Origin of the sequence: Denitratisoma sp. DHT3, assembly GCF_007833355.1 — a bacterium.
Lineage (GTDB): Bacteria > Pseudomonadota > Gammaproteobacteria > Burkholderiales > Rhodocyclaceae > Denitratisoma.
Genome location: NZ_CP020914.1, coordinates 1369832 through 1426554, shown reverse-complemented (window position 1 = coordinate 1426554; position 56723 = coordinate 1369832). Strand labels below are relative to the sequence as shown.

General features: G+C 59.0%; 53 protein-coding genes and 1 pseudogene (2 of these 54 running past the window's edge). 44 read left to right on the top strand and 10 right to left on the bottom strand.

What is annotated here, in order from left to right; all coding sequences use genetic code 11:
* The 17 genes from traD to B9N43_RS06390 form a co-directional block, all read left to right on the top strand.
* Positions 1-1720, top strand: the 3' portion of a protein-coding gene (gene traD / locus B9N43_RS06470) for a conjugative transfer system coupling protein TraD (protein ID WP_145841490.1). 101 nt of this gene lie to the left of the window's left edge; only the last 1720 of its 1821 coding nucleotides appear in the window; its start codon lies beyond the left edge, outside the window; it ends in the stop codon at positions 1718-1720.
* Positions 1720-2334, top strand: coding sequence for a DUF4400 domain-containing protein (locus B9N43_RS06465; protein ID WP_145841489.1), 615 nt, complete (start codon positions 1720-1722; stop codon positions 2332-2334). The genes traD and B9N43_RS06465 overlap by 1 nt, the downstream gene beginning before the upstream one ends.
* A 129-nt stretch (positions 2335-2463) precedes the next feature.
* Positions 2464-2883: a lytic transglycosylase domain-containing protein gene (locus B9N43_RS06460; protein WP_261379404.1), complete on the top strand. Its 420-nt coding sequence runs from the start codon at positions 2464-2466 to the stop codon at positions 2881-2883.
* Entirely contained in the window at positions 2871-3509 is a 639-nt protein-coding gene (locus tag B9N43_RS06455) for an OmpA family protein (RefSeq protein WP_145841487.1), read from the top strand. Before B9N43_RS06460 ends, B9N43_RS06455 begins: the two co-directional genes overlap by 13 nt.
* 1 nt (position 3510) lies before the next feature.
* Positions 3511-3714: a hypothetical protein gene (locus B9N43_RS06450; protein ID WP_145768997.1), complete on the top strand. Its 204-nt coding sequence runs from the start codon at positions 3511-3513 to the stop codon at positions 3712-3714.
* On the top strand, positions 3698-3991 hold the full coding sequence (traA, locus tag B9N43_RS06445; RefSeq protein WP_145841486.1) for a TraA family conjugative transfer protein: 294 nt from the start codon (positions 3698-3700) through the stop codon (positions 3989-3991). Before B9N43_RS06450 ends, traA begins: the two co-directional genes overlap by 17 nt.
* Positions 3992-4004: 13 nt before the next feature.
* Positions 4005-4295: a type IV conjugative transfer system protein TraL gene (gene traL / locus B9N43_RS06440; RefSeq protein ID WP_145841485.1), complete on the top strand. Its 291-nt coding sequence runs from the start codon at positions 4005-4007 to the stop codon at positions 4293-4295.
* A 3-nt stretch (positions 4296-4298) separates the two neighbouring features.
* Positions 4299-4925 (top strand): type IV conjugative transfer system protein TraE, encoded by a 627-nt coding sequence (traE, locus tag B9N43_RS06435; protein ID WP_145841484.1) that lies wholly within the window; start codon positions 4299-4301, stop codon positions 4923-4925.
* Entirely contained in the window at positions 4888-5583 is a 696-nt protein-coding gene (locus tag B9N43_RS06430; RefSeq protein ID WP_186454010.1) for a type-F conjugative transfer system secretin TraK, read from the top strand. The genes traE and B9N43_RS06430 overlap by 38 nt, the downstream gene beginning before the upstream one ends.
* A complete protein-coding gene (locus B9N43_RS06425) occupies positions 5576-6841 on the top strand; it encodes a TraB/VirB10 family protein (protein ID WP_145841482.1) in 1266 nt (421 codons plus the stop codon). The genes B9N43_RS06430 and B9N43_RS06425 overlap by 8 nt, the downstream gene beginning before the upstream one ends.
* A complete protein-coding gene (locus B9N43_RS06420; protein ID WP_261379403.1) occupies positions 6819-7589 on the top strand; it encodes a DsbC family protein in 771 nt (256 codons plus the stop codon). The genes B9N43_RS06425 and B9N43_RS06420 overlap by 23 nt, the downstream gene beginning before the upstream one ends.
* Positions 7586-8152, top strand: a complete 567-nt coding sequence (locus tag B9N43_RS06415; protein ID WP_145841481.1) for a TraV family lipoprotein — start codon at positions 7586-7588, stop codon at positions 8150-8152. The genes B9N43_RS06420 and B9N43_RS06415 overlap by 4 nt, the downstream gene beginning before the upstream one ends.
* Positions 8152-10722, top strand: a complete 2571-nt coding sequence (gene traC / locus B9N43_RS06410) for a type IV secretion system protein TraC (RefSeq protein WP_145841480.1) — start codon at positions 8152-8154, stop codon at positions 10720-10722. Before B9N43_RS06415 ends, traC begins: the two co-directional genes overlap by 1 nt.
* Positions 10723-10738: 16 nt before the next feature.
* Positions 10739-11128: a hypothetical protein gene (locus B9N43_RS06405; RefSeq protein ID WP_145841479.1), complete on the top strand. Its 390-nt coding sequence runs from the start codon at positions 10739-10741 to the stop codon at positions 11126-11128.
* A 9-nt stretch (positions 11129-11137) separates the two neighbouring features.
* Positions 11138-11926, top strand: coding sequence for a conjugal transfer protein TraF (locus B9N43_RS06400; protein ID WP_186454009.1), 789 nt, complete (start codon positions 11138-11140; stop codon positions 11924-11926).
* An 11-nt stretch (positions 11927-11937) separates the two neighbouring features.
* Positions 11938-13362 (top strand): conjugal transfer protein TraH, encoded by a 1425-nt coding sequence (locus B9N43_RS06395; RefSeq protein ID WP_186454008.1) that lies wholly within the window; start codon positions 11938-11940, stop codon positions 13360-13362.
* Positions 13363-13365: 3 nt separating this feature from the next.
* Complete coding sequence (locus B9N43_RS06390; protein WP_145841476.1) at positions 13366-16182, top strand: conjugal transfer protein TraG N-terminal domain-containing protein; 2817 nt, start codon at positions 13366-13368, stop codon at positions 16180-16182.
* Here the strand turns inward: B9N43_RS06390 and B9N43_RS06385 are convergent, their stop codons facing one another.
* The 3 genes from B9N43_RS06385 to B9N43_RS06375 form a co-directional block, all read right to left on the bottom strand.
* On the bottom strand, positions 16183-17145 hold the full coding sequence (locus B9N43_RS06385; protein WP_145841475.1) for a nucleotidyl transferase AbiEii/AbiGii toxin family protein: 963 nt from the start codon (positions 17143-17145) through the stop codon (positions 16183-16185).
* Positions 17138-17749, bottom strand: coding sequence for a hypothetical protein (locus B9N43_RS06380; protein ID WP_145841474.1), 612 nt, complete (start codon positions 17747-17749; stop codon positions 17138-17140). Before B9N43_RS06380 ends, B9N43_RS06385 begins: the two co-directional genes overlap by 8 nt.
* Positions 17750-17830: 81 nt before the next feature.
* Positions 17831-18271 (bottom strand): hypothetical protein, encoded by a 441-nt coding sequence (locus B9N43_RS06375; RefSeq protein WP_145841473.1) that lies wholly within the window; start codon positions 18269-18271, stop codon positions 17831-17833.
* Between the two features lie 178 nt (positions 18272-18449).
* On the opposite strand from B9N43_RS06375, the gene B9N43_RS06370 reads away from it, so the two are divergent.
* Entirely contained in the window at positions 18450-18932 is a 483-nt protein-coding gene (locus B9N43_RS06370; RefSeq protein WP_145841472.1) for a S26 family signal peptidase, read from the top strand.
* Between the two features lie 64 nt (positions 18933-18996).
* Entirely contained in the window at positions 18997-21090 is a 2094-nt protein-coding gene (gene mobH, locus B9N43_RS06365) for a MobH family relaxase (RefSeq protein WP_186454007.1), read from the top strand.
* A 246-nt stretch (positions 21091-21336) separates the two neighbouring features.
* Here the strand turns inward: mobH and B9N43_RS06360 are convergent, their stop codons facing one another.
* Together B9N43_RS06360 and B9N43_RS06355 are read right to left on the bottom strand one after the other, a co-directional pair.
* Complete coding sequence (locus B9N43_RS06360) at positions 21337-22200, bottom strand: ImmA/IrrE family metallo-endopeptidase (protein ID WP_145841470.1); 864 nt, start codon at positions 22198-22200, stop codon at positions 21337-21339.
* Positions 22200-22523 carry a helix-turn-helix domain-containing protein gene (locus B9N43_RS06355; protein WP_145841469.1) on the bottom strand — a complete coding sequence of 108 codons (324 nt, stop codon included), beginning with the start codon at positions 22521-22523 and terminating at the stop codon, positions 22200-22202. Before B9N43_RS06355 ends, B9N43_RS06360 begins: the two co-directional genes overlap by 1 nt.
* Positions 22524-22688: 165 nt before the next feature.
* Between B9N43_RS06355 and B9N43_RS06350 the strand changes: the two genes are divergently transcribed.
* Genes B9N43_RS06350 through B9N43_RS06335 form a run of 4 tightly spaced genes read left to right on the top strand, consistent with a single transcriptional unit; the run spans position 22689 to position 26680 of the window.
* Entirely contained in the window at positions 22689-23654 is a 966-nt protein-coding gene (locus B9N43_RS06350; RefSeq protein ID WP_145841468.1) for a CBASS oligonucleotide cyclase, read from the top strand.
* A 5-nt stretch (positions 23655-23659) separates the two neighbouring features.
* Positions 23660-24178 carry a hypothetical protein gene (locus B9N43_RS06345; RefSeq protein ID WP_145841467.1) on the top strand — a complete coding sequence of 173 codons (519 nt, stop codon included), beginning with the start codon at positions 23660-23662 and terminating at the stop codon, positions 24176-24178.
* Positions 24175-25107, top strand: a complete 933-nt coding sequence (locus B9N43_RS06340) for an AAA family ATPase (protein WP_145841466.1) — start codon at positions 24175-24177, stop codon at positions 25105-25107. The genes B9N43_RS06345 and B9N43_RS06340 overlap by 4 nt, the downstream gene beginning before the upstream one ends.
* A gap of 58 nt (positions 25108-25165) precedes the next feature.
* On the top strand, positions 25166-26680 hold the full coding sequence (locus B9N43_RS06335; protein ID WP_145841465.1) for an SAVED domain-containing protein: 1515 nt from the start codon (positions 25166-25168) through the stop codon (positions 26678-26680).
* Positions 26681-26880: 200 nt separating this feature from the next.
* Here B9N43_RS06335 and B9N43_RS06330 read toward each other — a convergent pair whose 3' ends face one another.
* On the bottom strand, positions 26881-28668 hold the full coding sequence (locus tag B9N43_RS06330) for a hypothetical protein (RefSeq protein WP_145841464.1): 1788 nt from the start codon (positions 28666-28668) through the stop codon (positions 26881-26883).
* Between the two features lie 335 nt (positions 28669-29003).
* Between B9N43_RS06330 and B9N43_RS06325 the strand changes: the two genes are divergently transcribed.
* From B9N43_RS06325 to B9N43_RS06280, 10 genes and pseudogenes are all read left to right on the top strand, one after another.
* On the top strand, positions 29004-29852 hold the full coding sequence (locus tag B9N43_RS06325; protein WP_222428827.1) for a hypothetical protein: 849 nt from the start codon (positions 29004-29006) through the stop codon (positions 29850-29852).
* A gap of 128 nt (positions 29853-29980) precedes the next feature.
* A complete protein-coding gene (gene traW / locus B9N43_RS06320) occupies positions 29981-30604 on the top strand; it encodes a type-F conjugative transfer system protein TraW (protein ID WP_145841462.1) in 624 nt (207 codons plus the stop codon).
* Positions 30588-31601, top strand: a complete 1014-nt coding sequence (gene traU / locus B9N43_RS06315; protein WP_145841461.1) for a conjugal transfer pilus assembly protein TraU — start codon at positions 30588-30590, stop codon at positions 31599-31601. Before traW ends, traU begins: the two co-directional genes overlap by 17 nt.
* 55 nt (positions 31602-31656) lie before the next feature.
* Positions 31657-32310 carry a type-F conjugative transfer system pilin assembly protein TrbC gene (gene trbC / locus B9N43_RS06310; RefSeq protein WP_186454006.1) on the top strand — a complete coding sequence of 218 codons (654 nt, stop codon included), beginning with the start codon at positions 31657-31659 and terminating at the stop codon, positions 32308-32310.
* A complete protein-coding gene (locus B9N43_RS06305; RefSeq protein ID WP_145841459.1) occupies positions 32307-33503 on the top strand; it encodes a hypothetical protein in 1197 nt (398 codons plus the stop codon). The genes trbC and B9N43_RS06305 overlap by 4 nt, the downstream gene beginning before the upstream one ends.
* A pseudogene (traN, locus tag B9N43_RS06300) lies at positions 33500-35416 on the top strand (conjugal transfer protein TraN); the annotation flags it as partial. The gene B9N43_RS06305 and the pseudogene traN, both read left to right, overlap by 4 nt.
* A 188-nt stretch (positions 35417-35604) precedes the next feature.
* A complete protein-coding gene (locus tag B9N43_RS06295) occupies positions 35605-35991 on the top strand; it encodes a hypothetical protein (protein ID WP_145841457.1) in 387 nt (128 codons plus the stop codon).
* A 41-nt stretch (positions 35992-36032) separates the two neighbouring features.
* Positions 36033-36323, top strand: a complete 291-nt coding sequence (locus tag B9N43_RS06290; protein WP_145841456.1) for an HU family DNA-binding protein — start codon at positions 36033-36035, stop codon at positions 36321-36323.
* 81 nt (positions 36324-36404) lie between these two features.
* Positions 36405-36686, top strand: coding sequence for a helix-turn-helix domain-containing protein (locus B9N43_RS06285; RefSeq protein ID WP_145841455.1), 282 nt, complete (start codon positions 36405-36407; stop codon positions 36684-36686).
* A complete protein-coding gene (locus B9N43_RS06280; RefSeq protein ID WP_145841454.1) occupies positions 36683-38041 on the top strand; it encodes a HipA domain-containing protein in 1359 nt (452 codons plus the stop codon). Before B9N43_RS06285 ends, B9N43_RS06280 begins: the two co-directional genes overlap by 4 nt.
* Positions 38042-38057: 16 nt before the next feature.
* Here B9N43_RS06280 and B9N43_RS17740 read toward each other — a convergent pair whose 3' ends face one another.
* Both B9N43_RS17740 and B9N43_RS06270 read right to left on the bottom strand, forming a co-directional pair.
* Entirely contained in the window at positions 38058-38261 is a 204-nt protein-coding gene (locus tag B9N43_RS17740; RefSeq protein ID WP_145841453.1) for a Lar family restriction alleviation protein, read from the bottom strand.
* An 88-nt stretch (positions 38262-38349) separates the two neighbouring features.
* Positions 38350-38661 carry a pyocin activator PrtN family protein gene (locus B9N43_RS06270; RefSeq protein WP_145841452.1) on the bottom strand — a complete coding sequence of 104 codons (312 nt, stop codon included), beginning with the start codon at positions 38659-38661 and terminating at the stop codon, positions 38350-38352.
* Between the two features lie 431 nt (positions 38662-39092).
* Here B9N43_RS06270 and B9N43_RS06265 point away from each other — a divergent pair, with 431 nt between their 5' ends.
* The 7 genes from B9N43_RS06265 to B9N43_RS06235 all read left to right on the top strand — a co-directional run bounded on the left by B9N43_RS06265 (position 39093) and on the right by B9N43_RS06235 (position 48300).
* Positions 39093-40388 (top strand): dsDNA nuclease domain-containing protein, encoded by a 1296-nt coding sequence (locus B9N43_RS06265; protein ID WP_186454004.1) that lies wholly within the window; start codon positions 39093-39095, stop codon positions 40386-40388.
* Complete coding sequence (locus tag B9N43_RS06260) at positions 40378-40932, top strand: hypothetical protein (RefSeq protein WP_145841450.1); 555 nt, start codon at positions 40378-40380, stop codon at positions 40930-40932. The genes B9N43_RS06265 and B9N43_RS06260 overlap by 11 nt, the downstream gene beginning before the upstream one ends.
* Positions 40929-42926: a hypothetical protein gene (locus tag B9N43_RS06255; RefSeq protein ID WP_145841449.1), complete on the top strand. Its 1998-nt coding sequence runs from the start codon at positions 40929-40931 to the stop codon at positions 42924-42926. Before B9N43_RS06260 ends, B9N43_RS06255 begins: the two co-directional genes overlap by 4 nt.
* 119 nt (positions 42927-43045) lie before the next feature.
* Positions 43046-45517: a hypothetical protein gene (locus B9N43_RS06250; RefSeq protein WP_145841448.1), complete on the top strand. Its 2472-nt coding sequence runs from the start codon at positions 43046-43048 to the stop codon at positions 45515-45517.
* A gap of 516 nt (positions 45518-46033) precedes the next feature.
* Positions 46034-46288, top strand: a complete 255-nt coding sequence (locus B9N43_RS06245; protein WP_145841447.1) for a type II toxin-antitoxin system HicA family toxin — start codon at positions 46034-46036, stop codon at positions 46286-46288.
* A complete protein-coding gene (locus tag B9N43_RS06240) occupies positions 46285-46629 on the top strand; it encodes a type II toxin-antitoxin system HicB family antitoxin (RefSeq protein WP_261379402.1) in 345 nt (114 codons plus the stop codon). Before B9N43_RS06245 ends, B9N43_RS06240 begins: the two co-directional genes overlap by 4 nt.
* A 414-nt stretch (positions 46630-47043) precedes the next feature.
* On the top strand, positions 47044-48300 hold the full coding sequence (locus B9N43_RS06235) for a tyrosine-type recombinase/integrase (RefSeq protein WP_145841446.1): 1257 nt from the start codon (positions 47044-47046) through the stop codon (positions 48298-48300).
* Between the two features lie 154 nt (positions 48301-48454).
* Here the strand turns inward: B9N43_RS06235 and B9N43_RS06225 are convergent, their stop codons facing one another.
* The gene (locus B9N43_RS06225) at positions 48455-51682 is read right to left on the bottom strand and encodes a UvrD-helicase domain-containing protein (RefSeq protein ID WP_222428826.1); all 3228 of its coding nucleotides are present in this window, start codon (positions 51680-51682) and stop codon (positions 48455-48457) included.
* 83 nt (positions 51683-51765) lie between these two features.
* On the opposite strand from B9N43_RS06225, the gene B9N43_RS06220 reads away from it, so the two are divergent.
* On the top strand, positions 51766-52326 hold the full coding sequence (locus B9N43_RS06220; RefSeq protein WP_222428825.1) for a DUF72 domain-containing protein: 561 nt from the start codon (positions 51766-51768) through the stop codon (positions 52324-52326).
* A 96-nt stretch (positions 52327-52422) separates the two neighbouring features.
* Here B9N43_RS06220 and B9N43_RS06215 read toward each other — a convergent pair whose 3' ends face one another.
* Positions 52423-53700, bottom strand: a complete 1278-nt coding sequence (locus B9N43_RS06215) for an NAD(P)/FAD-dependent oxidoreductase (RefSeq protein WP_145841444.1) — start codon at positions 53698-53700, stop codon at positions 52423-52425.
* Between the two features lie 396 nt (positions 53701-54096).
* On the opposite strand from B9N43_RS06215, the gene B9N43_RS06210 reads away from it, so the two are divergent.
* From B9N43_RS06210 to pstS, 3 genes are all read left to right on the top strand, one after another.
* On the top strand, positions 54097-54549 hold the full coding sequence (locus tag B9N43_RS06210) for a VOC family protein (RefSeq protein ID WP_186454003.1): 453 nt from the start codon (positions 54097-54099) through the stop codon (positions 54547-54549).
* A gap of 70 nt (positions 54550-54619) precedes the next feature.
* The gene (locus B9N43_RS06205) at positions 54620-55579 is read left to right on the top strand and encodes a helix-turn-helix domain-containing protein (protein ID WP_186454002.1); all 960 of its coding nucleotides are present in this window, start codon (positions 54620-54622) and stop codon (positions 55577-55579) included.
* Positions 55580-55735: 156 nt separating this feature from the next.
* A protein-coding gene (gene pstS / locus B9N43_RS06200) for a phosphate ABC transporter substrate-binding protein PstS (protein WP_145841441.1) crosses the window boundary here: on the top strand, positions 55736-56723 show its 5' portion. 44 nt of this gene lie beyond the right edge of the window; the window shows 988 of its 1032 coding nt (coding positions 1-988); the start codon lies at positions 55736-55738; its stop codon lies beyond the right edge, outside the window.

The window sequence follows — 56723 nt, the reverse complement described above, 5'->3', positions numbered from 1 at the left end:
TCTCCTGACCGCTGTGGCGCCGATCTTCCGGGGATTTGGTATGGTGCTTGGTATCGGCTGCCTAGCCGGTGCAGCGGTACGCAGTTTTCAGGCCTACCGCCGGAATGTCGAAGATCGACGTCTGAAATTTTTCGGTAAGGAATTTATCGATCTGGAAGCCTTGCAGTGCAAATCTCGACAGGCCATCGCATCGAAGTCGTATTGGTTGGGGCGTGGTTTTCCTTGGACCGATATCGAAGCAACAAAACTGCACACCTTGATGTCGATGGGGGTGGTTCGCACACTTGGAACGGCCGCTCAGCACGCAGAAGGTTCCTATTGGGTTCATGGCCTTGCCCCCGAGCAGGATATTTATTCCGAGTTGGCAAACCTGGTGGGCCATAGCCTGATCGTTGGTAGCACTCGGGTCGGCAAGACTCGCCTGTTCGACATTTTGATCGCCCAGGCAATCTTCCGCGGTGAAACCGTGATCATCATCGACCCCAAAGGGGATCATGGTCTCGCCCAGAATGCACGTGCTGCCTGCGATGCCAGTGGAGAGGGTGATCGCTTCGTCTATTTCCATCCGGCGCACCCAGACCGATCAGCGTGCATTGACCCGCTGCGCAACTGGAACCGCAAGACTGAGTTGGCCAGCCGCGTCGCCGCACTGATTCCTTCCGAAACCGGCGCCGACCCCTTCACTGCATTCGGCTGGAAGGTGTTGAACGACATCACTAACGGCATGATTGCCACTGGCCATCGTCCCAATCTGGTCCAGCTTCGGCGCTACGTGGAAGGTGGGCCGGAAAGTCTTCTACAACGAGCGCTTAAAGTCCATTTTGTGGCGCATGTCCGGGATTGGGAGTCACGTGCCTCGTCCTACATTCGGAAGTACAAGGACCGCTTGCTCCAGGCCTATGTGGCCTTCTACCAAGAGGTCGCCATCCATGAAGCCCAGTCGGTTGACCTGGACGGCCTGATCTCGACCTACGAGCACAACCGGGATCACTTTCAAAAGATGGTGGCATCCTTGATCCCGATTCTCTCAATGCTTACCAGCGATCCGTTGCAGGAGCTGCTGTCGCCGGATTTCGAGCCTGGTCATGAACGCCTTGTGACCGACATGTCCAAGATAATTTGCGGCAACAAGGTGGTCTATATCGGTCTCGACTCTCTGGCGGATTCGACGGTTGGTAGCGCCATCGGTTCCATCATGCTGGCTGATCTTGCCGCTGTGGCGGGGGATCGCTACAACTACGGGATTGATACGCTGACGCCGGTAAATCTATTCATTGACGAGGCGGCCGAGGTTCTCAATCAGCCGGCGATCCAGCTCATGAACAAGGGCGGGGGTGCGGACTTCCGGGTAACGATAGCGACACAGACCTTTGCCGACTTTGCCAGCCGCCTCGGCGATGAGAACAAGGCTCGCCAGGTATTGGCCAACACCAACAACAAGATCGCCTTGCGGGTACTCGATTCAGAGACACAAAAGTACATCGCCGAAGGCATGCCACAGACCAAGGTGCGGTCGATGGCGCTGCGCTACGGTCACAATGTGGACACGCATATTCACGACGAATACAGCGCGTCGTATCAGGAACAGATTCTCGAAGAGGAGGCCGACTTGTTTCCCGCGGCCATGCTGGGGGAGTTGCCGCCCTTGCATTTCATTGCTCGATTGTCAGGTGGTCGAACCTTGAAAGGGCGTATCCCGATTCTGGTTACGGAGCGTTAATGGCTCGGAGAAATGACTCCGGGGTTGCTACGGTACTGGCTATTGGCGTTTTCATTGTCGTCGTGGCCACGTGGGTCGTCATTTCTCCCGCCGCAATTCGGTCGGCTTGGATGAAGGAGCGTGGCGAGGTATATGCCCTTGCAGGTGAAAGTGAGCACGTGGTCTATGGTCAGGCTGTCCGTGGTCTCAACGATTCGATGGTGAAGGATTTTCAGGACTTTCTGGCCGAAGCGGAATCCATGGGGAAAGGACCCTTGGGGAACGCGAGTCTCAGTCAATGGATGCGCTCGCGTATCGAAGCGACCTGGCTATGGATAGGTCTATTGATGTACCGGTTGCATGTGTTGATCGGGTGGCTTGTCCCAGGTATTCCGCTTGCCATCGTTGCCTATCTGGATGGACATTACATTCGGGAGATACGCAAGTTCTCCTTTGTTGCCCAAAGCCCAGTCCGGCACAAGTTGGGTATTCGCGTGATGTGGGTTGCACTGGTGGGGCTCTCCTGCTGGTTGTTGATTCCGGTTCCGCTTCCAGCCCTGATTGCCCCTGTGCTGACGGTGTCTCTGTCTTATTCGCTTTGGCTGTGGGTGAGCAACCTACAGAAGCGATTGTGAATCGATGACGCGCTGCTAATGCCGATTTGCTTCACTACGATCATTCAACGGTCGTTGACTTTCGAAATACGCCCATAAAGGTCACATTTCGGCCGCGCAGCCAGCTGATGGCTCCCTACCATGCGGGCCATGAATCGCATTCTGGTCGCAGCCTACTTTCTGCTGTTTTCGCTTTCAAGCCAAGCCCATTGTTTTGAACAGGCCGGGGCGCGCTATGGCGTTGCTCCAGCATTGCTGGAAGCTATTTCGACCGTCGAGTCCGGCGGAAATCCCCTGGCGCGGAATTTGAACCGGGACGGCAGTGAAGATCTCGGTCACATGCAAATCAACAGTCGATGGCTGGAGACTCTTGCCGCCTTCGGAATCGATCGACAGAAGCTGCTTGATCCCTGCCTCAACACTTATGTTGGCGCCTGGATACTTGCGCAAAACATTCGCCGGCATGGATACGGTTGGGAGGCAATAGGGGCCTATAACGCACGCTCACCGGCCAAGCGTAACGCCTATTCCCATCGGGTAGCGGCACGACTCATCTCATGGCGATCCTGATGCGCATGCTGGGCATCGGATCGGTATTCGCCCTGGCGGGCTGTAGTACTGCACCCGAACTTCCGGCATCGGACCAGATCCGTCATGGCATTGGCTGGATAGATCGCCAATTCGCGACGTGCGCAGGGGCAAATTGTCCCCGTCCCACCCAAAAGACTTTGGCCGTCATCGAGCGATCCAGAAATGCGACCAGCGTTTCGCCGCAACCACCACTTGATCCGGCACTTTCGTCGCCGCTGACAAGTGAGCAGACCGATGAGCATGTCATCAACTTCGATTTTGGAAAGAGTCATCTGACCGAGGCAGGGGCAAGGAAGATGAATGCTCTTCTGCCTGATGCAAAGAAATCGATCCGTATCGAAGTCGTCGGTCGCACCGATGACGTTGGCACCCGAGCGTTCAATGATCGTCTGGCGAGGCAACGTGCCGACACCGTCAGGGATTGGCTCGTCCGACACGGAATTTCGGCACCGGTCAAGGTGGAAGCTGCGGGCATGTGTTGCTACGTCGAGAGTTCTCGTACCGAAGCAGCCCGCCGTCAGAACCGGCGCGCGGAAATCCGTTTGGTGCATCTCGTTGCAAAGCGGGATGTGGTCAGCAGCAGTAACAACAAGGGAGTGCAATGAAGTGAAGTTACCTCGTACCCGCGGATTTATCCGCGACATCGCCATCGCCGGCGGATTCATCGCCATCGGCATCCTCGCGCCAGGCTCGCCCATCGAGAACGGGTTTGAAGCCCATCTGGGTGGTATTTCGGTGGGGTTGGGCCTCGGCTGGCTCATCAAGTGTTTTATCGATCTTCAAGGGGCAAGTTATGCAAAGCAGTCGTAATGCGTTGAAGGGCGCGCTCGCGCTCATGTTGCTGGTCGCGGCTACAGGCGCCATGGCGGGTACCACCGGAACGGAATTCCAGAGCCTCTACACCTGGCTCACCGGCCTCGTCCAGGGCTACTTCGGAAAGGCCGCCGCAGTCGCCGCTATCGGTCTTGGCGCACTGTTTTCTTTGGCGCGGCTGAATCCGATCGCCATCTTGTCGGGCATCGGTTTCGCGGTGTTCCTCCAGTACGCCCCGACGATCGCCTCGGGCATCCTGACCGCGACGATTTGAGGCTGGTCAAGGCATGGACGAGATCGGCTACATCCCCAAATCCCTGGAAGCGCAGGAGCGCTTCCTGTGGTGGGATTTCGACCAGGCGATCCTGTTCCTGCTGGTCATGGGCATGGGCGTCGTTTCCGGGGCGATGGTCGCCGGGATGGTCTTCGGCGGTGTGGTCGCCTGGCAATACGGGCGTATCAAGACGGGCAAGCATCCGAAGTTCGCGCTGCACGCCCTGTATTGGTGGCTGCCCAGTTGGATCGTGATTCGTGCCCGAGCGACACCGCCTTCGCACTATCGGTTCTTTCTGGGCTGACCCATGAAGTTCAGCAAATTCACCGCCGAGCGGGACAACCAGCGCAACGAGATCTTGTTCATGAGAATCGCGCTCGCCGGCCTGGTTCTGGCGCTGCTGGCAAATGCTGGGGCTTCGCTCACCGTGGCCGGTTCGGAGCGGACGATTCTTGTCCCCCCTGAAATTCACCAATCCTTCTGGGTGAGCGGGCAGAAGGTTTCCGTGGAGTATCTGAAGGAAATGTCGTACTGGTACGCCGGGCTCGCACTGAATATCACGCCCCATGTCGCCGAGTACCAGAAGGACCAGTTCCTCAAATACACCGCGCCCAGCGACTACGGCAGGCTACAGGCCGAGTTTGGCGCTCGGACGGATTTCATCCGCAAGAACAACACTTCGACCCAGTTCTCCACGCAGGCCATGACTGTCGACGAGTCGGCCATGAAGGTGGCGCTCTCGGGCGTGTTGCAAACCTGGGTCAGCGACAAGAAAGCCGCCGAGAAGCAGACCACCTATGTCATCGGCTTTCGTTACCTCAACGGGAGACTTCATGTATCCGAGTTCAAGGAAACCAGCGATCAGGATCCGTTCGGAACCGCCGGCGCTATTACCAATGCTCAAGTCGCTGCTACTGGCACTGTGCCTCGCTAACGTCAGCGTGGCTGTGCTAGCGGGTCAAACGCTGGACGGCAGTCCCGACGATGGACTCATCGCCACGATGTCACGTAGCGAACCCAACCTGATCCGGATCGAGGGCCGGAAGATTCGGCGCATCCAGGGCGTCGAGGGGGAATTCCAGGTGACGCCGGACAAGGACAGCGGAGTGGCCTACGTGAAGCCTGCCGCAGACAAGTCCTTTCTGACCCTGTTCGTCGCCGACGATGGCGGGCGACACTGGAAGCTGAATATCAAAGTGGCCGATGTACCAGCCGAGACGATCGTGATCCGCGATCGTAGCCGCCTGCGCCAGGAGCCCAAAGCGATTGCTGCCGACGAATCGCGCAATGCCGCCATCCGTCGCGTCATGCTGGCCCTGGTACGGGATGCGGAGCCGGAGGACATGATCGCCAAGGATGTCCTGGACATCGTTCCGCTTTGGAACGAGGCACGCTTTGTTCTGGTGCGTACGCTGGAAGGCGCGCTCGTCGGCGAAAAGTACCAGCTGACCAATGTTTCCACGCAACGGATGGTGATTGACGAGCGCGAACTCTATCGCCGTGGCGTACTCGCGGTGATGGTCGAGACGCTGGAGCTGGAGCCTGGCGAATCGACCCAGATTATGGTGGTACTGGAGGGCCGCGATGGCTAATCCGCAGCCGTCCAGACTCGCCGGAGCGATTTCCCGCCTGTCGCCAAAGCATCGGCAATACCTGATCCTCGGGTTGGGAATCGGCGCTTTCCTGTTGTTGGTATTTGGCGGCGTAGCCATCTGGGACAAGCCAGTGCAGCTCCCCCAGGGCAACACGGCACGACCGCAGCCGATGCCGATTGCCACTCCGGGTGCTCAGGCAGATCCAAGAGATATCTGGATGAGCAAGAGCGCGGAACAGATGCGGCAAATGGAGGACATGATCCAGGGCCTGCGCCAGCAGGTCGATACGATCGACAAGAAACCCGTGACCGTTGCGCCGCCTGTACTGACATTGCCGCCTCCGCCAGTTCCGATGCCGGCACAGGCATCCATGCTGCCGCTACCGCCACCGCCCACGCCGTCCTCGCTCAGTGGCACAAAGGAGGACCGCGCTGCGGAACCGCCACCGCCGCCACGCCCCCCTGGCATTGCCTCCTTTGAGGTGAGCGATTCGCGCGTGGCCCCTCCGGAAGCGACAGTCAAGGCAGATGCAAAACGCGACGCCCGCAGTTATGTGCCCTCGGGATCATTCTTCCGGGCAGCACTACTCGGTGGACTGGATGCGCCGACCGGCGGGCAGGCGCAGAGCAATCCTCACCCGATTCTGATGCGGGTTCAGGACAACGCCTTCCTGCCCAATCGCTATCGCTTCAAGATCAAAGAATGCCTGGCATTGGGTGCAAGCCATGGCGACATCAGCTCGGAGCGTGCCTATATCCGACTCGAATCACTTTCCTGCGTCCGCCACGATGGCAAGGCCATCGATGTGCCGGTAAAGGGCTATGTCGTCGGCGAGGATGGCAAAGCTGGGATGCGCGGCCGTCTGGTGAGCAAACAGGGACAGGTGCTGGCCAACGCGCTGGTTGCCGGCATCGGCGCTGGCATCGGACAAGCCTTTCAGCAAAGCGCAACCACGGTCTCCACCAATCCGCTGGGCTCCGTCGGCACCATCGATCCGGGCAAGCAGTTCCAGGCCGGTATCGGTACCGGAGTCGGCAAGGCCTTGGACCGCCTGTCCCAGTACTACATCACGCTGGCGGAAAAGATGTTCCCAATCATCGAAGTCGATGCCGGGCGCACCGTGGATGTGGTGTTCACCAAGGGATTCTCGTTGGAAACCGAATCGGCAGGCAGAGACCCCGATACCTACACCGATATCTGGCGGCGCGGCAGGGAAATCCAGAAAAAGCCGCTTGAACCCTACCAAGCCAATTGACCTCGAACAGGAGTACGACAACATGTGCATCAAATTACCCATGGCTGTACTCGGCCTCATTCTTGCCGTCGCCAGCCCGACCACCATGGCGGCCGATGAGTCTGCCGAGGCACTCTCGATCCGTCTCAAGGAGATGTATCCGGCCACCAAGATCGAGCGGGTGCAGCGCTCTGAAATCCCGTCGTTGTTTGAAGTCGTGATGGGCAAGAACGCGGCATACACCGACGCGACCGGCCGCTATTTCGTTTTCGGGCACCTGTTCGACATGAAGGAACAGCGCGATCTGACGGCAGAACGAGTGGAGAAGGCAGCGCGAGTTGTATTTGGCGAATTGCCGCTGGCGGACGCCATCAAGATCGTGCGTGGCAAGGGCGAACGGGTGCTGGCGGTGTTCTCTGATCCGGATTGCCCATATTGTCGACGCCTGGAATCGGAACTCGACAAGCTCGATAACGTCACGCTCTATACCTTCCCCTATCCGCTCGAAGGTTTGCACCCCGAGGCCAGGGACAAGTCGATCGCCGTCTGGTGCGCGGCGAATCGCGCGCAGGCGTGGGCGGAGTTGATGAAATCGGGTAAGGCGCCAGCCAGCCGCAAGTGTGATCACCCAATCGAACGGAACATTCAGCTCGGCCAGCGTCTGGGCATACAGGGGACGCCGACCTTGCTGTCCGCCGATGGACGAATCCTGCCTGGCGCGGCACCAAAGGAGCGCATCGAGCAGTGGCTGCTGGAGGCTGGGCGATGAGCGTCGGCCAGACCCTGCTCGTCCCGCTCATGCTCGGGCTGACCGGCTGTGCCGGCATGACCGGCCTGGATGGACAAGGAGGCTTTTCCTGCAAGGCGCCGGACGGGATTTCCTGCGCCTCCCTATCTGGCGTCTATGCCAATGCGGTGCAGAACAATCTGCCGGGGCAACGTCCTGCGGTCAAACCGGTCAATGCCTTGAATGCTCAGGCCAGGATCGATGCGATGGCTCCGCGCTCCGGCGATCCCTTGCGTAGTGCTCAGAAGGTGCGTCGCGTGTGGCTGGCCCCATGGGAAGATGACGACGAAGTGCTGCACGATCAGTCTTATTTCTACATGGTTGTCGATTCCGGCCGTTGGCAAATCGAGCACTCTCGGCGCAAGGCGACGGAAGGCTACCGCCCGGTCGTGCCGCCGAAGACGTTCGCACCGCAATCGCCACCAACGGGCGGACAGTCCCTGCAAATGGAGCGTGCATCGCCACCGAATGGCGCGATGTCGCCGACCGCACCACCCGGATCGTCTGCGCGGTCGTTACCGTCCATCCCTGGCGAGGGGGAGTAATGGGGTTCGCTGACATCTTGAGAGAGGCATTCTTGCCCGAACGGGATGCGGAAGCCGATCGTTTGCCAAGGCATCTGCTGCAGGAAATATCACGGATGCCTCGCCTGAGTGGAATTCTTCCCTATCTCGCCTGGCAGGAGGACACACGACTCTTCGCACTGGATCAGGGAGGCTTTGGGGAGCGTGAGGAACACGCCATCGGCTTTTGCATCGAGACGCTGCCGCAGACCGGTGCCAATGACGAAATGGAGAAGGTTCTGGCCAGTCTCTTCGTGTCCTGTCCACCTGGCACCGGTATTCAAGTCTCGTTGTATGGCAGTCCGCACATCCTGCCCACGCTGAAGAATCAGGCCAACTTGCTACCAGCCTCTGCGATTGATTCCGATGACGAGGGTATTCAGCGTCGGCACGGCAACATCTTCCGCCTGCTGGCGCGCCGCCGGATCGATCACTACCTGAAAGGCACGAGCGAATCGATCTTTGGCCACCAGACCTATTTGCTGCGTGATTTTCGGTCTGTCATCTCGGTCACATTGCCGCTCGATCCCGAACTACCGGCCGATGTGGATGAAGCCCTGCGCATTCGGGAAAGCATTCACGCCACCCTGAAGTCAGCTCATTTGCCTGGTCAGGACTGGGGTCCGGATGAACTTCTCAATTTTGTCGGGGACTTCTTCGATCATTCACGACTGCATTCCGGGGGAGCAGTGACGCCAATCGTCTGGAATGCTGATCAGCCGCTGCGTAAGCAGATTTCCAACCTGGAAATCGCTTCGCGGGTGGGCGATAGCGACATCCGTTTTCGTAAGGCCGGCGGAGATGAGTCCGTCCTGCAGCTGTTTTCGGTGCGCCAGTACCCACGGTACTTCCGACTGTCAGGCATGAACTATCTGATCGGCGATCCCTACCAGTTGGCTCTGGCGATGCCCTGTCCCTTCATCATCACCATGGGAGCCGTGGCGCTGGACTACGAGTCGGCACGTACCCGGGCGCAGATGAAGGCCGCGCGGGCGACCCAGAGTGCAGGCTCCTATCTCGCTCATTTCCAGCCCGATCTTCAGGAACGCAAACGCGACTGGGACATGGTGCTGAAGACGTTCGACAGCGGGCGCACCGTGGTCGGGATGTATCACCAGGTGTGCCTGGTTTCGCGGGTGGCGGAAGCTTCGCGCTGCGAGCATTCCGTGCGTGCCGTCTGGCGTGCCCGCGGCTTTGACCTGACCAAGGATTTTTACCTCCAGCATCAGGCGCTGACTGCAACCATGCCGATGACACTGACCCCGGCACTACAAAGCGACCTGCGTCAGTTCGGACGAATCAATACCAAAACTGCCGACAACGCGGTGATGACATCGCCGTTGATCGCCGAGTGGAAGGGTACGCAAACGCCGGTCATGACCCTGTTCGGGCGACGCGGCCAGATCATTGGCTTCGATCTGTTCGACAACACGGGCGGCAATTTCAACTTTGCCGTCGCGGCGCTCTCTGGTTCCGGCAAGTCGGTGTTCGTCAATGAAATGACTTATCGCTACCTAGGCGCAGGCGCGAAGGTCTGGATCATTGACGTTGGTCGTTCCTACAAGAACCTGTGCGAATTGCTGGACGGCGAGTTCATCGAATTCTCCGACGAGCGACAGAACACGATCTGCCTCAACCCGTTCTCCATGATCATCGATATCAACGCCGACATGGAGATGGTTTTGCCGCTGCTGGCGCAGATGGCCAGTCCGCGCGAACCGCTCGACAACTACGGCTATACGGCGCTGGGTTCCGCCATCAAGCGCGTCTGGGATGCCAAAGGGCGCTCGGCCACGATCACCGATATCTACGAGCTGCTCCAGACCGGTCGCCTTTCCAGCGAAGGCGAATACGAGCGGGATCTGAGTCGTTTGGCGACGGCGCTGGAACCTTATACCCGCCACGGTGTGTATGCGAGTTACTTCGAGGGCGATGCCAACATTCAGTTCGACAAGGATTTCGTCGTGCTCGAACTGGAGGAACTGAAGTCCAAGAAAGATCTGCAATCGGTGGTGATGCAACTCATCATGTACCGGATCACCCAGGAGATGTACCGCGACCGATCTCGGCGCAAGCTGGTCATCATCGACGAAAGCTGGGATTTGATGGGCTCGGGGTCAAGCGGCAGCTTTATCGAGGCCGGCTATCGGCGCGCCCGCAAGTATGGCGGAGCCTTCGGCACGATCACCCAGTCGGTCGACGACTACTACAAGAACGAAGCGACCAAGGCCGCCATTAACAATGCCGACTGGCTGTTCTTGCTGCGCCAGAAAGCGGAGAACATCGAGCGGCTGGGCAAGGAAGGGAAGCTCTCCCTCGACGAGTGGCTGAAACGCCAGCTTGGCTCAGTCAGTACCGAGCATGGAAACTTCTCCGAAATCTACATTCATTCGCCGATGGGGTCCGGCCTTGGGCGTCTCCTGCTCGATCCCTTCTCAATGCTGGTTTATTCGACACGCGCTGAAGATTACGAGGCGATCAAACGTCTGCGTGATCAAGGATTGTCTGTGACGGAGGCCATCGAACAACTGGTAGCCCAACGTGCAACCTGATCCAGTGAGCCATGTCATGCCATCGATCAAGCCCTACGTACTGACCGGTATCGCCACCTTGCTGGCGGGGGCCATGCTTCTGGTCGTCTGGATGTATCGCCATCCGCCAGAGATTCCCCGTTTTGGGCGAGTCGATATCGCTCGGCTGGTCGCACATCAACAGCAATCCATGGTGCAACGGATCAAGCCCGGGCTGGATGCTCAGGAGCAAGCAAAACTCTTCGAGGAGGCCAAGGGATTCGGCGCCAAGCTCGATGCGGCCCTCGAACAGGTCAGCCGGGGGTGTGCCTGTGCTTTGGTAAATACGGCGGCACTGCTCAAGACCTCCGATTCCCGAATTCCGGACCTGACCGAGCAGGTTGCGCAGGCGACTGGTATTGTCCTGCCGGCGTCGACGACCAAGTGATCGATGCCGATGAGACGCTTGCTGGCGCTACTTGCTGTCCTTCTTTGCTCAAGCGCCCAAGCGCGCGAGGCGTTGGACTATCCGTCCTCCTGGCAGTGCGATGAAGCACGGTTTCACTGGTATTGCGATCTGGCGGAAGAGGAAGCCGCCGAAGCCAGTCCAAAGAAGACTCCGGACCGCGCAGAGAGCGAAGGCGAACGAGCCGTCGATGCGCTCAAGAATCTGCGCGAGGAGGTCGAGCAGAAACGGGCGATCGCTATCCTCAAGCCGACCCCGGAAAACCTGAAGACCTACATCGTTGCTCAGGAAGCCCTGATGGACCGGGCCTCGGTGTTTTCGGATGTATGGCGGCGAGTGGTCTGGGCCAATCCAGAAATCAACTATCAGCTGCGTAATCCGTCGAACAACGCGGCCATCCAGGTGCGCGACAGTCAGCGCAACCGGCGCGAGACAGACACGCTGGCGGCGCTGGCGAAGGAATGGGGCCTGTTCTTCATCTTCCGCTCGGATTGCTCTTACTGCCATCGCCTGGCGCCCACGCTCAAGCTGCTGTCCGAGCAATACGGCATCACCGTGTTCCCCGTTTCGCTCGATGGCGGCGGTCTTCCCGACTATCCAAAGCCGTCTAAAGATAACGGGATGGCCCGTGCGCTGGGAGTATCGGTTGTGCCGCTGGTCGTGCTCGGTAATGTCAGGGATCGGCGCCTGCTGCCCATTGGCTCCGGGGTCCTCTCGGCGCAGGAGATTGTCGAGCGTATCTACATCCTGACCCAGACCAAACCAGGCGAACTTTACTGATGGAGATTGGCATGGCACTTTCATCACGGCGCTGTGCGCAGCTTGTTGCCTTCGTGCTGGCGCTGACCTGCATTCCTGCGCACTCTACCGTCAACCAATCGATGCAGGACTGGTTCAACGAGATCGGTGCCTACGGCAACGTCACCGGCCCCAATGCCTACCGCGGCCAAACCATGAACATGTACACCGGCGGCAGCCTGTACATGCGAACCCCTGTCCGTAACTATCAACTGGCCAGCATTTCGCCGCCGTCCTTCAGCGCTGGATGCGGTGGCATTGATCTCTTCGCCGGGTCGTTTTCCTTCATCAACAAGGAACAGTTTGTCTCGCTGCTGCGGAACATCGGCAATAACGCCATTGGCGCCGCCTTCAACATGGCCCTGTGCTCGATGTCGCCTGATCTCTGCGATTTGCTGAAGTACCTGCAGGACCAGGCCACCAAGATGAACAACCTGAACATCAATTCCTGCCAGGCGGCAGAGGGCATCGTCAGCGCGGTGGGCAGCATGGTCACTGATCGCGTCCAGGAAAAGGAAGGCAAGACGGCTGGAGCCAATCTCAACATGTTCGGTGACGTCTTCGAGTCCTGGGATGAATGGAAGAAGAGTCGCACCACGGCGAAGAACATTCGCAATGCCGCAAAAGCCACCTCGCAGGGCGCGCGGGAAATCTTCGATCCCGGCAACGTTGTCTGGCGCTCACTCAACCGCATTTCCGGCATCACCGACGAAACACGGGAATTGTTGATGAGTCTGACCGGCACCATCATCGTCACGCCACCTGGTGAAAACGCCGATGAAAAAGCCAAATGGACCTACCTGCCCGGGGGCAAGCTGACGTTCCGCCAGTTTGTTGGCGACGGCGCGTCGGCCACCGTGAATCTCCCCGGTCTCAAATGTGGAACGGATCTGGCCGAATGCCTGACGCCGAGCTTTTCGGAAACGGCATTCACGGTTGCGCCGTTTTCCCGCCAGGTCCGTACCCGGATTGCCACCATGCGCGACAAGATCGTCAATCGTGACACGGGTGGACAGTCCTCCATGGATGCGGCTCTGATTGGTAGCTCCTCGTTGCCGGTCTGGAAGATGCTCGCGGTATCCAGCAGTATCCCTGGCGGTGACCGAATCACCGAGGATTACGCCCAACTGATCGCCGTGGATGTCGCCTACGCGTACTTCACGAACCTTTCAAAGACTCTGCGCAATGCCTTGCAGAACGATGCCGGTAAAAGCGGACCGGATGCCGTGATGGCTGCAGAAAAAATCCTTGTTCGGCTGACCGAGGTCGAGCAGGAAGCGCGGGACATGCTTCGTGCCGAATATCAGAAAGGGATGCAGGTCGCCGAACTCAGCCGTTCGCTGCAATTGATGCACCAGAGCCTCAATTCCGGGATGCCGACCAACATCTTCCAGTCGATGGCCGTCTTCAACCGGTAAGCCATGTACGAGGTCTATGCCTACTGGAATGTCGTCGAGCTGGAGGCGATGTTCAATGCGGTTGCCTCGCTCATGGGCAGTGGCGATTACCGTGGCCTGCTTCAAACCATCGCCATCGTCGGCATGATCGTCGTCGTCATCGCCACTTTGACCGGGAGGGAGCGGCTTGACGGCATGTGGAAGTGGCTTTTCTTCCTCGCCATTTTCCAGTCGATGCTCCTGATTCCCAAAGTGACGGTCATGATCGTCGATCGTACGGGCAACGAACCGCCGCGGGCCGTGGCGAATGTGCCGATCGGTCTCGGGGCGTTCGCGCACACGATGAGCAAGGTGGGGGATTGGCTCACCGGCTCTTTCGAGACGGTATTTTCGTTGCCTGACGATGTGAAGTTCCGCAGGAACGGGACACTGTTTGGGCATCGCGTCCTTTCCGAACGGCAGGCGATCAAGAGCGGAAATCCGGTATTGACCGGCAATCTGCTGGAGTTCTACCGGGAGTGCGTCGCGCCCGACATCGCGACCGGCTATATCCGCATGAAGGAAGATATTCTCCAGGTCAATAACATCTGGGACAGCCTGAACGGCAAGACCAATCCGTCGAGGTTGGTGACGATCCGCGATCTCGCTGATCCGACACTGATGAGCACTGTGGGCTGTGATGCGGGCTATCAGTCGCTGACAACCCAAATCACCGCCGAGACGAGTCGGCAAGTGACCTTGCTTGGTTCCAGGCTCTATCCCCGCATGACGAGCGCGGATGCCGGCGTCGCTATTGCAGGATCGCTGGCGACCTCGACCAACTATCTTCTCGGGATTTCGTCGTCGGCACAGGACACGGTGAAGCAGGCCATCGTCGCCAATTTCATGATCGATGCCCAGTACATGCTACCGGCGCAACTGGGCGATGCGGCCAGCGCCCAGACCAATCTGGCGATGGCGCAATCGCTACGCTCGACCAGCGATTCCTACAAACTGATGGCGCGCGTCGCCGAGTCGACTATGCCGAAGGTGAGGAATGCCATCGAGATGGTGCAGTACGCTATCTTTCCGGTGTTCCTCTTGTTCGTGGTGCTGAGCGGTCACCAGGCGACCGGGGTCATCAAGTCCTATGCGGCGAGTCTCTTCTGGATACAACTTTGGGCGCCGCTGTACGCCGTGATGAACTTCATCATCACCATGTATTCGAGAAGCCAGTACATCAGCGGCAGCGCATCGAGTGGCCTGTCGATCGAACAGATGAGCTTCCTGAATACCGCGATTGTCAGCGACCAGGCCATTGCCGGCATGCTGGTCATCTCTATTCCCGCCATTGCCGCCGCTGTTGTGAAGGGCGGTGAGGTTGGCATGCAGGCGGTGGCCGGCCTGGTCGCGCCACCGCGCGACCCCGAGAAGATTGCCAGCAGCCTGGCCATGGGCAACATGCAGATGGGCAATGCCTCGCTCAACAATGCCAGCCACGACACCATGAAGGGGCTGGCCGTCGATATGAACCCGAGCCTGCGCCAAGGGGCAACCCAGTATCAGGCGCGGGGCGGCTTCGACTACAGCCACTTTTCCGGCGGCGGCTTTGTAGTGAAACAGGCCAAGAGCGATGTTCGTGCCGACATGGCACTCAACGATTCGCTCGGCGCTGCAGCCAAGGAGAATTATGAACGCTCGCAGCAGGCGTCCCAGCAGAGATCCTCGGAGTACGCTGAAAGTGCTCTGGCGGCGATCAAGCAAGAAGCCGGATTTGAAAGATCACACGCGAAGGGCGCCAGTGACTCTACAGGCTATCGGCACGGCATGGGGTCGAGCCGGAATCAGGAAGCGAATGACACCCTGCGTCAGGTCGATCAATGGGCCAGAAAACTCGGCGTCAGCGAAAAGGTGGCCATGGAACTCATGGTCGGCGCATCGATGGGCATGAGTACGCCCAAGCTGCTCGAGATTACCGGCCTGCGCGGCGGCGTCGAAATGTCGGCCAAGATGCGCAACTCGGCCGACTCGATGCGCTCCCTGGAGGAAATGGCTCAGTTCGCCCGTGAGTCGAGTTTTGGCAAGAAAGTCGGCACCGTCATCGACAACGGTTGGGAGCGAAACTATCGAACTTCCGACGAAGGAAAAACCTCAGGATCGGAAGGGCAGCGAGCGTCGCTGGATCGGGCACGGCAGTCCCGCGATGCGCTCAGTTCCTCGTTTCAGGAAACCGAGGGGCATCGCCAGATGTGGGAGCTGTCCCATTCCGGGCAGCTTGGCTCCAACCTCCAGCTGCAGGATCATTTCATCAAGGATTTCCTGCTGCCGAAGCTTGAATACAACTACGAGAAGTTCCAGGGCATCATGGGCGATCCGCATCGCCTGCGACCCTACATCGAGGAATACACCACCCAGAACTACGACCGGATGCTGGGAGAAATGGCGGGGCAAGTATCTGGCGCCGAAGTGGTACGAGCGCGTCACGAGGCCAACCGCGGTGGAATGCCGGGTAGCCAGGCGGTCGAGATTGCCGGTGCGGGTTATCTGGGGCAGGTGAAGGGGGCCGCCAGACGTTCTGGCGTGTCTCCCCAGACTACTCCGACTGATCAGGCCATGCATACAGCGATGCGGGAGTTCTCCCGAAACAGCTTCGAGGTTCGTGACCGGCAGGAAGGGGCGGGGCAAACCCATCAGGAAAACGCGACACCTTCAACCTTCCAGAAGCTCAAGCCGACTTCGGTAGCGGGCAAGACGGCAGAAACGGTCGAACAGGTCGGAGAAGCGGCGGGGCGGGTTGCAGATGGACTTACCGGAGACAATCCGGGCAAATATTTGACCGACACGCTTGCCGGAAAGAAATGATCACATCCGGTCCAGATGCTGCGCAAGACGTTCAAGAATGCTCTGAAACGGCACTTGCCCCGCGTAGTAAAGCGAGGCGGTTTCGCGGTACTTGTTGTCGTAGAGCGCGCGAACAGCGGGATCTGTCAGCAAGAATGCCTCGTTGCTGGCAACATGCAGGTTGTCGCCGGCCCGAAAGCGCTCTTTCTTGCGAGCATGGTAGGCCGGCGTGCCTATGAATGCCTGCACCTCTGGATGGTCCAGGAGGCAGTACAGATCGTAGTAATGGCGCAGGAAGTTCTTCGGAAAAACCTCGACATCCTGTTGCTGCCGAAACTTGGTCGACACCGTTTGCAGCTTTTCCACGAAAGTGTAGGCCGGGCTGTAGCAAGGTACCGCGAGGGCGCGATTGTCGATGACCTTCACGGTGCTGTTGAGCGCCGCATCCAGTGCCCACGAGGTGATGGTGCAGGGCATGTTGGGAGCAGTGTCGTCGAATCCGACTTCCAGCAGGATGCCTTCCTTGATTCCCGGGAGGTATTCGGTATGCACCGGGTAGCGCAACCGGATGCCAGCGCTGCGGTACTTGGCATCGTCGTATTCGGTATCCCGTTCGACAGCCTCGAAGCCAGCGATCTCCTTTGTGGCGATCTGCTCGGCCAGCCAGTCGAAATACAGCCGTCGTGTCTCGACGTGGGCAGGTTTGTCCTGATTCTTCCCGGTTTTGACATCGCGATCCGCCGGGGGCTCGATGCGAAGATCGATGTCCTCGGAGAAACGCTGGATGATCTGATGCCCTTTCGAGAGGGACGTCCCGCCCTTGAGCTGAAACGTCCAGCCCTGCTGCTGCAGTCCCCACAGGCTGTGCATCAGCCAATAGTCCTTCTCGACCAGATAGGAGGGGACGCGTTGAGCCTGGCCGACCTGCCGGATCAGATCCGTAAAGTTGGGATGGTCGTGCAGAAAAACTGCAGCTTTAGGCATGGACAGCCGACTTCATTTGCCGAAAAACGCGGCGTGTTCTGGCCGATCCGTAATCGGCAAGCATCTTCTCGAGACGGCCCGCGTCGAAGGTGTCGAGCTTGCGGCGCACATTGGACAGCACGGTTTCCGGGTCTTCGGCCAGGTCGGTCAGGTTGTTCAGCATATCGACCAGCAGGTATTCGCGATTGACCTGCTTGCGCGAGGGAAAGCGCGGCTTGTCGCGAAAGTCGAATTCAAACCCGGCCAAGTCGAACTTGCCATGACGCTTGTGGTTATAGACGACGGTCTTGTTGTAAAGCTGAGTGGTGCCGAGTCCCAAAGCGTTGTAGCAGCTGGGGTTGAACATCAGGAAATGACGGTCATCGAGAAACTTTTCGACGAGCGCTTCCTCGCTTGGCGGCGCATCGCCAAACGGAGTTCTTCGGGGAACGTAATACAGCCCCTGAGCCGCCTTTCGCACGGTTCCGGCTTTCACTGCCAGACCAAGTTCCCGATCAACGCTGGGTAACTGATCGGCCAGGTCTTTACGTCGAAAAACCTTGCCGGCCATCTGCTTCCATCGGCGTTCGGGTGAGGCATCAACAGTGGTTTTCTGCTGCGGCATGTTTCAAAAATCTCACTGACGTTTCATGCAAGTATGCCACAGCCTAGAGGTCAAGGGAAATCGATATTTGAGTGATGTGTGTTATGTCACCACGGCTGCGGTGCCGGAATAGATCACGCGGGAAACCCGCCATTGGGATCCAGGCTGGTCGTAATGGGCATGGGTCTTCCTCAAGCCGACGATGGCGTTTGCTCCTTTTGCCAAGGCGTTTCGGGCCAGAGTCAGAAGGGCGTCGCATTCGGCGAGCCGGTAATCGGCATCCGAAGCGACCTCGACTGTGGATACCGACTCCAGGTAGCCGAGCGTCCGGATCACCACCTTTGATGGTGGCTGATCGGTCGAGACCAGCAGAACCTGGTGTTTGATCGCCTCCAGATCCGAAAGCATTCGATCCATTCGACGATGATCGGCGGTTTTGTTCCGTCGGTTCCAGCGGTAAATAGTGAGTCCTGCAAGGACGAATGCCACGATGGGCATCCACCCGAAAAAACTGCTCATCTGGGTTGCTGCGGCGAGGCTCATGTGAGGCTCCAAAGACAGTATTCAGTTCAGCTTCTCACAGCCGCCTGAAACTGCAACTGGCAGGGTCAGGCGTCAAGGCCGATCCTGAGACGGCTCTCCTTGCGTGCGCGGGTGAAATGCGGCCAGGAAGTACGCATTTCGAAAACCCACACCGCTGGCTATCCCATAGAGTCAGGCCATGCGCTCCCGATACTCGACATGGCAAGAAATCCGATTTCCGCTCATCCTCTGGCTGATGGCCGCCTACCTGGCGGTGAGCGGAAGCTACATGCTCGCTTTCAACCTGACGGAAAGCCTGCCGGGAACGGTATTTGTCATCTGCAAGGACACCTTCCCCGATAGTGGTGAGTTCGTGGCTTTTCGGTGGGAGCGAAACTGGCCGTATCCAAAAGGAAGCATCTTCGTTAAGCGCCTGGTTGGCCTGCCTGGGTCGCGCGTGACGACGCAAGGACGGGATTTCTACGTGGATGGCCGGGCGGTGGGGCAAGCCAAGGAACGTGCAAGAACTGGCGAACCGCTGATTCCAGGACCTGTGGGGGTGATTCCGGAAGGCAGCTATTACGTCGCGGGCGGGCACCCCGACAGTCTCGATTCCCGCTACCAGCTGACGGGATGGGTAAAACGCGATCAAGTTATCGGCCGTGCGTTTCGGCTGATATGAGCGGATTGAAGATGCCGCTCGAATTTTTCGGATGTACCGTCAACGTCTTCGCAAAGAAGCTCGCATGTTGCACTTGCTGAAGAAAGTGATGGGCAAAGGCGAGATTTCCTTGCCGCAGCCACCATTCGAGACAACGCCCACCGCCCAATCCTTGCCTGACGATGAAATCCCGCGTTACCCGCCCTTTGTCAAAGGATTGCCGGCTTCCCATCCCGATCGGCTGATCGAAACCCAGCAAGAACTGATTGGGCAGATTCGAGAGTCCGGGTTGGCGTCGAAAGATGTCTATGAGGAATTCTATCTGGGGCCCTTGCGCCGCTTTGCCTCCTACGCCCATTTGCTACCGGCCAGCGAGACTCACCATCATCGCGGCGCCGGGGGCTTGTTCCGACATGCCATCGAGGTTGCCTTGTGGTCGCTACAGTCCGGGGATAGGGTACTTCTGCCGGGCGATCAAACTCCGCGACGACGGCGGGAACTGGAACCGCGCTGGCATTCGGCGGTTTTTCTTGCGGCGCTGTGCCATGACTTGGGTAAGCCCATCACCGATCTGATCGTGACCAATCAGGATGGAGGGAAAGTCTGGGATCCATTTTGCGAAGATCTCTATACATGGGCCATAGGCAACCAGGTGGACCGCTATTTCCTGCGTTGGCGCAAGAACCGTGGAACATCCCACACCTCGGTCTCGCTACTGCTGGTGGAACGCATCGTTGGTAGATCAGGACTGGGCTGGATATCGCAGGGCGATCCGAATCTGGTGACTTGGATGATGGAAGCGATCAGTGGCCATCCCAGTCAGGAAAACATGATTCACAACCTGATCGTGCGCTCCGATCAATTCAGCGTGACGCGAGACATCGAGGGCATGGGCGCCACCTTTGCGGGCTACGAAATCGGAATCCCCGTTGAGCGGATTCTTCTCGATGTCATGCGTCGGCTGGTTCGGGACGGGGTCTGGATTGTCAACGAACCAGGATCGAGGTTATGGCACATGGACGGCCATCTCTACCTGGTCTGGCCCGCAGGGGGCGAGGAGCTCGCTGCGATCATCAATCAGGAAAAAATGCCCGGACTGCCGAGGACACCGAACAGCATTCTCGACATGCTGGTCGAGCGCAAATTGGCTGAATTCAAAGTCGGGCAGCCTGATGGCAACCGCTACTGGTTGATCGCTCCGGCCATCCTCGCGGAAAAAATCCCCAACATACAACTGAAGGCGATACGCCTCAATAACCCGGGCGCATTGTTGGATTCACTGCCTGCGTCGGTAGATGGAAGGCTGGTTGGCAACGACGATCCGCCCACCAAGTCGTTGAGCAACGCATCGGTTGTCGCGCCGACAAAACCCGCAGAGCCGACCGTCGAAGTGGTTCCAGCCGCCATCGTTACTTCGTCCACACCGTCCTCACCGCCAGCTGATCAACCGCCTGATCAGCTGGATGGTCCGGTTGGTGAAGCGCTCAAAGCGCTGGTGGAGGATATCGAGCATGGCCGCAGGGACGGTAGCAAGATCACTCATGTCGATTCGGAAGGAATCCTGTGTCTAAAGTGGCCTGATGCGTTCAAGGGGTACGGACTGGAGAACAAGACGATCCTCGACGAACTTGGACGAAGAAACTGGCTGGTGGTCGATCCCATGGCACCATTCAGAAAAGTCGCCGAGCTTGAGGTCGGTATTGGAGCCCCTTGGAAAATCCTCCGCCTCCAGCCAGTCGTAGCGGCAATGATGGATATCAATAGGGCAAAGAGTACGTCCAAGACAGCTTCAAAATCGGCGTGTAAACCAGAATTCAAACCTGTAGCGAAAGTCGAAGCGACGAATAAGCAAACGACAGAACCACTACCCCCGGTAACCTCTCCTGTCCTACCGATTGTGTCCTCGAAAGAGGAAGGGGCCGTAGAAAAAATGATCGCTCGCCAGCGTGCGCTGCTTGAAGAGGTCGTGGGCGTACTTCGCCGGGAGGTGACCAATGGCACGCTGGCAGCCGATCACGAAAACGGATATCTGCTGATCAATGTCCGGGATGCCGAGGTGGTACTGAAGGCCCGCATCAAGGCGTCACGCTCGCAAATTTTTGGTTTGAAGGGAATCGATCCTGATCGATTCACGACAGAGGACAGAAAACCGAAGGTGTACTTTCGGATTCGAGAGTAACGGTTGCCAAGGTTCGCTTCAATTTGCAACTGCCGATCGGCATATCTTGGTGGCGTTCGCCTCATCGGCCTTATGGAAAGATCAGAAGCCGACGCGTAAGTTCGGGTGAGCGATAACTGTTTTTCTGCTGGAAATAGTCATCGTGTTTGAGGGCACTTCCGATAGATATCGTCCGGGCCTTGTTCATGCGCTCACCTTGTTTTCCATGGACCCGTGAAGCTGCAGGTCAGTCAGCAAGCTCCCCGGCTATTCTTCTCTCGGCCGTTGCGGCCAAACATCTGCGGAACGCGGTAAATGCAGCAGGCTCAGTACGACATCGTATTTCTCCGCATGAATCTTCATTTCACGCAATGGCGTGTCGGTATCAGCATGCGGGAACCAAACCGATGCAGGAATTTGAGTGCCCGGCCGGTCATGTCTTATATCTGCGTTGGCAGCGATTGCTTCCTCAGGAACCGGGATGACACTGTTGCGTGTACGGAAAAAGGCTCCGGCCTTGGCCGCCGGCTCACTCGACCAAGCCCAATTGATGAAGCCATCGTTGGACATCACCAGTACGGCTTTTTCATCGGTGTACTGCAACCACTTCAAGATTGCAGCGGTCAGAGACACGCCATAACGGTTGGCGCAATGCCCGAGCAAGTCCAGATCGACAGTGGCGGTAATCTGTCGGCGATAGTCATCAAGCGGCATCAATAGGTAGGATGCGAACAGGTCTGCCTGCCCCTCGATGTCTTTGTCGTCTTTGGACCAGTTCAGCATGTCAGCATCGCTGCATTGGAATGACTCCCTGACTTGCCGGTGCAGGATGTAATGCCCAAGTTCATGGGCCTGCGTAAAGCGAATCCGGCCAGGCGATAACACAGCTTCGTTGTAAAGCAGCAGCCACTCCTTCCTACCATCGTCTGGGAACAGCGCGCCGTCAAAGCTCTTGATGTTGGCTGCCTGCACCTGAGTGATCGGATCGGACCAGCCGAATATGCGAGCTGACTCAAACGCGAGCGGCGGCACCTCCACCGGAAAGCGATCGACGCCGTGTGCTGCACTGAACACCTCGGCCAATTTCACCAGTCGGTTTGCTGCGCGCTGCGGAGTCCAGACCTCGGTCACTACGAGGTCTTCTTGAAGGTGCTAAGTATTTTGCGAAGCTGCTCTTTTGCCTCGGGCTCGAGCTTCTGATAGCCGCGAAAGAAGGCCTCGTCCAAATGCCGCTCTTCTGGGGCGCGCACATCTTCTTCAAAGAAGTAAGTTGCAGCAACGCCAAGCACGTCGGCCAGTGCCGTGAGTTTTTCTGCAGAAGGTCGCTGGGATTCGCGGTTCTCTAGCTCCCACAGATAGCTCTTGCTGAGCCCTGCGAGTTCGGCCAGCTTTTCGAGCGTTAGCCCGCGCTCCTTACGAAGCTCGCGTAGCTTCTCGCCGAGACGTGTCGTCATGGTCCGTCTCCTATCCAAAAAGTCGTGGCCAAATAATACCACGATGCCGAACTTTTTATTTGACATCCGAGCACAGAAGCGTATCATTCGCAATAGTTCGCGATTCCGAACTTTTAATCATGGCTTGCTGCTACGAGCCAGATCACCACGTAAGGAGCCCTTCAGATGTCCCGAACTCATATCGATCATCGCGACCTTGTGAGGTTCGCGGAAGATAAGGTCAATCTGCCCAAAGACAAGGCGGATGAATACCGTGCCCAGGCGCGACGGCTCCGCGAGAAGTTGGAGGGCTACATTTCGGAGCACCCAGACTTCTCGCTGAAGCGAATTCAACTTTCTGGCAGCCTTGCCAAGGGCACGGCACTGCGCTCGCTCAACGACATCGACATGGCCGTCTATGTCAGCGGCTCCGACGCCCCACATGATGTACGGGCGCTGCTGGACTACCTGGCTGAAAGGCTGCGTAAGGCCTTCGCAAACTTCAGCCCGGACCAAGTCAAGCCGCAGACCTACTCGGTCACCGTGTCGTTCCGCGGAACGGGCCTGGACGTCGATGTAGTCCCAGTCCTATATGCCGGCCTGCCCGACTGGCGCGGCGATCTGATCAGCCAGGACGATGGCTCGTTTCTTGAGACCAGCATCCCGCTGCACCTCGAGTTCGCACGCAAGCGCAAGTTGGCGCAGCCGAATCATTTCGCACAAGTTGTGCGGTTGGTGAAGTTCTGGGCTCGCCGCATGAAACAGGAACGGGATGGCTTCCGTTTCAAGTCCTTCATGATCGAGATGATTCTGGCAAAGCTGTGTGATGACGACGTGGACTTTTCGGACTACCCGGAAGCCCTGCAATCCTTCTTTACCTACGTGGCGAAATCGAACCTTCGTGAGCGCATCGTCTTCGAGGATCACTACAAGGCATCCAGCGTCGCCAAGTTCGACGATCTCGTGCAGATCATCGATCCGATCAACGCCAGCAACAACGTGGCACGGCTCTACACGGCCGAAAACGCGGATGCCATTGTCGATGCTGCTTTGGATGCGGGCGACGCTATTGATGCCGCACTGACCGCACCGAACAAGGAACTGACGCTGCGCTACTGGCAGAAAGTCTTCGGCCCTTCTTTCCAAGGTTGAACATTATGAGCTACAGCTTCACCGCAACCGAAACCACGACCTTCACGCTGACGCATGCAAGGCACCTTGCAGCGAAGGTGACGGCGGATCTCAAGCGCTTACAGCGTTTGTACGGGCACATCACCGACGAACGCATCGCAGAATTTGAGGGCGAGGTCACCGAACTGCTGCGGCAGGGTTATCTAGGAACCGTCACCTATGGTTTTCAGCGCGATGACAAGTGGATTGAACCAACCTTGCGGTACACCGCGAGCGAGTTGGCTGGTAGCAGCACGGACGACGATCCAGGACGCGTTCCCCCTGGTCGAAACATCAGCGGCGCGCAGTTCCACAGCTACTTAACTTACAGTACAGCTTGGGATGCTCTGACAGCGGATCAACGTGCGACCGTCAAGAAGCAGTTGCCGTTGCAACGTGTGAGTGGAACGGAATCCGCAGTCAGCAATGGCTACTTCGCCGACGACAAATCCTATTGGTCCGGAGGGCGGTCACTCGGTCGCGCAAGCGTAAGGAGTTACTTATGAGCCAGCAACCCAATCTCCAGGACCTGTTTGAACGCCCAACGACGCTGCCCGACCCAGACGCCCAAGGCCGCCTCGCGCGCCTGGTGGGAATGGACGACAAGATCAAGCGTCTGGCCAACGTGCTTGGCGTATTGATCAACCCGGCCGGGTTGCGGAAATGGCAAGACCGACATCATGCCGATGCAGGCGGTTTGCTTGATGCCGTCATTCGCCGACCGCCGCTGGTGGTCCTCTCCGGCGATGTCGGCTCGGGCAAGACGGAACTGGCAGAGACCATTGGCGACAAGGTGGCGCGCCAAGAGGGCATCGACATCACGCTGCTGCCCCTGAGCCTTTCTTCGCGCGGGCAGGGGCGAGTAGGCGAGATGACCCAGCTAATTTCTGCCGCGTTCGAGTACGCGTTCAATGAAGCTAGCAAGTTCAAGACCACCAAGGGTACCGCACGCGGCGGAGTCATTCTGTTGGTTGACGAAGCTGACGCACTGGCCCAATCGCGTGAATCTGATCAGATGCACCATGAAGACCGGGCGGGCGTCAACGCCCTCATCCGCGGCATTGATCGATTCGCAAATGGCGGGCTCCCCGCCGTCGTGCTGATGTGCACCAATCGACTGAACGCCTTGGACCCAGCCGTGCGCCGTCGAGCGGCGGACATTCTCTTATTCGAGCGCCCCGATGCCGCGCAACGACATGAGGTTCTCTCCCGCCGCCTGGGAGACGCCGGGTTCGGCAATGCCGACCTGCAGGCGCTCGTGGCTGCAACGGGTGAACAGCCCAAGCGCGCCTACGGATTCACCTATTCGGATATCACCCAACGGTTGTTGCCAGCCATCGTGCTGGATGCGTACCCCGACGGCCCCATCAAGCCATTACGCGCCATCGAACTGGCACGATCGATCTTGCCGACACCGCCATTTCGCGATGCGTGACCTCAGTGTCAAAAATGTGATTAGACAAGCTGATCATCCCTACTGACAAGGACCCACCATGACCCAAGCCGTTGCTGTCCGTAGAGATGGAGATGCTTTTCAAGCCAGAATTTTCTGGCGCAAAGCCGCTTGCCTGCTTGATCCGAGTAGTCCCGTGATACAGGTGGGATTCGAGTCTGGGCCTAAGGGTTTTGACGATGTCTGGGTGGCCTACACACCCGATCATGCGCCCGGCGATCATGAAGGTAGGCCGATCCTGCGGGAACATATCCAGTGCAAGTGGCATGTCTCTGTGAATGATTTCGGCTATGCCGACTTGACTAATCCGGAGTGGATCAACGCGAACAAGTTTTCGCTGCTGCAGCGCGCCCGCGCGGCGCAGGTAGCTCATGCGCGTAACGGTATCGGCGCCCGGTTCAAGCTCCTCACCAACTGGCGGATTGGGCAGACCGACCCACTGCGCGCCTACATCAATCAGAAATCTAAGACGTTACGCTTGAAAGATCTGTTCGACGGAACAACCGACCGCTCCATGACGGGCAAGATCAGGAAACTATGGCGCGAGCACCTAGACATCGATGACCAAGAACTGATGCTGCTTGCGCGGACGCTGTCATTGGATTCGGACTCCACCTCGCTCGACGATCATCGGGACAATTTGGACCTGTTGTTCGAGAACCGCGGTCTGCGTCGTGTGCCAGTCAACGAGAGCAGCTTCGTCTACGACGATGTTGCGTTTCAGTGGCTTGCGCAAGGTCGGCTGGAGTTCGACCGGCAAACGTTCCGGGAATCCTGCAAACGGGAAGGTCTGCTGGCCAACGATGGCCGCGCGCATGTGGTGTTCGGGGTGAAATCCTTCGAACACCCCTTTGATCGGCTGGAGGATCGCTGCACCGTCGTGCTCGATCTGATCTCCCACTTCGACGAACGCGCTATCCGTGATCAAGCCGAATGGACAACGACGCTCTATCCCAAGCTTAATGGTTTCCTGCAGACTGCTGCCAAGGACAATCAACACATCCGGCTGATTCTCGATGCGCACATTACGTTGGCCTTTGCCGCTGGATCGGTACTGAACATCAAATCCGGCCGCAATGTCGAGATTGAGCAGAGAACCATACACCGAAATGTCTGGCACTCAAGCGATATGCCGAGAGATCCGTCCTGGCCCGGATGGAAATTCGAGCTGGAAACGTTGAACGAATCCGAGCAGGACATGGTTGTCGCTGTATGCCTCACCCACGACGTGGTTCCAGCCGTGAAGAGGCACCTTGCGGCTACGCTGCCACAGGCGAGTTTCTTGCTAATTGCGCGCCCTACCTGCGACACTGGCGCGCGGTCCGTCGTATGTGGTCAGCATGCATTCGATCTTGCAGAGGCTTTGGCGTTGCAGATCAACCAGAAACGGTACGCAAACAGGCATCCGCTACATCTCTTCATCGCAGCACCGAACGCCTTCACGTTCTTCTTGGGGCAACGGCAGCCTAGTCTCGGCAAGACCACCCTTTACGAATATGACTTCGAAGGCACAAATGGAGGCGGCTACAGGCCATCGCTGTCGCTACCCATCTGATCCCAATCACAGTCAATAAATCCGTGATAAGGCAACGGAAGTGGATTCCCGTATGGCGGGTCGGCGGCGGGGTTCATTGACTGCTCTAAGCTGTGCCGGTCACACGAGGGTGATGGGCGGGCGTGGGCTCTGGCGACCGGACGTGCGGACGCATCGCCCGTGCTGGCTCAACAATCTGACGACAGCGAAAAACTGAGCGGCTATAAGATTGCAAGCAATCTGGACGGATCGTTGTTTTCCAAGCCCTCCAGCACCCTTCCGTATGCGTGGACTTGCCTGTCGAAGAATTCCTTCGGGCCGGTGATGTGCGGAGAACCCTTCAATGCTTGTAGCAACGCGGTAAGCGTCGACTTCAGATAAAACTCCAGATTCGCGCAAAGCAGGGCCGCCGCGACGACTCTTTCAGCGCTGTGAACAATGTCGCAGCGTGCGCGGTATATGCGCTGTATGTGCCAGCGCAAGCGCTGTTCATGGGATTTGAGAATTCCGAGGATCGTCTTCTCGCTGCTCAGGGATGCAAGGAAGTCTTCAAGATGGGCATGAACGAAGGGCTCCGAGTTGACAGCGCTGAGCAATTGCGTATGGACTGCTGAGTTTCTGAAAAGCGAGAACACGGACGCGCCATCGAGCTGCTTTAACAATACCGGCATCCCCGTAACCGGATCGCTTACGGATGCTTTCATGTCGACGAGGACATTGCGAAACGAAAAAAGCAGCTTCTTTACGTAACCAAGACACAAAACCGGAACGAGCGTGTCCTCAACCGCTTTGCCTATGCTCCCGGAAGTGCTGACGCCCTTAACGAGGTATTCAGTGGCCGTCCACCAATTCGTAAGCTTGTTCTCGAAAATGTTTGTGTCTGCCCCGACCCTATACAAGCGGAAAGCCGACTGTATGCGATCCCGGCCGTCGGACGCGATGCTGGGCCCGTCGACGAGTTCCCCGACGGTCAGCGCAAACTCTTGCAGTTCCGCTACCCCGACGGCGGCAGATGGATTGGGGACGACTTTGGGTATCGGGAATATCCGATACTTCCCAAGAGTGGCCTTGTCAGTGCAAAGGAATTCATCGGCCAGATGCAATCGATTCCTTTCGTATTCAAAACGGACCAAGTCGAGTATGCCGTTGAGTAAGGCATAGGCTTTGGTTCCCGCCGTTCTTTCATCGGAAGTTTCCACCTCGATATCCGCGAATATCCGATTAGGAAAAGATGTCGCATATCGGGTAGCGGGCGGCGCGGGGGAAACCAGGGTGGGGGGCGCAGCGGAAAAAACGACTCCCCCAATCGAAGTCGGAAAGACGCTTGGATCCCCAAGATTGTCGACAGAAAAGACAACGCTGAACTTTTTCGTGGGATTGTTGATGAGCTTGACCAGAAGGGAAAACCGATCGGCAAACACATACGGCTTGCCTGGACTCGGTTTTGCGATAATTTGCCAGTAATACTGGAACAGCGATTCCAAGCTCGCCCCATTGTCCAGAAGCACGCTCAGCAGGTTCCCCGTCACTACCTTTATTTCATTCAGCGCGGCCTTCGTGGGCGGCGGAGAGCCAGCAGTGGGAATCGCGAGCTTCCTGTCCAGCCAAGACAGGCAGGCGCCAACATACCCCGCGCCAAGCATTTGCTGCGTCTCCTTGGCAAAGGACTGAATGAGGTGCTTGTTCTTTTCGAGTGCCTTATCTTTTCCATTGCCCTTCGGTTCAAGAAGAGCAAGCAGCTCTGATGCGGGGGCGTCAAATGGGGGTAAGCGCAAAATCGGATCAGAAGCTAAAAGGTAAGCCACTTCCGATCCAACCATGGCAAGATCTTCACCGTTCGCCGGCGGCTGCATCATTCGCAGAAGCTCGCGCATTCCATTCTGGGGGTTGAGAGCCCTGATGCGGAAGGAGTCAAGCGAATGGCGATGCGCCATGTTCAGCAAAGCGGTCGCGAAATAGCGTTGCTCCGTCGTCATCGAAAGAAATGCGGCCTTGGGATCAATTCTCATATGGAGATTTTCAGTATCTTGATTTTCCGGAGATCAAAGCTTATCCTACACACATTCAATCTTCTCGGCGCTCGCCTTGGTGCGCGTCGCTACAGTCTACGATAGGGGCAAGGGGATTCGGGCCTGGGCGTGTTCCCGCCGTCTTTTCCACCCCGCCTATGCCGGAACGGCGCTCTCGGAAACGGAGCGCCGTTCTTCTTTTCAAGCAGCCGCAATTTCGATCCTCCCATTGCGCTTACATCTCGCGAACCGGGATTTCATCCGTTCGAACCGCTCTGCCGGCCTTCATGTCCCGTCGCCATAGCACCCAAACGCATCCTGTCGCGCATCCGAACATGTCGAAGGAAATCGAGACCTACCTGAAGGTCGGGCGCCACGATCCGAAGTTCGAAGCTTGGCCGGGTAACGGACTTTTCGAACGATCACAAAACGGAACCCAAGCCCTGAGCGAAGCGCTGGTCGCAGAAGTGCTGGCAAGAACGCAGCGCTGTCCAGTCACAACGCCTCCGGACGATCTGGATCTTCGTCAGTTCGCGCACCAGAAATTCAGCGGAATGGTGAAGGGGCTTTTCCCCAAGGCTGAGCAGGCAATCGTCATTTCCATGCTTGAAAGCTCCGTGGTATTCCTGACGCCACGGAACATCGCATCGGTTTTGCGGGAGATGCCTTGGCTCGGTACGGCATGGGACTTGGCCAACCTCTATCTGGCCAGCCATTCTGTGGAGTTGCTATCGGACGAGGCCGTTCCGATCCTTGGATTGAGCATCGAAACGACTTGCTATGTCTCGACAGACTATTTTCGCTCAACGAATCCCTTCGACGATTTCGTCCTGCACGAAGCCGCACACGTCTTTCACAACTGCAAACGCGAGACGCTGGGCCTGTCCCATTCACGGCATCGGGAATGGCTGCTCGAGATCGAGTATCGGAAGCGCGAAACCTTTGCCTATGCCTGTGAGGCATACAGCCGCCTGCTCGAACTTGGGCGTGATTCAAAGCATCGTCAAGTTTTGCTGAGTGACTTGGCTGTAGCCCCGTTGCCCAACGATGAACGCGTTGACGGTGCGGAGTATCTCGACATTCTTGCCGAAGCCATAACTGCCAGAAATGGCTGGAAGCGCATCCTCGCGCGATGCTCTCCGGCCGTGGTTCGCAGCCGAACAATTTCGATGCCTGTATCGTAGTTCGTCTCCTTCGACGCAGAGCCCATCGGGTCGCCTGCGACCGTTGCTGCTGCAAGTAGCCGAAATGCGCCCGAAAAGTGCGCATTTCAAAAATCCAGAGGTGTTCCCCCCAGCCAGAATCGCCCCTCATGTGGTCTCTGGCTCGCGTTCTCCTCTTGCTTTTCTCCTGTACGACTTTTTCTGCGTTCGCTGCGGAATTGGGTGTCGTCGGCCCGACCTATGAGATCGCGGAACCGGATTTGATCGAGGTCATCCAGGCTCGGTTGAAGCAAATGAAAAAATCGGGGGAGCTGGCGCGCAAGCAGACGGAATATCGCGACAAGGTGATCGGCGGCATCGAGGCGCCCAAGATTGTTGCCGGCGTCAAGGCCACCGACGCACCCCGTACCTACCATGTCGATCCGACCTTGAGCGTGGACCGCGATATACGCAATGCGGAAGGCGCCTTGCTATTCGCTCGCGGCACCAAGGTCAATCCGTTCGATCATGTCTCCCTGACCAGAAATCTGCTGTTTTTCGACGGACGGGATAGCCGACAGGTAGCCTTTGCCAAGCTTCGTCTGGGCGAGGGAAGCGGGAAGAACAAACCGATCCTGGTGGCCGGAGAACCTCTAAAGCTGATGCGGGCCTGGAAGCAGGCGGTGTATTACGACCAGGGTGGATCGTTGGTTCGGCGACTGGGGATTCGCCAAGTGCCGGCGATCGTCAGCCAGGACGGCAAGAGATTGCGGATCGATGAAGTCCGCCCGTAGCCTCGCATTCCTTTCGGTCATTGTGCTCGGCGTGCTCTTCTTGCGCCCGGCCTTTGCTACGGCAACCTGTACCGGGCGGTTTGCCAATCCGATTACAGACATCTGCTGGAGCTGCCTGATGCCGCTGCGGTTTGGCGGCCTCGATCTGGTTTCCCTCGATCAGGAAGACACACCTAATCCTGGCGGATCGCCCGTCTGCCTCTGTCCATCTCAATTGCGTGTCGGCTTCAAGGTCAGCTTCTGGGAGCCGGTGCGGCGCGTGGATGTGGTGCGCCGTCCCTTCTGCATGACCAGTCTTGGTGGCATCGAACTCAATCCCGGCTTCGATGCGCCGCGCGGGTCCCGCTTCAGCCAGGACAGCACCGCGACATCGTCGTTCTATCAGGTGCATTGGTATGTCGATCCAATCATCTTCTGGCTCGAAGCGATCTTCGATAACGCCTGCCTGGAACAAAGTTCATTCGACGTGGCGTACCTCACCGAACTCGATCCCATGTGGAACGACGACGAATTGACCTTCATCTTCAATCCCGATGTCGCTTTGTTTGGCAATCTCCCGGCACGAGCCGCCTGTGCTGCGGATTGTGTCTTGGCAACCGCCGGCTTTCCGTCGAACGCCTTGTTCTGGTGTGCCGGATGCCAGGGCAGCTTGTATCCACTCAACGGAAACGTACAAGCGCATATCGGCGGGGTACAGGCATCCAGCCTGGAAATGACGCGGCTGATCGCCAAGATGCACCGCGAAGGTCTGATGTGGGCCGCATCCGGCGAGGATGGCCTGTGCGGTTACTACCCGCAGCCGATCATGGATAAGACCGGCTACAAGTATCAGATGCTGTACCCGGTTCCGCAAACCTCGAAGATCGCCGGGAAGTGCTGCCAGCCCTTGGGGCGTTCGACGATCCTGTGGGGTGCCGGAAAGGAATATCCGTTTGAGGGCGAAGACTTTGCCTACATGGTGTTCCGCAAGCGCAACTGCTGCCAGGGAGCCTTCTGACGCCATGAACGGCTCTACGCACACATTTCCCATCGCCATATGCCTTTGGGTTTGCATGGCTACTCAAGCCTGGGGACAGGCGGCATTGCCGACTGATTACGACATTCGACTGGCCAGGCAGCGTATGGAGGAAGCGCTTGGCTCCGGCAAGCTGCCCAAGAACTTCGGTGCGCCTTCAGTCCCCAAGGTTGAGTCCTTGCCCAAGCCAGAGGCAAAGCAGGCCGATATTGCCAAGATCGCCGAAGGCTACCGCCAGTTTCCGGCCGCAAGCAATCGGCCGAGCACATCAGACTCGCCGGAGTTGATGATTTTTGTGTCCTTCTCGATGCCTCGGGAATCTCTGGAGCGAATCGTCATCCAGTCGGAAAAGTCTGGTGCGGTCATGGTATTGCGCGGTTTCAAGGGCAATTCGATGGCACGGATGGGGGAGGAAATTGCCAAGCTGATCGGCAAGCGAAACGTCACGGCTCTCATCCACCCGCCGGCGTTCACTCAATTCAAGGTGACGCAGGTTCCGGCGCTGGTACTGGCCAAACCCAGCCAGGCAACCCGGATTGGCACCGATGGCTGCGCAGCCCCAACGAGCTACATCAAGGTCGACGGCGATGTCACCCAAGACTACGCCCTTGATCTCATCGAGCGTCAGGCGCCGACTTGGGCCGATGCGGCTCGGCAATTCTCGCTCAGACTGGCAGGCCGAAAGCCATGAGGTTTCTCGGGCTGCTCTATCTGCTCATCTGCGGTATTACGTCGGTCTTTGCTCAGGGCTATGACGCCAGCACCGCTTTTGGCGATGGAAGATCGCTCGGGTCAGGAGCGGTGGGTGGCGCATTTCAGGGAATCGGTACCGGAAGTGCGACAGCCATTGTGCCGGGCTATGGCCAGAGCGCCAGCCAGACCCAGTATTACCAAGGGGGCATGGGGCAGCTTTCCGGCCCCGGGGTTGCCAAGGTGACGGATTGTTCCAGCCAGGCTCCGGATGCGGACGCCTATCGACGGCAGGAGTGCGATGCCGTCAATTTCGTTGCCCGGAATCCCAGCGTCAGGCCCGCTTTCTCGATCGACCGGGCCACGGATCCTCTGATCAGTCGCGCCAACGCGATCGCCAGCAATCCCGCGCTGCAATTCACCGGCATCAATGTTGGATCGAGCACGGAATCCTGCCGGGTGGTGACGGATACGACCCCAGCGACTTTTACGACGGAAATCTGCACCGAGTATCGGCCAGTGACCAGCAATTTGTGCTCGACAGCGCGCCAGATCACGGTCGATCAGCATCACCTGTACCAGTGCGTCGAGCAGATGCAGACGCTGAGCAATGCAACGTGCTACATCGGTCGCCAGATTGCGGTGAGCACCGCCTACAACTACCAGTGCAACCAGACCGTTCAAGGCTACGAGACCTTGAGTTGTCGCCGCGGCGTCTCGGCGACGGTGGGTTTCGGTCAATGCACGCCCGGGGCATGGCTGGGCCGAACCGCCTTCATGGACTGCAGCTGGTGTGTCGATCCTTACATGGCCATGAACATTTTCTGTGGAAGCGATGGTCATTCCTATGTCGTCGAGCCATACCGCTCCTACGACGGTGTCAATCGCTACGACTACAACTGGATCGGTTATCCGTGGGATGGCAGCTATGGCCGGTTTCCGGTGGCGGTGGCCCCAGGGCAATCCGTCACCGATTACTACGTCAGCAATCTTGGTTTCGGTTGCAACCTGTACGTCTACTTCAGCGTCAGCTGCAACTCGACGACCTGCACGCCATCCATGCGGAACGTGAGTTCCGGCTGCAATTCCTCGGGCGGAACGGGCACCGGGGCCGTCCTGCAACTCCCCATGTCGAAGACGGTCAGCAGTTGGACCTCGAATGAGTGCGCCACCTTGCAGCAGCGGGCAAGATGAAGTTCGCCATTCGGTATTTGTTGGCGATTCTGCTCGTTCTCGGCGGACATGTGTACGCGGCCGATTGTCGGCTGGAAAGTTCGACCTGCGTGGATAGCACCGCCAGCAAGACGATATCGGGAGTCGTGGTGACGCTGGCGGATGTTGGTGGCTGCTGGGAATATCAGGATACCTACACCTGCATCAAGCCGAACTCGATCGACTACTGTTCGGCTTTGACGGCAGCCGGCTGTGGGCAGACCAGCTCGGTGTGCAGCGACACGGCATTCAATGGCACGTGTAACACCTACACCAAGACGTTCCGCTGCGGAAACAACCAGGGCACGCCCACCAATACGGTTCGTCTCGACAACACCTATTCATTGGTCACGGATACAGCGAATACCAGCCAGTGCAGCAGCTATGCGCAAAATTCGCGCTGTCGCCTGGCGTCGCATTCCTGCGTGGATTCCACTCCTTGCAAGCTCGATTCCAGCGGGGCGACCGTCTGCCTGGCCGGTGTTACACCGCCAGCGGGCGGACTGAATTCCACGGCAACCTGTTGGAGTTACCAGGACGACTACTCCTGCATCGCCGAAAACCATGTCGACTATTGCTCCGCCATCAAGGCGACACAAGGGTGCGCCTTGGTCAGCTCGACCTGCGACAGCACCGCGTTTGACGGCTCCTGCAACCAATATACCCGTCGCTACCAATGCACCAATGTCACGGCATCGACCGGTACGCCGACCGTGGTCGAGCTCAACACGTCCTACACCATCCGATCCAACACGCTCGATACCAGTCAATGTGCCTCGCTCGCCAACAGTAGCAACTGCGTGCATGCGGCGACGACTTGTACCGACAGCACACCGTGCAAAACCATCAACGGCTTGCAAGTGTGCCTTTCGACGGTCTCCCCCTTGCCGGCTGGAGCGCAAAGCTCCGGAGATTCCTGCTGGACGAGATCTGAGGATTACACCTGTGCCGGCAGCACACTGACAAACGACTGTCAGCCCTTGGTCGATCGCGGGTGCACGCCAGTGTCCTCGCAGTGCGTTGACCCATTGCCATCGGGCGGCTGTGACATGAGCGAGAGGACGTATTCATGTCCGGCATCGCCAGCAACCCAGAGCCAGCGCACTGTGTGCGACCAGCGTTCATTTTGCCAAGGCGGCGCCAACTGTTTCGATACCAGCAATCCTGCGGATCAGGATTTCGGTAAAGCCATGGCCTCCATGGAGGCGGCCCGCGAGGCCGGGGTTTATGGCGCCGATCAACGCCTGTTCAAAGGTACGGGTGAGCGATGCCGGAAGAAACTCTTCGGTCTGGTCGACTGCTGCAAGAAAGGCGGTGGTGGGGCGGCCAGGAGCAATCACAACCTGATGGCAGCCACCATGCAGGGTGTGATGATTGGCGGCCAGCTCGCGATTAACGCCGGCAGCAAGTACATGTTCGACTTCATGTACCCGGAATTCACCAGCTATATCGAAGCCGGTGCGCAGGCCATGATTTCCTCGGAGGTGCTCTTCACGCCGACGAATTTTCAGCCGTCCTTCACCTTCTACGGCCTGACATTCTCGACGGGTGTAGTGAGTAGCGGGTTGCTGGGCGGACCGATTTATTCGCTCGGCTCCCTGGGTAGCTTCAACCTGTACTTCGATCCCTATTCCCTGGCGGCAGCCGTCGCGCTGCAACTACTGTCGGAGCTGCTTTCCTGCGAGCAATCCGAACAGCTTCTCGCGATGCACCGGGATGCCAGTCTGTGCGTGCATGTCGGATCGTACTGTTCGGCACGGGTGCCCATTATCCGGACCTGTATCGAACAGACCCAGTCCTACTGCTGCTTCAACTCCCGCCTGGCAAGGATCATCAATGAGCAGGGCAGGATCCAGGTCGGCAAAAGCTGGGGGAGCGGCGAGAGCCCGGATTGCTCCGGCTTCACCACGGCCGAGTTCGAGCACTTGGACTTTTCCCGGATCGACATGAGCGAATTCATCCAGGAAATATCTTCCAGCGTTCGCATTCCCAGTGCGAGCTCGTTCGGCCAAAACGTGCAAGGCACCGTCCAGCAGCGCGTCAACAGCTACTACAACCGATGAAACGACACCGGGCCTCCGCAATGGCACTCTGTTTCTTTGCTCTGTTGTCGAGCGAGGAGATCCTCGCGACCGAATTAAAGCAATACCTTCTGACTGCCATCGATGCGCCAAACGGCCGATCTGGTGGCGAAATGAGCGGTCCGATGGCTGATTTCTTCAAGGGACAGACACGTTCATCGCTGCCGGTACGGGTCCAGGTCAGGACTATCAAACACTTCTCTGCCGCAGGGTGCGCTCGATTGGAGGCTACCTTGTCGCAAGACGGCGTGCCCACGACCAATGGTCAGCAAATCCCTTTTGCAGTCCGCTACGAACTGAATTTGTGCCGCGATGGGCGTCCGCCGACGGAGGGTATGGATCTCGACGCGGCATCACGGGCGCTGTACCGCGATGCGCCTTCGCAATAATGAGAGAATCCTTTTTTTGATAAACCACAGGGAGTACCTTGATGAACAAATCCGAGCTGATCGAAGCATTGGCAACAAAGGCTGAGCTTTCCAAGGCGGCCGCCGGTCGTGCCGTCGATGTTCTGGTCGAAGAAATTGTGACTGCTGTTGCCAAGGGGGATTCGGTGGCATTGGTAGGCTTTGGTACATTCAAGTCGGCTGCGCGCGCAGCTCGCGAGGGCAAGAACCCGAAAACCGGCGAGAAAATCAAGATCGCTGCAACGACGGTGCCGAAGTTCTCTGCGGGCGCCACCTTCAAACAGAAAGTCGCCGCCAAAGCCAAAAAGAAGTAAGCCGGGAGGGCTGTGTCGTCACCGGGCACGACCCGGCTTGAACAATCAACGATCGTTTAGTTTTTCTTGCATTAAGGGTCAATGCAAGGCAAACTTCAACGATCGTTTAGTTTTTTGGAGAATCTTATGGCAAACAGGGAAGTCAGTATCTCCTCTGTCGTCGAGCTTGGAGAGATTCTTCGAGCTGTTCGCAAGGAATCCGGGCTGACTCAACACGACGCTGCGGCGCTATGCAACGTCAGTCTGCCATTCCTTAACAGTCTGGAGCAAGGGAAGCCGACCGCCCAGATCGGAAAAGTCCTGTCCGTCTGCAGCCGGTTCGGTATTGACGTCAGGCTGAGATTGCCGGGTGAGACGGCATGAGTGCTTTGCTTGTCTCGGCAGATGGGATCCCGGTCGGAACCATTGAAATCGAAAATGGGCGGTGGGAGTTCGGCTACGAGGCGGAGTGGAAGGCTTATGCGCTCTCGCCGAATTTTCCGATTGCCACCGGAAAGTTCGAAGACACTATGGACGCCAAGCCGGTTGAGTGGTTCTTCGAGAATCTGTTGCCAGAAGGCCGGCTGCGTGACCTGATCGCCTCCCGGGACAGAATCGACCCACGAGACACCTGGGCGCTTCTGATTCGGCACGGACAGGATACCGCGGGAGCGCTTTCGCTGATCCCTGAAGGGTTCGACGTGGCGACAGAGGAAATTCTGGTGCCGCTCGCGAGAGAGGCCCTACAGGAAAAGATTGAGGAATCCAGGGCGCGCAACCTCCCGCTGATGGCGTCATGGGAAGAAATCGGCATGTCTCTGGCCGGTGCCCAAGAAAAACTGGGGCTGCGCATCGACGCCAGCGGCGCGATGTTCCTGCCCGAAGGTTCAGCTCCATCGACCCATATCGTCAAACCCGAGAACGCCAGCGCGGACTTCCCTCATTGTCCGGCCAACGAATTTTTCTGCATGCGCCTTGCCCATGAGTTGAAGGTCCCGGTACCTGCGGTTGGGTTGTTGCATCTCCCAGAGCCGCTTTACGTCATCGAACGATTTGACCGGGTGCCGTTGGATAAGAGCGCGGAAAAGGTACCTGGCAGGGCATTCGCACGGCTTCATCAGATCGACCTGTGCCAGGCCTTGGGTGTGGCACCTTCAAAGAAATACGAGAGCGAGGGCGGGCTGGGGTTGCATCACTTGTTCGGAGTTCTTCGCGGCACCTTCATCGATCGCCCGATCGTGGCGGCCAATGCCGTGGTCCAGTGGGTCGCCTTCAACTATCTGATCGGTAATCTGGATGCTCACGCCAAGAACATTGCTTTTCTGATGCGGGGGCAAAAAGCGGCGGTGGCGCCGTTCTACGACATGCTCTGCGTGGAGGCGTATCTGCCGCGACAAACCATGTCCATGTCCATCGCCGGCGAGAACAAGCCTGGCTGGGTAGAGGGGCCGCACTGGGATGCGATGGCCTATGAGGCTGGGGTGGCACCAAGGCTGGTTCGCGGCGTCTTGGCGCGGATGAGCGCTGACCTGCCGGACGCCATTTCCAAAGTCATCGGTGACGAAAGGCTTTTGCCGGTCGAGCGAGATTTTCTGCGAGAGAAAGTGCTGCCTGTCATTGAAGAGCGGCGAGGGTTCGTCGCCGATGCACTCAAATCTCGACAATCGACGGTTGGAGAACTGCTGACCAGGAAGGAATTCGATCCGTCGGTGGCGGAACGTCTGGCCGATCTTTCGTGATGTCTCTCGGGAGGTATCAGGCGGCGGTCGCAACGGATTGCGAATGGACAGGTGTTTGCCGATGGCGCCTATTCCATGCAGTAACAGACAAAGCCTCTGTTCGACCCATGGGGCCGGTCGCATGACAGTCCATGCACTCAACCATCCATCCGCCAATATCTACTTCGCTGGATTTCGCATGCTGGCTTCCGCAAAATGGGCACGATTCAAGAATGTCCATGGCTCCTCCTGTTTTTTGTCATAAGTATATTGGAATGTCGCAGGCATCCAGTAGCCACCAATGGATTGGAACGCATGAGGACATGCAGTCAGGCATGGCTGGTTTGAACCTCCATCTTTTCCGTGCGTCCACTTGTCCGCGTCGCTTCCTTGGAGAGATGACTCTCCGTTCCAGCAGTGCGCCGCAATCGATCGATGTACCCAGCCAGATCCTCGACATGAACATAGCGTCGCCGGGCCTGCAGAATGGTGGGGACGGGAAATTTTCCCTTGCCGATTTGATTGTGTGCCGTTCGGAGGTTGATGCCGATCTCGCGAGCAGCCACGGAGAGCGGAAGCAGAGAACGGCCGTAGCGCATGGACAAAATCTCCAGGCTGTTTTCTGTGGTGACGTGGTTCATTTCAGACTCCGATCAGCGACATCGTGATCGTAGCGATGGTGGGGCGGAGCTTGTGGCTGAAATGCGGCCGTAAAGTACGCAATTCGGGCGGCACGTCTCGGTTCGCATGTGTCCCCTTCAGGGGAGGCAATGCTCAAATTACCTCTGCCGGTCCTATTGAACGGCAGGAGTTCTATCCGGCGAACGCGAACAACCAACCCGTGGCGGTCATTGGGTGGTTGACTGAGCGGGCGAAGAGAAGCCAGTCTGGCGCTATGATCCTCGAAGCCGACTCCGCGAACAAAAATGATGGTGGCTTACAGACGATCTCTCTACAATATCCAGGAATCACTGAGTAATCGTAGGGTAGCCGATACGGTCATTTTGGTGACTGGCCTAGCAAGTCGGAATGAGTTTAAGCCCGATAAATGGGCGGGGAGGCATGGGTGGCTATGATGCGAAGAAAATCCGTCACGCTTGCACTTGGAGTGCCGGGCCAAGCGGAGGGGCGTGCAACCCTTCAGAGCGACCGTGGGGACGAGACGCAGGCGCTGTTTATGTACCAATGGGCGGCAGGCGTTATCACGCTGGCAGGTGCGCTCGCCTCTCTGAATGAGTACGTCGCGATCTGGTGCGAGCACCACGATGATCTGTTGGCCGAACTTCCGACGGGCGGATTCCATGCCATACAGGTCAAGACCGTCTCGGCCCAGGGGGCTACCTGGACCTGCGGTGACTCAGGTTTTGTGGATGCCGTGCGCAAATTTGCGGAGCACGAGTCCAAGTACCCGTCCAAAATTCAGCAATACATCTTCTTTTCGAACGCAAAACCGTACGTCCCAGGGAAGACGGCCAAGGCGCTGACGAAACTGGCGAGCAGCCCGCTCAGGATTCGCGACGAGTGCCGAATTGCTGTGGGAGCAGGAAGCATCCCCACGCCCTACAAGGCTACTTTCGACTCTCTGGTGAAAGCCTCAGGGGCTCTCCAAGAAACCGTGTTCAAGGTGCTAAGGAAGCTGGAGTTTCAGGCCGGGCCTTCGTTAGAGGGGTTCCGAGAGCAACTTGGCCCAGTCGTCGGCGGTATTCCAGCCTGCAAGCAATTCACTCTCGCATGGCTCGACAAGGTACGCGACGAGCTGCTGATGCTCGTCGGGAAAGCGAGTTCGCTTGATGCTCCCGCCCTGGAGTTCTACGCATCTATTCTGCAGTCGGACGGTCGGCCGGCAGGGGCTGTGCGTGGCAAGCGCGTCTCTGTAGAGGACTTCGAGATTGTCCTGAACCAGCACCCATCAGGCGCGTTCCGTTTTGCCGAGGTGGGCGGCCACCTGCGATTGGGCAAGGCCTCTGGCCAGATGGAGGTTCTTCGCCAGAAAATGAACGCGGGTTTCGTCGGAGCCTATTTTGACTCAGTGTGGCTGCAAGCAATGGCTGCTGAGCGACGACTGATAGAGCGCGCACTCGAAGACCCCGAAGTGGCTGTGCGGGTCACTAAGCAGCTCGAAGGCATAATGCTGGTTGAATGTCAAAACGCTGAAGCCGAGGCAGCCCTAGAGGCCGATGAGCGTCGTCGTGGCCTATTGATTTACCAGCGAATCTTACAGCGCACCGACGACCTATCTCGCCATGACAGGGCGACCGTCGAGAACGAGCGTCCCGAAACCTTGAGGGGAGTAGCCGGTCTTCTCTCGGGTAGTTGCAAATTTGCCTGGGGCGTTCCTCCTGATACCGGAGGTGCCGATGGCACTTGAACTTGTGCATGCGCTGGCCAGAACCGAGCTCGATGATCATCTCCACATGGCCCGTCTGTTGATGCTGCTTGATGCACACGCGGGAAAATCAAACAAGCCTGTTGAGGGCGTAACCAAACTGGCAAAGCTTGATTTCCTTCTGCGGTATCCGAACTGCCTGGAGCGAGCCCTTGTTGCTAGGAGTAAGCCTACGGCACCTGCGCACATTCAGGATTTCGAGCGCACGACCATTGAGTCAAAGATGGTCCGATTCAGGTACGGTCCGTGGGACCATCGATACCGGCGATGGATTGCACTGCTTGTGGGAAAAGGCCTGCTGCATGCAGGAGTAGAGGGCAGAACAGTCAAGCTTTGGTTGACAGACGCAGGCCACTCGGCCGCCCAAGTATTGGGGAACTCTCCGGACCTCGAAGACCTGTCGGTCCGAGCCAAGCTGGTCACGAAGACTTTCGGCCCGATGAGCGGCACCGCGCTCAAGGACTTCGTTTACGCCACCTTCCCCGAAATCACTACCATGAGGTGGGGTGACCCAATCACCATATGAAGATTGTTCTCAAGTTCCTCGAACTGCATTTCCGCAAGTCGGTCGAAATTATCGAGTTCGAGCGCGTCAATTTCTTCTGGGGGAAGATTGGCGCTGGAAAATCCAGTATTGCCCGGCTGGTCGACTATTGTCTTGGCGCAGATATCAATCTCACTCCAGCCCTCCAGCTCGAATTCGTCCAGGCGGTGCTAAGCCTTGAAGTCGAGGGCCGAAGACTGACTATCTACCGGGAACGGGAATCCAGTAACGTCGTCGTGGCATGGAGCGACCGTGATCAAGCGTTGGAGGTGATCATTCCAGCCCGAAAAGCTGATGGCGTCGTAGTGCCTGGCTCTTCAATTGAGGTGCTTTCGGACTTGATCTTCCACCTCGCTGACTTGCCAGCACCCAAGGTGCGCAAGGGGCGCCGAACAGCAGACCCGAGCATGGTACGGCTCAGTCTTCGTGACCTCATCCGGTTCTGCTACATAGATCAGGATGAGATTGACAGCGACTTTTTCCGCTTGGACATCGAAGGCGACTGGGCTCGTCGGGCGAAAAGCGTTGACGCGATGCGCTTCATCTTGGGCTACCACCAGGACCAGGTCGCTGCGCTGGAGGCAGAGCTTCAGGCTCTTCATGAGCAGAAAACGGCTGCCAGGGCTGCAGCCGAGGCGCTGACCAAGGTTCTGGAGGAGTCGGGCTTCTCCAACCCTCTTGAAATCGATGCGCGTATCGAGACGCTCAGCGCCCAACGCGATAGGGTTCGCGAGGCTGCAGCTGCCGCTAGGCAAAAGAGAGGAAAGGGAGGAGAGCATGCCGTCGACACCCTGCGGCAAAAAGGCCGTGTGCTCAGCGCGGACCTCCAAGGCCTTGAGGACATGCTCCAGGCTGTGCGGCAGAGGGGCGAAGATACAGAACGCCACCTTAATGAACTTAAGATGCTCTCGGTTCGTTTCAGCCGAACGAAGTCGGCTCGGACACTATTGGCTGCCGTCGACTTCACTGAATGTCCTCGCTGCACGCAAGGTTTATCGACCAGAGCAGCCGATCTGTGCCCGGTTTGTGGCCAACCCGAACACCAACAGCCTCGCGATCACATGAGCAATGAGGTCGTAGAGGCTGACCTGAAATCACGAGCTGGGGAGCTCCAAGAGACGCTCCATGGGCTCAGGCAGCAAGAGCAGCGTATCGCGCGACAGTTGGAGCGAGCGCGGATCGAGAAGGCGTTGGTCGACCAGAGTCTCGACCAGCGGCTACGAGACTACGACTCGGCATTTATGTCTCAAGCACTTGAGTTTGAGCGACAAGCAACAGCGTTGGAGCAACAGGTCAGTTCGCTTGTTTCCTATCGTAGGTTGCCAGAGCGATTGGCAGACCTCCTATCGACTGCTGATTCCCTGCACGGGCAGGAGAGTGAGTTGCGTGCGAGACTGCTTCGCGAAAGAGACAAGGCGTTCAAGGACCGCACCAACCTTGAAGATCTTGAAAAGCTGTTCCTGGATTGCTTGGTCCGTTCATCCTTCCCGGGCATCAACGATACTTTCAAGGTTTCTATTGACCCCAAGAGTTTCGTTCCAGAGGTATTCCCTACCGACGCCGCTGACTTTGCAGTGACCTCGTTCGCAAACATGGGTAGCGGTGGCATGAAGACCATCTTCAAGGCCTGCTACGCCTTGGCACTTCATCGACTCGCAGCCAAGACTGGCGCAGCACTGCCGTCCATATTGACGATGGATTCGGCCATGAAGAATGTCAGCGAGCGGGAGAACATAGAACTTTTTCAAGCGTTCTATAGCATGGTGTACGAACTCGCTGCGGGTGAGCTCGAAGGCACACAGTTCATTCTCATTGACAAAGAGATGTTCCCTATCCCCGAAGAGATCGAGGTGACGGTCTGTTCTCGTCACATGGCTCCAGGTAGCCGCGAAAACCCACCTCTGGTGCCGTACTACAACGTACCAGAGATAGGGCAGCAGTCATCAGAATCGATAGGTCCTAACGATGAGCTTTAGACTTGGCGGGGGTGCTTATGCTTATGGGTGGTTTCCGAGTCGTGGCTTGATGCGGCGATGAAGACCCTTTTCTACGGCCTTGTTAGGCGCTCAACCTTAGTGAATAGCACCACAGAATAATGCGCAACCTATTCGAATCCCAGCTGGCGGTCGCAGAGCAACTGACATCCAGTTCTGAAAGGTTTAATTACCTCTGTTCGGTTCTTCGCTCGCTATATCAGGTGGCTGCGGTGACGGCGCTAGAGATTATCCGCGAGCAGACACCCGACGCCGTGGACAACGCTGCTTTAGGTGCTTTTGCCAAGCGGTTCAATCAGCCCACGGATGGATTGCCTGTCGAGATCCTTGAAGTCGCGACGCCGGTGATCCGGAGCTATGTCTCCCGAACCTACCACTCGGGTTGGTTCGAACGCGATCCAAACCATGCCGATACCCTTGCAGCTGTTGCTTCGGCATGGGTGGCATTCAGAAATAAGAAGCCGGCCCACGGCGTGCTGAGCAAGGCCGACGCCGACGAGTGGGCGCCGAAGCTCTTGTTGCTGCTGGGTCGCAGCCTAGCGTGCTTCGGTAATACCTTGCCTCGCATCGTCGATGCCAACATCCTCAAGGTCAGAATCGGTTCATCGGAACTAACGTTGAGGACGCCTTTGCTTCATGCAGGAATGCCAGTGGTAATTTCGGGCGTTGAAGCGCGCAAAGGCATCTGGAAGCTCGAAGGCCAGACGCTAGCCTGGGACAAGTCGGACTTGTTCACAGTCGACCTGCTTGAGGGTTCTGTATTCGAGGAGCTGGAGTCGAACTTCCCCAGTAAATTCGACGTCATTGAGCTGGAATTCAATGGCAACAAACATTCGGTATTCAGCAACGTACCAGTGCGACAGACCAGTACTTTCGAGGGGCGGTTCAAAGAGCTCGCGGCGCTGGCCGAGTGGATGAATGAGCCAGATGAGTCGAAGTTCTGCCTCATCTTTGGCGATGGGGGTATCGGTAAGACGACGCTGGCCCTTGAGTTCTTGAACCGTATCTTGGATGGCAACGAAGTCCTGACGGCAAGACCGCCCAGCATCATCAGTTACTACTCGGCAAAGATGACACGCTGGAGCGACCAGGGCGTGGTCCACCTTCAGGGCATTTCCGACGCGATGGAAGACTGCGTTCGGGAATTGCTGTATTGCCTTTATCCAGTGCTGGGCAAGGACTATTACAAGCTCACCGGCACAGCGTTGGTTGATAGGGTCGCATCCGAGTTTGCCCAACAGGGCTTTAATCGCAATGACATTCTTCTGGTGCTGGATAACACGGAAACGCTAGCGACGTCCCCAGAGGAGGTGGATCGCTTCAGCGGCTTCCTGAAGCAGCTCGGCAAACGTCTTGGCCGTGTTCTCATCACTTCTAGGCGAAGGGAATTTGTCGCCTTTGAGCCGCTTCAGATCAGCGCCCTCTCGGACGAAGAATGCACCTCACTCATGCGGAGACTGGCTGATGAATACAACGCAACCGCTATCAAGCAGGCCGGCGAGGCGAAGCTGCGTCGGGCGGCAAATCAGCTTGCCAACAAGCCGCTGCTCATTGATGCGCTCGTAAAGTATCTGGCTAGGTCGCCGGTCGGCATCAATCAAGCGATCGAACAGGTATTCAGAAAAACCAACGATCAGCTATTGGAGTTTCTGTATGACGACGCCTGGTTACGCATCAACGAACTTCAGCAGGACGTTTTCTTGGTTCTGGTCTCTGCGGCAGTTCCTGTCAACAGTTTTTGCGTCGCCGATGCTTGCGCGCTAGTGGGCATTCAGCACGTCGAATTCCAGAAGGCCCTCGACGAGACCTACTTTGCGACAGTCACCGACTACGGGGATCGCTACGACCTGCAAGTTGTCGACCTTGCAGGTCGATTCTTCCAGCAGCAACTGCAAAAGCGCAGCGAAGGAGATTGCCGTAGGATCAAGGATTTCGCCCTCAAAGTGGATGCACAAGCTGCGAGGCGCAATCGTGTCGAGCAGGCTTATCAGCAGGACCGGGTCGCAGGAGCTTTCCGAAGCCAATTCGCCAAGGCCGCGAAGATTGCGACGGCACAAGGCGACCTAAGAGCAGCGGAAGACTACTTCAGGTTGGCACTCGAGGAAGAGCCAATGAACGCGGCGCTTCACGATCGGTTCGCTTGGTTCCTGCTAAACCGGTGCCAGAGACCGGATGATGCCAAGACGTTTGCAGAGCAAGCCACTAAGCTTGATCCGCACAATGCGGATGCGTCACTGACGCTGGCACTGAGCTGGTATCGGCTCGACGAGCTTGCAAAGGGTGATAAGGAGATTGAGGCTGCGAGCAAGAAGGGTAAGCCGCAGGCGTTGTGCCTGCTGCGCATTGGCATCGCCAGGTATCACGCTGTAAGGAAGTTGCCCTATGCCAAGGACGCTCCGGATCTGCTGAAACAGGGTGTTGTCTCTATTAGCCAGGCGATCAAGTCGATGGACCCCGAGGACAGCTTCATCTCAAAAAACATGCGAGAAGCACGCAGGTATGAGAAGCTCTTCCAAGAACTTCAATACGTGATCAAGTCGCGGCAAATCGTGTCGGACGACGTGGGGCCATAGCGTTCACTATCCGTTTTGGCGTTCGTGACGGTATCAGCGAGGTGAAAATCTCTTCGGTATTCACGTGCGCTTGATCTGCTGTCGGCTACTATTTCAATGCTTGAGAGCGGTTTCAGAACCAATAGTCTTGAATAGTCAGTACGAGATCGAAATTTCGTCATCGCCTGGAAACCCGCATGAATACTAAGCGTTCGTCTGGAGACGGTATTAGTGACGGTATTGCGAGGGGTAAATCTGATGAAGACCAGTAATGGCAAGGCTTTCAAGGCCGTTGTAATAATAGAGTGGGAGTGAGGTTTATTTTTAAGTTGTTGATTTTTATAGATAAATTTAGATTAAACAACTATCCTGCCTGCATCATCAATGGTATTTTTCATGGTATTTCTTGAGTGTGCCATTGAAGAAGTCGCCGATACCATGTTCAAGTGCAGTGTGACCTCATGGTATCGGTCGGGAATCGCTTGTAGCAGCGACATGCTCTTCTCTTTTGATACCACTTTCTGATACCATCAGAAAATGAAGCGTAAGCACCAGCGTACCTTGGAGTTGCTCTTTTCCCGGCCTGTCTCGGCCAATGTCCGCTGGGCCGACATCGAGGCGCTGTTCATCGAATTGGGTGGGCAGCTTGCCGAGAGGGAAGGATCGCGGGTGCTGGTGCGCTTGTTCGGCGACAGGCGGGTGTTCCACCGACCGCACCCGGAGCCGACAACGGACAGGGGCGCGGTGGAATCCATCCGCAAGTGGCTGGAAGATCACGGAGTGAAACCATGACCATGCACAACACCATGACCATCGACGGTTATCAGGCCGTCATCACTTTCGACCCTGACATTCAGATGTTCCGGGGTGAGTTCCTTGGCCTGAATGGCGGGGCGGACTTCTACGCCAAGGATGTGAAGGGCTTGCAGCGCGAGGGCAAGACCTCGCTGAAGGTGTTTCTGGATGCCTGCGCCGAGGATGGTGTGGAGCCGCGCAAACATTTCTCCGGCAAGTTCTCCCTGCGGGTCGATCCCTCCATCCACGAGGCAGCGGCAATCGCTGCGGCTGCCCACGGGCAGAGCCTGAATCAGTGGGCAGAGGACGCACTTCGACAGGCGGCGTTGGCAGTTTGATTTCGTGGGGAATTTCCGAGCATGGTATTTTTCATGGTATCGGCAATTCCTGAATTTTCAACCATTTGATTTTCAATGAGTTTTTTGGCTTATTGATAAATGAGTGGGAGTGAAATCAGGTCCTTCGGGGACTATCGTGACCTATCGAAGAACTGTCGTAACGTGTTGATTTAAAAATAAATACGTCACGACAGCTATCGGTGGCTATCGCCGGCCAGCAAAACGGATTGGCGGTAGAGGTGACGGTAGAAACCGGAGGCCGGATTGAGACCCTCCCGTTTACTATCCAGACCAAACCGGTCTTTGACGGTAAATCTCTCCTCAGGAAAGCTTGTTTCATGCGGCTTTCCGAGCATCAGCAGGTCTCCTGACCCCTGACGGTAAAAGCCGTCATGAACAGGAGAAAAAACCTCGATGCTTACCGACACCGCATTACGCAATCTCAAGCCTAAGTCCAAGATTTATAAGGCTTCCGACCGCGATGGCATGTACGTAACGGTATCGACCACCGGTACCGTCACCTTCCGCTACGATTACCGTCTCAACGGCCGGCGCGAGACGCTGACCATTGGACGGTATGGGCCGTCCGGCATTTCGCTCGCGATGGCCCGCGAAAAGCTGCTGGATGCCAAGAAGGCCGTCGCCCAGGGCAAGTCCCCGGCGCATGAAAAGCAGCGCGAGAAGCGCCGCCTGACCGCCGCCAAGAACTTCGGCGACATGACCGCCCAGTGGCTGGCCGGTGCCCGGATGGCCGACAGCACGCGCGCGATGCGCAAGAGCATCGTCGATCGGGACATCCTGCCGGCCTTCCAGAACCGCCTGCTCAACGAAATCACCGCCGATGACTTGCGTGCCCTGTGCGGCAAGGTGAAGGGGCGGGGCGCCCCGGCTACCGCAGTGCATGTCCGCGACATCGTGAAGCAGGTCTATGCCTTTGCCATCCTGCATGGGGAGAAGGTGGACAACCCGGCGGCCGACGTGGGCGCAGCCTCGATTGCGACCTTCGTGCCCAAGGACCGCGCCTTGTCGCCGCTGGAGATCCGCCTGATGTCACGGCAGATGGAGTCGGTGGCCACCTATCCGACCATCCGGCTGGCGTTGCGCATGATCCTGCTGACGCTGGTGCGCAAGAGCGAGCTGATCGAGGCCACCTGGGACGAGGTCGATTTCGAGAGCGCGACCTGGACCATTCCGAAGCAGCGGATGAAGGGGCGCAACCCGCATGTGGTCTACCTGTCGCGCCAGGCGCTGGACATCCTGGTGGCGCTGCACACCTGCGCGGCCGGCTCGAAGTTCGTGCTGCCGTCGCGCTACGACTCCGACCATTGCATGTCGCACGCGACCCTGAACCGGGTCACGCAGATCGTGGCGCAGCGGGCCAAGGCCGCAGGCCTGCCCCTGGAACCGTTCACCGTCCACGATTTGCGCCGCACGGGATCGACGCTGCTCAACGAGATCGGGTTCAACCGCGACTGGATCGAGAAGTGCTTGGCGCACGAGGAAGGGCGCTCCTCGCGCTCGATCTACAACAAGGCCGAGTACGCTGAGCAGCGGCGGCACATGCTGCAGGAGTGGGCGGACATGGTCGATGCCTGGATCGACGGGCGCACCCATGTGCCGAAGCTGCTGCCGGAGAACACATCGGTCCCGGTTCTCAGCGCGGCTTTGTGAAGGGAGGGCCGCATGATAACCGTATCGAGACTCTCTGTCGGCGACCAGCGCAAGGTTTGCACACAGGACGAAAAGATCACTCTGGGTGATCTTTTGTGGTCCTTGTCAAACTGGCCTATCTTGGCTAAAGTTTATAAATCTGTTATTTTGAGCACTATGGATGCTCAAAATTCAGGGAAATTGAACCGATTGCTGGCCGAACTGGGCGATACGCGCTTGGTGTCCAGCCGCTGGCTACGGGCGCACGGGTACTCCAACAGCCTTGTGGCGCGCTACACAGGCTGTACTGCTGTTGCTCGGGGCGGGTCTTGCGCGGCGGCGCGTCGTGGGTGCGCAGCAGTTCCGGCGCGATGCCGTCGAGGAAAGGCGAGGGCGGCGGCGTGCGCCGCTGGCCGCGCCAGGCGCGCTCGCGGGCGCGGGTGAGGAACAGCCGGTCCTTGGCGCGGGTCAGGGCGACGTAGAACAGGCGGCGTTCCTCGGCCGCCGCTTCGGGGTCGGCACGGTCGGCGGTGCCCCACGAGAAGGGCGTCAGCCCGTCCTCGACGCCGACCACGAACACCACCGGGAATTCCAGCCCCTTGGCGGCGTGCATGGTGAGCAGCGAAACCCGGTCGGCGCGGGCGTCCCAGAAATCGGCTTCGTTGGATAGTGCGACCTGTTCGCGCAGTTGCGTTTCGTCCGCCGCGCCGGCGGCGAGCGCGGTGAGCCAGTGGCGGGCTTCGAGCAGCGCGGCCTGGCCGGCGGCGTCCTGTTCCGGGCGCAGTTGTTCGGCCGCGGCGGCCAATCGGGCAGGCAGTGGCTCGGGCAGGGTGGCTTCGGCGTCCTGCCGGGCCAGCGCGTCGAGCAGCGCCGCCACCAAGGGCTGGCCGGCGATCGGCGCGGGCGAGCTTTTCTTGTACGGGATGCCGGCCCGGTCGAGGGCGTCGCGCAGCGCGGCGGCCTGCGCGTCGGTGCGGTAGAGCACGGCGAAATCGGCGAAGTCGAGCGGTCTGTCGCCGCCGGATGAGGCGCCCTTGCGGCCGGCGGCGAGCATGTCGTGGCCGCCGAGCAGGCTTTCGATGGTGGCGGCGACGAATTCGGCTTCCGCCCTTTCGTCGGGTGCGGCATGCAGGGTCAGCGGCTCGCCCGGCGGGCGGGTGATGTCGTCCGGCGCGCCGTTGCCGATCACCTGCGCGGCGGCGCTGACGATGTTGCCGGTGGAGCGGTAGTTGCGACCGAGGCGCAGCGTCCGGGTGCCGGGAAAATCCTTGCCGAAGCGGGCGAAACAGGCGGCGTCGGCGCCGCGGAAACCGTAGATCGCCTGATTCGGGTCGCCGATCGCGCAAATGCTGGCGGCGGCCGGTGCGAGCAGTTGCAGCAGCCGGTACTGGCGGGCGTCCACGTCCTGGAATTCGTCAACGCAGATGTGGCGGAAGCGTTGCCGCCAGCGGGCGGCGATGGCCGGGTCGCTTTCGAGGATGTCGACCGGCAGGCCGACCAGATCGTCGAAATCCACCCATTTCCCGGCCTGGCCGAGCCGGCGGCAGGCGGCCAGCGCGGCGGCGGCTTCCTCGTCGGTCGGCGGCAGGCCAGTGCGCTTGAGCAGCGACACGGTTTTCAGCAGGCGCATGGCCTTGGCGTGGGTGATTTCGAGGTCGGCGGCGAGCGCGGCGGCGCGTTCGCTTTCGTCGGCTATGCGGAAATCCGCCGGCAGGCCGGCCGCCGCGCTTTCGGCATGGAGGAAGGCCAGCCCGAGGGAATGGAAGGTGTGGATGGCGCACTCGCCAGCATCAGCCGCCAGCAGCGCGGCCAGCCGTTCGCGCAGTTCCTCGGCGGCGCGGCGGGTGAAGGTGATGGCCAGGCAGGCGTCCGTCGGTTCGCCGCGTTCGAGGATCAGGTGCGCGAGGCGATGGGTGAGCATCCGCGTCTTGCCGGAACCGGGGCCGGCGGCGACGATCAACGGGCCGTCCACCGCTGACGCGGCGCGGGCCTGGTCGGCGTCGAGCGCGGCGAGCAGGCCGGAATGGCCGGAAGGCGCGGGGGCCTGCGGCGGGGATGGCGGTTCCGGCGGCGCTTCGACGACCCTGGGCGCCGGCGCGGCTTGCAGTGGTGGCGGCAATGGCAGGTCGAACAACAGGTTGCCGTGGCTGAGGCGCTTCAGTTCGCCTTCCTCGAACAGGCGGATCACGCCGTATTCGCCGTCGTAGCCGGCCTGCCGGATGACGCGGCCAGCGCGCAACCGGTCGACCGCCTCGCCGAGCAGCGGATGGACCCGGCGGACGTCCTCTACCGGTGTCTCGCCGAGGATCGTGAAATCCGGCCCGAGTTCGGCCGACATGCGGTCGTAGGCCCGCGCCACGCCTTGCGAGGCGACGCCGCTGCCGAGGATTTCGGCCAGCATCTCGGGCAGCGGCACAAGGCTGGTCACGCTGCCGGCGGTCGGCGGCGGGGTGCCGATCTTGCGGTCGGCCAGCGCCTCGACCCGGTGCGCGACGCCGACGGTCAGCGGCTTGCCGCACACCGGGCAGCGCCCGCCGTGGGCGATGGTCTGCACCGGGTCGAAGCAGACGCCGCAGGCGCGGTGGCCGTCCATGTGGTACTTGCCTTCCTCGGGGAAGAATTCGATGGTGCCGACGTAGCCATCGCCGGTTTCCAGCGCCCGGCGCATGGCGAAGTAGTCCGGCGCGCAGTCGAAGCGCGTCGCCTCGCGGCCGAGCTTGGCCGGCGAATGGGCGTCGGAATTGGAGATCAGCCGGTAGCCGTCGAGCGAGGACACCCGCCAGTTCATTTCCGGGTCGGACGAGAGGCCGGTTTCCACTGCGAAGATGTGATCGGCGAGGTCGCCGTAACATTCCTGTATCGAATCGAAGCCGGATTGCGAGCCGAGCGCCGAGAACCATGGCGTCCAGATGTGCGCCGGCACGAGGTAGGCATGCGGTCCGGAGGCGAGAACCACTTCCAGCAGATCACGCGAATCGAGGCCGAGAATCGGCCGGCCGTCGGAGGCGATGTTGCCGATCCGCCCGAGGCTGGCGGCCAGCCGGTCAACGGTGGCGAAATCGGGCGCGTAGACCACGTGGTGCACCTTGCGCGTGCGCTCGCCCTTCTTGTAGATGGTCGAAATCTCGGTCGACAGCATGAAGCGCACCGGCGCCCGGCAGGCCGGTGGCAGGGTCTTCAGAATCTCCGCCTCGATCTCCGGGCGCAGTGCGAACAGGCCGCTGCCCTCGGCCACCAGCTTGTCCTTCATCTCGGCCAGCCAGGCCGGATGCACGCAGTCGCCGGTGGCCACCACCGCAATGCCCTTGCGCGCCGCCCACCAGGCGAGGTGTTCCAGGTCGAGGTCGCGGCTGGTGGCGCGGGAGTGGTGGGAATGAATGTGCAGATCGGCGTGGAAGGCCATGATCGGGGCGGGTCCGGTCTCGGTTCTATACAATTTCCGAAATTATAGGAGCAGGCCCGCAGGGCGGCGGTCCGCCATCGATCATGCAGAACTCGCTATTCCCCGATACCGGCGCAACCCCTCCGCCCGTCGTCGAAGCCGCGCCGCCCGACCCGGCGCTGCGCGAACTCGCCGCCGCCTTGCCGGCCGGGCTGCGTTTCGGCACCTCGTCCTGGAACTACCCCGGCTGGGCCGGCCTGGTGTGGAAGCGCGACTACCCGGACGCCGCGCTGTCACGCCACGGGTTGATGGCCTACGCGCAGCATCCGCTGCTGCGCACGGTCGGCCTCGACCGCGGCTTCTACCAGCCCTTGAGCGCGGCCCAGTTCGCCGCTTACGCGGCGCAGGTGCCGGACGATTTCCGCTTCGTGGTCAAGGCCCCGAGCCGGGTGACCGATGCGCTGCTGCGCGACGAGTCCGGCCGCGGCCGGCGGCCGAATCCGGATTTCCTCGCCGCCGGGCCGGCCATGCGCGATTTCGTCGAACCGGCGCTGGCCGGGCTGGGGGAAAAGCTCGGTGCGCTGGTGTTCCAGAGGTGGTGGAGCTGGCGCGGGCGGTGCGTCAACTGCGTTCCGGAGCGCGTTGAGATCGTGGGTTGCCATTGAGGAAAGGGCTGCGCAGGAATGCCCGAGCGCGCATTACAAGTCGCCCCGGCGGTGCCCTGCCGGGGCGACTTTGATCGAGGCGAGGCAGGGGCAGGATCACTTCTGGCGCAGCTTGTTGAGGCCGGCGGCATTGAGCAGGATCTTTTCGTAGATCGGCTCGGTAGTGCCGTTTTTCATCTTGTGCAGAAAGTACTTTTCGAAGGCCAGCTTAGCCAAATGCACCCATTTCCCCTCCGAAACCCAGTTCACGTTGCGCGGCGGGATCTGGGGCAGGGCAACGAATGCCGCGCCACTGTCGCCGAAATCCGCCAGACACACCGCGTTCCAGGTGGCTTTTTCACTGGGCTCCTTGCCGTCAAGCAGCGCGCGGATATTGCGGGCGGTGGCGCTGACCATCGATTCGATCATGTAGCCGGTCTTCGGCGTGCCCGTGGGAATCGGCGTCGCCTCCACCGGCGGGATGGCGACGCAGACCCCCACGGCAAAGACGTTGCGGAAGGTCGGATTGCGCTGGTGCGCATCGATCAGGACAAATCCCCTGGGATTGACCAGCCCTTCGATGCCGCTGACCGCCTCCACTCCCTTGAAGGCCGGCAGCATCATCGAATACTTGAAGGGCAACTCGTGGCGGCGTTTTTCCTTGCCGTCCTCATCATGTTCGATGACATGCATCACCCCGGCCTCGACCTTATCCACCTTGGCATTGCAGATCCACTTGATGTGCCGGCTGCGGAACATCGACTCCATCATCCCTTTCGAATCGCCCACTCCGCCCAGGCCGAGGTGGCCGATATAGGGTTCGGAGGTCACGAAGGTCATCGGCACCTGGTCGCGGATCTTGCGGCGGCGCAGATCGGTTTCCAGGATCATGGAAAACTCGTAGGCCGGACCGAAGCAGGAGGCTCCCTGCACGGCGCCGACCACCACCGGCCCAGGGTCGGCAACGAACGCCTGCCAGACCCGCTCGGCCGCGGCCGCGTGCTCCACATGGCAGATCGACTGGGTATGGCCGCCCTGGGGGCCGAGACCGGGCACTTCGTCGAAGGCCAGGCGGGGCCCGGTGGCGACGATCAGGTAGTCGTAGTCGATGCGCTGGCCATCGACCAGTTCGACGGCGTTGGCCTCGGGCAGAACGCGCGCGGCGGCTACCGGGATGAAACCGATATCGAGCCGCGCCAGGGTCGCGGCCGGGTCGAATTCGATGTCCTTCCGGGTGCGCCAGTGCACGGCCACCCACGGGTTGGAGGGCACGAAGTGGAACAATCTATCCTTGGCGATGACGGTGATGCGGTCCTCCGGGCGGGCGTGGTCACGCATTTCGTAGGCCATGGGCAATCCGCCCAGACCAGCTCCGATGATCACGATATGCGCCATGGTGTTTCCTCCTTGTCTCGTTGTTGCAGTTGGCCGCGTTGCCTGGGCTGCCGTGATCGCGGAGCCACCGAACGACGCTCTGAATATTCTTCTGGCACAGCTTGTTTCAGAATATTAGTAATTACTTATTGATTATGCAACAGCCAGGGCATGGATCGCATGAACGATCGCAAACCGGTTCCTCCTCCCTTGGGGAGAGGGTTATACGATTGGGCCGGCCGCCCGCTTTCCGCCGGGCAGCGCACCCGCCTTGGGGCCGAGTTGCCCATGGGGGCAAGTTTCGCTGCCCGTGGAGTCAAGTATCCGTCGCGCCAAGCCGCGAGAATGGCGCAGCGGCCGGTGTTCATGCCGGTCGCAGCGTTCGCCGATCAACCGTAATCCATGGAGGAGCCGAGAATGGGACTGCGAGGCATCAATCGTATCGTGATCGCCGTGAGGGATCTGGAGGCGTCCAAGCGGCTGTATGCGGACATGTTGGGAGCGACGTTCAGCGACGCCCACTGGACGGGGGCGCCTTTCGGCATCCAGGTGTCCATCGCCTGGGACGCCGGCATCGAGCTGTGCGCACCGATGCCGGGCCGGGAGCACGACAGCGCGGTATCGCAGTTTCTGGCCCGGAACGGCGAAGGCATCATGAACGTCTTTTTCGGCGTGGACGATGCCGACGCGGCGCTGGCGCGGGCCGCCGCGCACGGCTATGCCTGCACGCATGCGCTCGACTACCGCCAGGACGAAATCGACCAGCACCTGGGCGGGCGCTTCTGCCGCTATCAGGAATTCATCCTCGCTTCCGCGCAGCGCTGCGGCTTCAGTGTCTCCCTCGCCCGGCTCGACCGAAAACCCGAGTAGAAGGGGCGCCGATATCTTTGCCATAATCTCCCGGTCAGGTTGAATGGCATATTGCGGAGGCGATGGACGGATGAATACGGCATTCCCCGGACAGGACGACATGATGTGGCGCAGCCTCGACGGCTGGCGCGAGTTCATGTCCCTGCGCTACCCCGGCGTTCAGGTGTTTTCCGCAAACGGCGGGCGTGGCTTCCGCACCCGCTACCGCTCCTGGCAGTTCAGCGGCCTGGAGCTCGCGGAGATCCGCTCGGCCTCCGGCCAGAGCCTGCAGGTGCCGCAGCCGCAGCGGGCCGCCCCGGACAGCTATTACCTGACGCTGCAATTGAGCGGCGGCTTCCACGGCGGTCAGGACGGCCGGGAATGCCATGCCGGTGCGCGGTCGATGCTGCTGCTGGACAGCCATGCGCCGCAATGGCGGGAACTCGGCGCCGACAGCCATCTGCTCAACGTGCGCCTGCCCAAGCCGATGCTGGAACGCTACCTGGCCGATCCGCGGGCAGTGTGCATGAGTCCGATGAGCGCCGATGCCGGCCAGGGGGCGCTGGTATGGGACTTCATCACCGCGCTCTGGGCGCGGCGGGCGGAACTGGGCACCGCCGGCATGGCGGAAATGGCGGCGGTGGTGGCGCACCTGGTCGCCGGCCTGTTCGGCACGCTGCGCGGCGAGACGGCCGCGGGCTCCCGCTGGGTGCAGTCGCAGCGGCAACGGGTGCTGGAATGCATCGCCGCGAATCTGCGCGACCCGCAACTGGAGGTGCAGCGCGTCGCCGACGCTTGCGCCATCTCGCCGCGCTATGTGCATCTGCTGATGCGCGGCACCGGCCGCACCTTCTCCCAATACCTGCTGGAGCATCGCCTGGAGCACTGCCGCAGCGCCCTGCAAGGTGCCGCGGGAATGCGCCGGTCGATCACCGAAATCGCCTTCGCGTGGGGTTTCAACGACGCCTCCCACTTCAGCCGCGCCTTTCGCAGCCGCTACGGCCTGTCGCCGCGGGAGTTCCGCAACCAAGTCCGGGCGTCAGCCCCGTAGCACCAGCGTCCACGCCAGCAGCGCGTTGATCGGGCTGACGAAGCCGGCGCCGGAGCGGTCGTCCGAGTTGATGCGGGAACGGCCGTCCTTGTCACAATCCTGTAATGAACTCTGTCTAGACTTGCCGCCATTCCCCAATCCTGCAAAGGAAGAGTGATGCACAAGTTCAAGCTGACGACCCTGGCCGCCGCGCTGGCCTTTTCGCTGGGCGTGCAGGCCGCCGATGTGACCGGCGCCGGCGCCACCTTTCCGGCGCCCATCTACGCCAAGTGGGCCGACGCCTACCAGAAGGCGACGGGCAACAAGATCAACTACCAGGCGATCGGCTCCGGCGGCGGCATCAAGCAGATCACCGCCAAGACCGTGGATTTCGGCGCCTCCGACATGCCGCTCAAGCCCGAGCAACTGGACAGGGACGGCCTGATGCAGTTTCCCACCGTGATCGGCGGCGTGGTGCCGGTGCTGAACGTGACCGGCATCAAGCCGGGCGAGCTGAGACTGACCGGCGCCGTGCTGGCCGACATCTTCCTGGGCAGGATCGTCAAGTGGAACGACAGGGCCATCACCGAACTGAACCCCAGGGTCCAGTTGCCCGATGCCCCCATCGGTGTGGTGCGCCGGGCGGATGGTTCCGGCACTTCCTTCATCTTCACCAACTATCTGTCCAAGGTGAGCGAGGAGTGGAAGTCCAAGGTGGGCGAGGGCACCGCCGTGCAGTGGCCGGTGGGCCTGGGCGGCAAGGGCAACGAGGGCGTGGCCGCCTTCGTCCAGCGCCTGCCGGGTTCCATCGGCTACGTGGAGTACGCCTACGCCAAGCAGAACAAGATGACCTACGCCCTGATGCAGAACGCCGTGGACAACTATGTCGCTCCGGACGACCTGACCTTCAAGGCCGCCGCCGCCGGCGCCGAATGGAAAAACGGCTTCTACGAAATCCTCACCAATCAGAAGGGCAAGGATGCCTGGCCCATTTCCGGCGCAACGTTCATCCTGATGCGCAAGTTCCAGGACAGACCTGCCCAGGGCGCGGAAAGCCTCAAGTTTTTCGAGTGGGCGTACAAGAACGGCGGCAAGATGGCCGAGGATCTGGATTACGTGCCGATGCCCGACAGCGTGGTGACTCGGGTGCGCAGCGCCTGGGACG

Coding starts and splice junctions, on each gene's coding strand:
- B9N43_RS06465 (WP_145841489.1), top strand. CDS start 1,720: ATGGCTCGGAGAAATGACTCCGGGGTTGCTACGGTACTGGCTATTGGC.
- B9N43_RS06460 (WP_261379404.1), top strand. CDS start 2,464: ATGAATCGCATTCTGGTCGCAGCCTACTTTCTGCTGTTTTCGCTTTCA.
- B9N43_RS06455 (WP_145841487.1), top strand. CDS start 2,871: ATGGCGATCCTGATGCGCATGCTGGGCATCGGATCGGTATTCGCCCTG.
- traA (WP_145841486.1), top strand. CDS start 3,698: ATGCAAAGCAGTCGTAATGCGTTGAAGGGCGCGCTCGCGCTCATGTTG.
- traL (WP_145841485.1), top strand. CDS start 4,005: ATGGACGAGATCGGCTACATCCCCAAATCCCTGGAAGCGCAGGAGCGC.
- traE (WP_145841484.1), top strand. CDS start 4,299: ATGAAGTTCAGCAAATTCACCGCCGAGCGGGACAACCAGCGCAACGAG.
- B9N43_RS06430 (WP_186454010.1), top strand. CDS start 4,888: ATGCTCAAGTCGCTGCTACTGGCACTGTGCCTCGCTAACGTCAGCGTG.
- B9N43_RS06425 (WP_145841482.1), top strand. CDS start 5,576: ATGGCTAATCCGCAGCCGTCCAGACTCGCCGGAGCGATTTCCCGCCTG.
- B9N43_RS06415 (WP_145841481.1), top strand. CDS start 7,586: ATGAGCGTCGGCCAGACCCTGCTCGTCCCGCTCATGCTCGGGCTGACC.
- traC (WP_145841480.1), top strand. CDS start 8,152: ATGGGGTTCGCTGACATCTTGAGAGAGGCATTCTTGCCCGAACGGGAT.
- B9N43_RS06405 (WP_145841479.1), top strand. CDS start 10,739: ATGCCATCGATCAAGCCCTACGTACTGACCGGTATCGCCACCTTGCTG.
- B9N43_RS06400 (WP_186454009.1), top strand. CDS start 11,138: ATGAGACGCTTGCTGGCGCTACTTGCTGTCCTTCTTTGCTCAAGCGCC.
- B9N43_RS06395 (WP_186454008.1), top strand. CDS start 11,938: ATGGCACTTTCATCACGGCGCTGTGCGCAGCTTGTTGCCTTCGTGCTG.
- B9N43_RS06390 (WP_145841476.1), top strand. CDS start 13,366: ATGTACGAGGTCTATGCCTACTGGAATGTCGTCGAGCTGGAGGCGATG.
- B9N43_RS06385 (WP_145841475.1), bottom strand. CDS start 17,145: ATGCCTAAAGCTGCAGTTTTTCTGCACGACCATCCCAACTTTACGGAT.
- B9N43_RS06380 (WP_145841474.1), bottom strand. CDS start 17,749: ATGCCGCAGCAGAAAACCACTGTTGATGCCTCACCCGAACGCCGATGG.
- B9N43_RS06375 (WP_145841473.1), bottom strand. CDS start 18,271: ATGAGCCTCGCCGCAGCAACCCAGATGAGCAGTTTTTTCGGGTGGATG.
- B9N43_RS06370 (WP_145841472.1), top strand. CDS start 18,450: ATGCGCTCCCGATACTCGACATGGCAAGAAATCCGATTTCCGCTCATC.
- mobH (WP_186454007.1), top strand. CDS start 18,997: ATGTTGCACTTGCTGAAGAAAGTGATGGGCAAAGGCGAGATTTCCTTG.
- B9N43_RS06355 (WP_145841469.1), bottom strand. CDS start 22,523: ATGACGACACGTCTCGGCGAGAAGCTACGCGAGCTTCGTAAGGAGCGC.
- B9N43_RS06350 (WP_145841468.1), top strand. CDS start 22,689: ATGTCCCGAACTCATATCGATCATCGCGACCTTGTGAGGTTCGCGGAA.
- B9N43_RS06345 (WP_145841467.1), top strand. CDS start 23,660: ATGAGCTACAGCTTCACCGCAACCGAAACCACGACCTTCACGCTGACG.
- B9N43_RS06340 (WP_145841466.1), top strand. CDS start 24,175: ATGAGCCAGCAACCCAATCTCCAGGACCTGTTTGAACGCCCAACGACG.
- B9N43_RS06335 (WP_145841465.1), top strand. CDS start 25,166: ATGACCCAAGCCGTTGCTGTCCGTAGAGATGGAGATGCTTTTCAAGCC.
- B9N43_RS06330 (WP_145841464.1), bottom strand. CDS start 28,668: ATGAGAATTGATCCCAAGGCCGCATTTCTTTCGATGACGACGGAGCAA.
- B9N43_RS06325 (WP_222428827.1), top strand. CDS start 29,004: ATGTCGAAGGAAATCGAGACCTACCTGAAGGTCGGGCGCCACGATCCG.
- traW (WP_145841462.1), top strand. CDS start 29,981: ATGTGGTCTCTGGCTCGCGTTCTCCTCTTGCTTTTCTCCTGTACGACT.
- traU (WP_145841461.1), top strand. CDS start 30,588: ATGAAGTCCGCCCGTAGCCTCGCATTCCTTTCGGTCATTGTGCTCGGC.
- trbC (WP_186454006.1), top strand. CDS start 31,657: ATGGCTACTCAAGCCTGGGGACAGGCGGCATTGCCGACTGATTACGAC.
- B9N43_RS06305 (WP_145841459.1), top strand. CDS start 32,307: ATGAGGTTTCTCGGGCTGCTCTATCTGCTCATCTGCGGTATTACGTCG.
- B9N43_RS06295 (WP_145841457.1), top strand. CDS start 35,605: ATGGCACTCTGTTTCTTTGCTCTGTTGTCGAGCGAGGAGATCCTCGCG.
- B9N43_RS06290 (WP_145841456.1), top strand. CDS start 36,033: ATGAACAAATCCGAGCTGATCGAAGCATTGGCAACAAAGGCTGAGCTT.
- B9N43_RS06285 (WP_145841455.1), top strand. CDS start 36,405: ATGCAAGGCAAACTTCAACGATCGTTTAGTTTTTTGGAGAATCTTATG.
- B9N43_RS06280 (WP_145841454.1), top strand. CDS start 36,683: ATGAGTGCTTTGCTTGTCTCGGCAGATGGGATCCCGGTCGGAACCATT.
- B9N43_RS17740 (WP_145841453.1), bottom strand. CDS start 38,261: ATGGACATTCTTGAATCGTGCCCATTTTGCGGAAGCCAGCATGCGAAA.
- B9N43_RS06270 (WP_145841452.1), bottom strand. CDS start 38,661: ATGAACCACGTCACCACAGAAAACAGCCTGGAGATTTTGTCCATGCGC.
- B9N43_RS06265 (WP_186454004.1), top strand. CDS start 39,093: ATGATGCGAAGAAAATCCGTCACGCTTGCACTTGGAGTGCCGGGCCAA.
- B9N43_RS06260 (WP_145841450.1), top strand. CDS start 40,378: ATGGCACTTGAACTTGTGCATGCGCTGGCCAGAACCGAGCTCGATGAT.
- B9N43_RS06255 (WP_145841449.1), top strand. CDS start 40,929: ATGAAGATTGTTCTCAAGTTCCTCGAACTGCATTTCCGCAAGTCGGTC.
- B9N43_RS06250 (WP_145841448.1), top strand. CDS start 43,046: ATGCGCAACCTATTCGAATCCCAGCTGGCGGTCGCAGAGCAACTGACA.
- B9N43_RS06245 (WP_145841447.1), top strand. CDS start 46,034: ATGAAGCGTAAGCACCAGCGTACCTTGGAGTTGCTCTTTTCCCGGCCT.
- B9N43_RS06240 (WP_261379402.1), top strand. CDS start 46,285: ATGACCATGCACAACACCATGACCATCGACGGTTATCAGGCCGTCATC.
- B9N43_RS06235 (WP_145841446.1), top strand. CDS start 47,044: ATGCTTACCGACACCGCATTACGCAATCTCAAGCCTAAGTCCAAGATT.
- B9N43_RS06225 (WP_222428826.1), bottom strand. CDS start 51,682: ATGGCCTTCCACGCCGATCTGCACATTCATTCCCACCACTCCCGCGCC.
- B9N43_RS06220 (WP_222428825.1), top strand. CDS start 51,766: ATGCAGAACTCGCTATTCCCCGATACCGGCGCAACCCCTCCGCCCGTC.
- B9N43_RS06215 (WP_145841444.1), bottom strand. CDS start 53,700: ATGGCGCATATCGTGATCATCGGAGCTGGTCTGGGCGGATTGCCCATG.
- B9N43_RS06210 (WP_186454003.1), top strand. CDS start 54,097: ATGGGACTGCGAGGCATCAATCGTATCGTGATCGCCGTGAGGGATCTG.
- B9N43_RS06205 (WP_186454002.1), top strand. CDS start 54,620: ATGAATACGGCATTCCCCGGACAGGACGACATGATGTGGCGCAGCCTC.